This is a genomic window from Rhizobium sp. SRDI943 (genome assembly GCF_057653695.1).
The window spans coordinates 732,526-787,044 of the sequence record NZ_CM172787.1; the positions used below are offsets into that span (position 1 = coordinate 732,526).

The window sequence follows — 54,519 nt, forward strand, 5'->3', positions numbered from 1 at the left end:
CGGGAGAGCAATGAGATTTATTTTCACGCAGGCGTTGCGCCGCAAGCCGCAAGCCGGCAGATTACATCTGGTCGGTCTTGACCATGGGCCGCTTGTAGATCTTCTGGACGAGATCGCTCGCCAGCGCGCGGGCTTCGTCTTTTTGGTCCGCCGTCATCGGCCGGCAGGTGTTCCTGGTGTTTGAACTGTCGAGCACTGTCGTAGAACCGGAATTGGCGATGACGAGATGCCAGCTGCAGGAGGCGACCTTGTCGATGGCGACGGCACCATGGCAACCGGTGGAGAGGCAGAAGGCAACAGTCACCTGCGCCCCGTGGTCGCCTTTATAGGCCAGCCCGACGGCTTTCTTGATATCCGTGACCCATCGCTCGCATTGCGCCTGTTTTGGCCCCGGCTGGCAGCTCTTGGTGACCGGAGTGATGTCGCCGGCCTGAAGCGGCGAGACGCAAAAAACACCCATCGAGAGGGCGAGCAGGAACTTGAGCATGGGATTTTCCTTGTGCAAGGAATGAGTGGCGCACATCGCAGGCCGTTGGTCAATGGCCATCAAAAAAAGGAAGATGGCGCGCCCAACAAAGGTTGGCGCGCCACCGGGAAAATCCGAAATTGTGCAGATCCGACGCCGCCGCTAATCCAGAACGACCACGGCTTCGACCTCGAAGAGCATGGGGTCGATGGCAAGCTTGGGAACGGGAATCAGCGTCTGCGCCGGCAGTGCTTCGCCGAACATGTCCTTGACGTTGCTGGTCAGCACCTCGAGCTTGGACATATCGTGATCGACCACGAAGACCGTCAGCTTGGCGACCTGATCCGGCTTTGCGCCGAGCGCATCGAGGGCGGTGCGCAAATTCGCATAGGCCTGCTTCACCTGGACGGCGAAGTCGGGCGACAAGGTTCCCGTGCTGTCCTGGCCGCCCTGTCCGGAGATGTAGGCCAGCCGGGCTCCTCGGGGCACGATCACCGCCGTGCTGTAGCCATTCGGTGAGGGGTCGTAGAGGTTTTTCGGATTGACGATATCAAGTTTGAGATCGTCCTCATTGGCTGTCGCGGCGGTGGGAGCGCTGATGGTCATGATGAGTCCTCCGATAATGAGATGCTTGATTGCGCGTGACATGACTTCTCCTGGCTTCACCAAGGGCTGCGAGCGACGGATCCTCGCGGCCTGCAGGATGGAATCTTACCGCCACATGATACGACTCGTACGGCGTACGATTAAATTGCATCGTACGCCGTACGAGTCAATCGGTCAGGATCGACATTCCCAGCATTGTCGGCTTAGATCGACGTCTGATCGGTAAGGAAAACGAATGGCAGCCAAACGCAGCGGTGCTGAGAGCAAAGGGTCTGGGCGGAGAGGTGCGCCATCACTCCAGTCCAGGCAGGAGCCGCGCAGTGAACCGCCTCTCTCGCTGGAACGGATCGTGGCGACTGCGGTGGATCTTCTGGACGCCGAGGGCGTCGACGGACTGAAGATGCGTCGGCTGGCCGATCGCCTCGGCTCGGGCGCGATGAGCCTCTATTGGCATGTCGGCAACAAGGAGGAGGTCTTCGATCTGGCGCTGGATTCCGTGCTCGAATATCGCGGCCCGCCTGACATCGTCGAGTCTCGAGACTGGCGCGGGGAAATCGTTCATATGCTCGAAGACTGGCGCGCCAGCATGCTGCGCCATCCCTGGTCGGCCTCGCTGCTGCCGCGCCGGGCGCTCGGCCCGAACATTCTCATTCGCCTGGAACTGCTGAGCAAGACCTTGTCTGGAGCCGGTGTCACTGATGCGGATTTGAACGTCGCGATATGGTCGCTCTGGAACTATGTGATCGGCGCGACCATCACCCGGGCGAACTTCGATCTCTCGGACGACGACAGGGCGGCCGCGCAGCAGCGCCTGACAGGTCTGAGCCAGCACTATCCGACGATCGAACGCTCTCGTCTGCTGCTGGATAATGATTGGGACGGCGCTTTCAGCAAGGGCCTCGACTTCCTGCTTGATGGCCTCGCTCCGCGCCTGTGAACATTGGTCATTCCTGGACGAGACGGTACCGGATTCTGCGGGCGCGCCGTGGGTGATCCCGCACTGCCGCGACGCGGTTCCCGGGCTATTTTCGCAGGATTTTCTCCATCGCTTTCCCCTTGGCGAGTTCGTCGATCAATTTGTCCAGATAGCGGATTTCCCGCATCGTCGTTTCCTGGATGTCTTCCACGCGGACGCCGCAGATCACGCCGGTAATCGACGATCGGGAGGGATTCATCCGAGGCGCTTGCGCAAAGAAATCCTCGAAGTTGGTCTTCGCAGCCAATTGGTCGTCCAGGCTCTGCTGGTTATGCCCCGTCAGCCAACAGATGATGTCATCGACCTCTGTCTTCGTCCGCCCCTTCTTCGCTGCCTTGGCGACATAGTGGGGATAGACGCTCGCGACGCTGATGGAATAGATGCGATGCTTCGTCATCGAGTGCTCCTCAACGTTCCGGATATTTTCCGGCTTGAGATAGCTGATTTCCAGACCTCAACAAGTGGCCGATAATCGGCAGGCTTCTGCGGGCGCGAAGTAGATCAGTGCAAAGGCGGCATCTCTCCAGCGCCGCGCGTCGTCGACCGGATTGCACCAACAACGGACATCGGCTCGGCTTGGGTAGACGACCGCTACGGGGCCGAAAGCCGTCGGTCGGCTTCCGGGCTCCGATTTTCGAATGCAGACCTTGAGCCTGGCGGGCGCGTGATCTGACACGAAGTGGACGTTCGGTCGCCCTCGGCCGAACGCACGCGCCGACGACCCCTTCGTAAGTCCGAAATCCTTGGTTTCTGTCCCATCATTTCAGCTATAAGGTGGGAGACATCGCCCAAAGGGGATTCAAGGCCAATGCCCCCAGAGAAGAAGGACCGTTCGCCTGTTGCGCTGGAACAGCGCGACATAAGCGCCGACCAGCGCATGTTCTCACCTTCCGTTGCGCGAAATTCGGCGCCGATCGTCGCGGTCCTAAAACGTGTCCTTCCAACACATGGCGCCGTGCTGGAGATTGGATGCGGGACCGGCGAGCACGCCGTGTGTTTTGCGGGAGCAATGCCCAACCTCACCTGGCAGCCGAGCGATCCGGACGCCGACGCCCGCACCAGCACGTCTAGCTGGATCAAATTCGCAGGGCTGAAGAATGTGCTGGCACCGCGGGATATTGATGTGTGCTCAGGACAATGGGGCGTCGAACAAACGGGGCATTTTGACGCCATCGTGTCGATCAATATGATCCATATCGCGCCGTGGGCGGCAAGCTTAGGATTGTTCGCAGGAGCTGGCCGTTTGCTTCACGCTGGTGGGCTTCTTCTTCTTTACGGCCCATTCATGCGCGACGGGGCACACAACGCCCCCTCGAACGCTGCTTTCGACGCGGCTCTAAAGGAGCGCAACCCATCCTGGGGGGTGCGTGATATCGCTGATCTTGAACAAGTGGGTGAGGCCGCTGGACTTAATCTCCGCGAGACGATCGAGATGCCTACCAACAATATGTTGCTGGTCTTCTCCAGCGGTAGTGCCTGAACGATAAGCGGGCGCGAAAGAGACGTGGGCCTATAGCAGCATTCGGGCCCCTTGCTGCCGTTCGAGGTCGATCCGAGGAACGTGCGGTATGTGCTAGAGCGGTTCAGCTGTTAACGGAAGCGCAGAACCGCTCTATCCTTTTGTTTTTACGCAATTCCGGACGGAAAACCGCTTCGCACTTTTCCTGGAATTGCTCTAGAATGCGGCCGAAGGCGGAACGCGACAGACGCACTGCGAGGGGCGGTGTGATCGAACCGGAATTCGCGCGACCGAGAGCCGACGTTGTGCTCTTGGAAGGGGAGACGAGGACGATGCCGACACCAGAGCAACCCAGTCTAATAGTTCGACAGAAATCCCCACAGAATATCGAGTTTCCGTTTGCGTCGCTCTCCGATTGGCTGATCCCAACCGAGCTGTTCTTCGTGCGAAACCATTTCCCGTCGCCGGACCTCGATGCGCGAGACTGGAGATTGCGCGTTGGCGGGGCGGTGGAGCGGCCGATCGAACTTGACCTCGACAGCATCAAGGCGATGCGGAGCACGACTTTGACCGCCGTCGTCGAGTGTGCAGGGAACGGCCGCGTCTACTATGAGCCGCCGAAGGAGGGGTTGCAGTGGCAGAACGGAGCCGTCGGCAATGCCGCGTGGACAGGTGTTCTTCTGCGCGAGATTTTGGAAATGGCGGGCGTGAAGCGAACCGCATGTGAGGTTCTGCTCGTAGGCGCAGACAGCGGCGTCGTCGACACGAACAAGAAAACGGCTTCTCCCGGCCCCATCGCTTTTGCGCGCAGTTTACCGCTTGAGAAGGCCATCGCTGACAGCACGATCCTTGCCTATTCGATAAACGAGGAGCGGTTGACGCGCGATCACGGCTACCCGCTACGCGCGGTCGTGGGTGGCTGGTTCGGCATGGCTTGGGTCAAGTGGATCACGCATATCACGGTTGTGGAGCAACCCTTCCTTGGCTACTGGCAGGTGCGCGACTATTTCCGTTGGGAGCGCAACCTCGGGGAACCCAGGCTGGTCCCCCTTGCGGAGATGGAGGTCAAAGCGCAGATCGCGCGTCCCGTACAGGGGGCGCATCTCATCGCCGGCCAACCGTACCGGATTTTCGGAGCCGCCTGGAGCGGAGAGGCTGCTATCCGGCAGGTGCAGGTCTGCACCGGAGATGGCAGGGGCTGGCGCGAGGGGAGGCTCCTCGAAACAGAACGTCCCTTTGCATGGCGCTTGTGGGAGTACATGTGGACCCCTGAAGAAGTGGGGCGATATATACTGCGATGTCGCGCGATCGATGGGGCGGGGTGCGTGCAGCCCGACCTCCAGCGTTCCGACTGCGAGAGCTACGCGGCCAATTGGATCGTTCCGGTGGAGGTCACGGTCGTTCCCGAGCCACAGACGTACCAGGAGGAATTCGTGATCTAATCACCCGCATGGGGCGGAATGGCGGCTTGGCGCAACTGCGACCCGCGTTGTCACTGCGTCATGTCCGTTTTGCAGCAACGGCGGCCGGTGGCTCGATGACCATGATGAGGGCGCATTGCCGCCCGGCAGCATTGGCTCGGTCGGTGGTGTCTCTGACCGCATTTCTGCTAAAGCTCGGAAGCAAATTGCCCGCGATGTCACCAACTGCCGAAGCGGGTGAAAGGCGCAACGGGCTGATGGGCCTCTCGCTCATCGACCTGTTGTCTAAAAGGAGGCGCGTGAGGATGAGCACCGACAGGGAGACTGTGCGGTCCTATGATACGGTCGCGGCGGAGTACGCTGCCGAGGCCGCGGCGATGCCCGAATGGGTCGCGACAGAGATCGATGCGTTCGTGACCGAGCTGGGCGGCTCGGGCAGGGTGCTGGAGATCGGAAGCGGTGGCGGGCGAGATGCACTTGAGCTTGAGAAGCGGGGAATGAGCGTCCGGCGCACCGACATTGCAAACGGTTTCGTCGAACTGCTTCGCGAAAGTGGCTTCGAAGCCGACCTGCTGGACCCGCTGACCGATGACTTGGCCGACCCGCAGCGTCCCGGCACGCCGTACGACGGGATCTGGGCCTGTGCCTGCCTGATTCATGTCGCGCGCGAGGATTTCGGCACGGTGCTTGGACGGCTTGCCGAGGCGACCCGGACCGGTGGCCGATTGCACGCCTCGGTAAGAGAGGGCGAAAGCCAGGATGTGTCCACACACGGCAGTGCTGCAGCGCCCCGGCGCTACGTCGAGACGTACTGGCGCGAGTCTGCCCTGCGGTCCGCACTCACAGACGCCGGCTGGATCGTCAGCGAGATACGTCGGTGCGTCGGAAAGCCCCATGATCGGTGGCTGAGCGTTCGGGCGAGTCGGGCGTGACGCACATAGAACTTGCGGAAATGGCCAGTTGTGGCGCGACTATGAACTCTAGGTGGTCACCGCCAGGTAGAGTGTCTTTTCACCAGATCGAAGTCCATGATAAGCGGCGCCTATGGGAATCAAGAACTATCTGATCGAAGGCGGTTCCGGCACTGGAAAAACGTCAGTCGCTACCGAACTGGAGCGGCGGGGCTACCATGTCGTCCATGGTGACCGGGTCTTGGCCTATGTCGGCGACCCCGAGACGGGCCAGGCACTCGCAGGACCGCCCAAAGGCGCGGACCGCATCGTTTGGGGATACGCGCACTGGATCTGGCCTGTCGACAAGGTCCGGGCTATTGCTGCCGACACCACCTATCCTGCCACCTTCTTCTGTGGCGGCTCGCGCAATTTCCACAAATTCCTGGACCTTTTCGATAAGGTTTTCGTGCTCGACATCGACGTTGAGACGTTGAACGGACGATTAGATGGGCGGCCGAATGAGCCGGGCTTTGAGCCGGCCGAGCGGGCGCTGGTGCTCCGCTATCATCATACCCGGGAATATCTTCCCATCGGCATCAATATCGACACGACGGGTACTGTCCCAAGTGTCGTCGACGATATCCTCGCTCAACTCACCTGACGACCGATGAGGCCGGCCGCTCCGCTCAGGCCCGTTTCGTCAGCGGAAAGCGGTCGCGCAGCAGCCGCAGCACCGATTCCGAAGGGATTGGCGGGCCGAAAAGGTAGCTCTGGCCGTAGTTGCAGCCCATCTTGGCAAGCTCGATCGCATCCTCGTTGGATTCGATCCCCTCCGCCACCACCTTCATGTCGAGTTCGCGCGCCATTGATATCACCGACCGGAGCACGATCGCCTTCTTGTCGCTGCTGTCGCGCACCAAAGTCTTGTCGAGCTTGATCGTGTCGAAGGGGAAGCGGGTGAGATAGGCGAGCGACGAATAGCCAGTGCCGAAATCGTCGAGCGCCAGTCCGATGCCGGCTTCCTTCAGCTTCTGCAGCACCAGCCGGGCCTGTTCCGGATTTTCCATCACCATGGATTCCGTCAGTTCGAGCTTGAGGCGCGAGGGCTGGCAATGCGTCTTGGCGAGAACCGAACGCACGTCGTCATAGAGCTCGTTATTGAGCAACTGCACGCTCGACAGATTGATCGAGACGAAGATCGGCAATTCGCCGGTCTGGTGCTGCCAGCTCATCAGATCGTTGGTCGCCTGTTCCAGTGCGAACATGCCGAGCGGGCCGATAAGATCGGAGGCCTCGGCGATCGGGATGAATTCGGACGGCGGGATATTGCCGCGTTTGGGATGTTCCCAGCGCATCAGCGCCTCGAAACCGGCGACCTCGACATCTTCCAGCCTTGCGATCGGCTGGTAGACCATCGACAATTCTTTGCGCTCGATGGCGCGGCGCAGATCCGTTTCGAGCTGCAGCCGGTCGGTGCCGAAGTCGCGGAAGGCCGGCTGGAACGGCTCGACACGGTTGCCGCCGGCTCGTTTTGCCCGGTACATCGCAAGCTCGGCATCGCTGAGAAGGCCGGTGGCGCTCTCCTGCCGGTCGACCCAGGAGGCAAGCCCGACCGAGGCGGTCAGGATGATCTCGCGATTGGCGAAGTTGATCGGTACCATGATCGCCTTGCTGATCGCATCGGCAAAATCGGCGACCTTGGCCGGATTGTGCTCGGAAACCAGGATCAGGCCGAACTGGTCGCCGGCAAGCCGCGCCAGCGTGTCCTGCGGTTTCAAGAGGCGGCGTAGCCGCCGCGTCAGCGCGATGAGGATGTTGTCGCCGGCGGCAACGCCGAGCGAATCATTGACCAGCTTGTAGCGGTCGATATCGATCACCATCACCGTCGGCCGCAGCGTGTCGCCGCCCGGCGCCAGTGCCAACACCGACTGCAACCGGTCGAGGAAGACCTGCCGGTTCGGCAGGCCGGTCAGATTGTCGTGCAGCGCATCGTGCAGCAGCCGCTCGACGGAATTCTTCTGTTCGGTCACGTCGACGATCGTGCCGACGCAGCGGATGATTTCGCCGTTCGAGCCGAGCACCGGCCGGGCGCGGATCAGCAGCCAGTGGAAATGCCCGTCCTCGGCGCGAATGCGGAATTCGTGGTTCAGCCGCCCGCGGCGGTGTTCGAGCAGCACGTCGAGCGTAGCGCGGAAGCGGTCGCGGTCGTCGGGGTGCAGCCGCGGCAGCCAGTTGCGCGCCGCGCCATGCATGGCGCCGGGCGACAGGCCGAGCTTGATCGAGACGTCGGGAATGGTGACGACGCGGTCGCGCGCCACGTCCCAATCCCAGACCATGTCGCCGGAGCCGGTCAGCGCCAGCGATTGCCGCTCGAGATCGGAAAACAGCCCCTGCTGGAAGGCGCCGCCGGCAAAAGCATGCTGCATGACAGTGAAGCCGATCAACAGCACGATCAGCACCAGGCCGCCGCCGAGTGCTGGCTGGATGATGTCGTTGTCGAGCCGTCCGGTGACCGTCAGCCACGCCCCGAACAGCCAGACCAGGATCAGCGCCCAGGCCGGCACTAGCAGGATGGCGCGGTCGTAGCGGTTGAAGCCGAGATAGATGATCAGCAGCAGCCCCATCGTCGCCGTCAGCGCGAAGGAAAGCCTGGCGATGCCGGCGGCAATCGACGGATCGTAGATCGCCACGCCGAAGAGCAGGGCAAGGCCGAGCACCCAGGCAAGCGTGGCGTAACCCAGATGCGCATGCCAGCGGTTGAGGTTGAGATAGGTGAAGAGGAAGATGACGAAACTCGACGCCAGCGCCACCTCGGCGCAGGCGCGCCATATTCGCTGGTCGGCCGAGGCGACGCTGATCAGCTTGCCGAGAAAACCGAAATCGACGCAGATATAGCCGAGCACCGCCCAGGCAAGTGCTGCCGTCGCCGGCAGCATCGAGGTGCCCTTGACGACGAAGAGGATGGTCAGGAACACGGCAAGCAGGCCGGCAATGCCGAGCACGATGCCGCGATAGAGCGTGAAGGCGTTGATCGTGTCCTTGTAGGCGTTCGGTTCCCAGAGATAGATCTGCGGCAGTTCCGGCGTCGACAGTTCGGCGACGAAGGTGATGACGGCGCCGGGGTTCAGCGTGATGCGGAAGACGTCGGCCTCGTCGCTCGGCTGCCGGTCGAGCGCGAAGCCTTCGCTCGGCGTAATCGCGCTGATGCGCTGCGAGCCGAGATCCGGCCAGAACAGCTTGGAATTGACCAGACGGAAATGCGGCGCGACTATGACGCGCTCGAGCTGTTCTTCCGAGACATTGGCAAGCGCAAATACCGCCCAGTCGCCCTGATGGTTCTCCGAGCTTGCCCTGACCTCGATGCGGCGGCGGATGCCGTCGGCGCCGGCCGCCGTCGAAACCTGGAAGGCTTCGCCCTGGTTGGCGTAGATCTCCGTCGTTGCCGTCAGGTCGAGCGCGGTATCGTCACGGGAAATTTTTACAGGTTCGGCCGCCTGGGCAACACCCGCCACGAAGGCGAAGGCCGCCAGGAAAAGGGCTGCGATCACCGCGATCACTCGTCCGGACGGTGACTTGGGCAGCATGCGGTCTCTTGTCATCGGCTGTCGGTTATCCTGCCTTTATCCGTATCGGTGGCGAGACGTGAAAACATCACATGGTCATGCCACTGACCGTTGATCTTCAAATATCCGCGCAGATAGCCTTCCTGTTGAAACCCGGCTTTTTCAAGCAGACGGATGCTGCGCGCGTTATCTGGAATACAGGCTGCTTCGATACGGTGCAACTCAAGCCCGGCGAAGATGTAAGGAATAACCAATTGAAGAGCGGCGAACATATGCCCCTGGCCGGCATAGCGTTCGCCCATCCAGTAGCCGATCATGCAGCTTTGTGCCGCACCCCGTCTGATGTAGCCGATGGTGACGCCGCCGACGAGCGTCATGTCGCCTTTCAGGAAAATGAACAGCGGCACCGCCTGGCCCGAGGCGTATTCCTGCTTGCCGCGGACGACACGGGCGCGGTAGGCGCCCTCCGTCAACTCGTCGCGCCGCCAGGTCGGCTCCCAGGGTTCGAGGAACTTGCGGCTTTCGGCGCGCAGCCGGTGCCACTGGTTGAAATCCTGGTAGCGCGGCAGGCGCAGGAAATACCTGTCGTTCTCCAGCTCCACCGCTTCCGGCTGCCGCTGCAGGAACCGAAAAACCGATTTTGGCATCGATCACTCCCGGCAGGACGAACGTCGGCTCAGCGGCTTGCCTGCAGCGTCTTCGACGCCGGGACCGAAAGCGAGGCGGTGATATCTTCCATCGGTGCGAGCTGGTCCAATGGCCCGATCGCCGAAAGCGTCGGCACCGTGTCATAAAACAGCCGGCCGGCAAGGTCGGTCAGCCGCTCGACGGTGATGCCTTCCAGCCGCTCCATCATCTCCGGATTGGAGATCGGCCGGCCGTAAAGCATCATCTGCCTGGCGATCTGGCCGGCCCGGGCAGCCGGGCTTTCCGCACCCATCAGCAGCTGGGCGCGGATCTGGGCGCGGGCGCGCTCGATTTCCTTCTGGTGGATCGCATCGGCCGACTTGTGCAGCTCATCGATGATGACGGGCACCAGCTCCGGCAGGTTTTCGCCGCCGGTCGCGGCATGAATGCCGAAGATGCCGGTGTCGGAGAAACCCCAGTGGAAGGCATAGACCGAATAACAGAGGCCGCGGAACTCGCGCACCTCCTGGAAGAGCCTGGACGACATGCCGCCGCCAAGGATATTGGCGAGGATCTGCGAGCAGTAGAAATCGCGGGCGTGGTAGGGCTTGCCTTCGAAGCCGAGCAGGATCTGCGCGTCCATCAGGTCGCGCGGTTCGCGCACGCTGCCGCCGATATAACGCGCCGGTTCCATGACAGGCGGCGCCGAAGGGGCCGTCGGCAGGCTGGCGAAACGATCCTCGACCATGCGCAGGAATTCTTCATGCTCGACGGCGCCGGTGGCGACCACGAACATCCGGTCGGTCGTGTAGTTGCGGCTGAGATAGCCACGGATCTGCTGCGGCGTGAAGGAGACGACGGTCTCCGGCGTGCCGAGGATCGCCCGGCCAAGCGTCTGGTCGCGATAGGCGACCTCGGAGAACCGGTCGAACACCACGTCGTCGGGCGTGTCGTTGGCGGCGTTGATCTCCTGCAGGATCACCTGCTTCTCACGCTCCAGCTCCTCTTCCTCGAAGGCCGACTCCGTCAGGATGTCGGCGAGGATATCGACGGCGAGCGGCACGTAGTCCTTGAGCACGCGGGCATAATAGGAGGTCGTCTCGGTCGAGGTCGCGGCATTGACTTCGCCGCCGACATCCTCGATCTCCTCGGCAATCTGGCGGGCCGTGCGGCGCGCCGTGCCCTTGAAGGCCATGTGTTCGAGCAGGTGAGCGATGCCGTGCTCGTTGTCCGTCTCGTTACGCGATCCCGATTTGATCCAGACTCCGAGCGCAACGCTTTCAAGATGCGGCATGGTCTCTGTGACTACTGTCAGCCCGGATTTTAGCCGGGTGCACTCAACTGTCATTGGCTATCTTTCTGCGCCTGCTGTCGTCTCGCCGCGGGCATGCTTGCCGATAAAAGTCTCAACGGCTTTCAGCTCCGGTTTGATGATCTGGAAACGCTCCTCCCTGTGCATCAGATCAGCAAGCCACGTCGGAAGCGCCGGGTCAATACCGCAGGCGGATTTTACAGCGGCGGGGAATTTCGCCGGATGCGCGGTCGAAAGCGTCACCATCGGCGTATTCGGCTTTTCTTTCTTGGCAGCGACGAAGACGCCGATCGCCGAATGCGGATCCAGCAGATAGCCGGTCTCGGCATGGGTCTTGCGAATCGTTTCGGCCACCTGCTTCTCGCTGGCACGCCCGGCGCGGAAGTCGCGGCGGATCGCCTTCAGCGCTTGGCTGCCGATCTCGAAGCCGTTGGATTGCTTGAGGCTTTCCATCGCCGCGCGCACCTTCGAGGCGTCGCGGTCATAGGCTTCGAAGAGCAGCCGCTCGAAGTTCGACGAGATCTGGATGTCCATCGACGGCGAACTCGTCGCCTTGACCGCCTTCATGTCGTAGCGGCCGGTCTTCAGCGCCCGCGCCAGGATGTCGTTCTCGTTGGTGGCGATCACCAGCCGGTCGATCGGCAGGCCCATGCGCTTGGCGCAGTAGCCGGCGAAGATATCGCCGAAATTGCCGGTCGGCACCGTGAACGAGATCTTCCGGTCCGGCCCGCCGAGCGCCACCGATGCCGTGAAATAATAGACGATCTGGGCCATGATGCGCGCCCAGTTGATCGAGTTGACGCCTGATAGCCGGACCCGGTCGCGGAAGGCCACGTCGTTGAACATTGCTTTCACGAGGTTCTGGCAGTCGTCGAAATTGCCCTCGACGGCAAGCGCATGCACGTTCGGTGACGACGAGGTCGTCATCTGCCGCTGCTGCACCGGCGAGACCTTGCCATGCGGGAAGAGGATGAAGATATCGGTGCGCTCGCGCCCCGCAAAGGCGTCGATCGCAGCCCCGCCGGTGTCGCCCGAGGTAGCGCCGACGATCGTCGCCCGCTCGCCGCGCTTCTCGAGCGCATAGTCCATCAGCCGGGCGAGCAACTGCATCGCCACGTCCTTGAAGGCGAGCGTCGTGCCGTGGAAAAGCTCCATGACGAAGCTGTTCGGCCCGGTCTGGACGAGCGGCGCGATCGCCGGGTGGCGGAAGGTGCCGTAGGCCTCGTCGATCATCGCCCGGAACGTGTCGTCGGGGATCTCGCCATTGGTGAAGGGCGACAGGATGGTGAAGGCGATCTCCTGATAGGTCTTGCCCCTGAGCGCCCGGATCTCCTTCTTGGAAAAGCTCGGCCATTTCGAGGGAACGTAGAGCCCGCCATCGCGCGCCAGCCCGGTCAAAAGGGCGTCGCAAAAGCCGAGGGAAGGGGCCTCGCCGCGGGTCGAGATATAATCCACGTTCGTTATCCTTGATCTATCGCTGGAGGAAATCCGGCCGGGCGCCGCCATGGCCGCTCTGCCGGAAATCTGGGCTGGAAATCGGGCCGGAAATCGAAAAGGCGCCGCCCTGCCGGCAGGGCTTTGCTCGTATGCTTTTGAAGTTGCCCGCATCCGGCGTCGAAAAGTGCATCAAAACGGCGCTTACCCAATCGATTTTTGTTTGCGCCGCTGATATAGACCATCGCAAACCGTCATGAAAGGCCCTGCTGAAAAGACATAGGGCCTCCAAGAAACGCTTGTACAAGGGATGGAATATGGTGCTCGGCAAGGTCTCGCGTCTCATCGTCTCCGCATCTTTTCTTGCCCTGCTTACCGGTTGCAACTCGCTCGGCATTGGCGGCGACAGCAAGTCGTCGGCGCCGCCGACCCAGCCGAACGGCACCGCCCAGATCATGCCGCTGGCGCCCGCCAACCCGTCCTCGAACAATCCGTCGATCGGCACCGCCACGACGGCGCAGGGCACGGTCGCCCCCGTCGTCCAGGGCGCCTGCCCACAGATCTTCATGCGTGACCAGGACGCGATCTTCCGCACCTATGCCAAGGGCAAGAAGGACGATCCGCAACAGATCGTCTACCAGGCCTCCTTCGGCGATTACACCCGCCAGTGCACGCTGAACGACTCGAACCTGACGATGACCATCGTCGCCCAGCTGCGCCTGATCACCGGCCCGGCCGGCACGCCAGGCCCGCTGACGCTGCCGATCCGCATCTCCGTCGTCGACGGCGAGACGGTGCTCTATTCCGAGGTTACCAAATTCCCGACCGAAATCCCGGCGGGTGCTCCGGGCACGCAGGTCATCTTCCGCAAGGACGGCATCAAGATGCCGGTCGGCTCCGGCGCACTGGTGCGCGTCAATATCGGCTTCGACACCCTGCCGGCAAAGACCAAGAAGAGCAGCTAAGCAATTCGGGCTTCGACCCGACATCAGCCCCTCATCCGGCTGCCGCCACCTTCTCCCCGTAAACGGGGCGAAGGGACATGCGGCACCCTCTCCGTTTCCACCTCGCTATCGCATGGCACGTCCCCTCTCCCCGTCTTTTACGGGGAGAGGGTTAGGGTCATATGCGCTAGGTTAAGCGAGCGTGTAGATCGTCGCATTGTTTTCGGCGTCGTCGCGGCGGCTCACAGAGGTGGCGACGACTTCGCGTGACGAGATTACAGACGGCCTGCCACAGAAGTGGTCCGCGGATGGCGGCGCAAATGGTGGCCAGGGCGATCTTCATGAGACGCCAGCGCGATGGGCTTGCCAATGGGGGGCTAGCCAGTGGGGTTGCCACATCCAGAGGGGGGAGAGTCCGGGACTTGCCCGGCAATCTGTTCGGCGATGATGGCGACGATCAGTCTGGCGTAGAGCCATGCCCGGGCCAGTTCCGGCTTCTTGGCCGGCAAGCTGTCGAGGCCGGCCAGGCTCTTGAACCGTTTGAACGCCAGCTCGATTTGCCAGCGGAAGCGATAGAGGGTGAGGATATCGGCCGGCGGGAAGGTGGTGGCCGGCAGCGAGGTCAGCAGCAGAATGTACTTCGCCGCCTCGAGACTGCGCGGATCGGGTTTTTTGCCGTGCTTGCGGGCGGCTTTGAGCAGACGCTCCTGCTCGGCTTGGGCCTGTTGCGGATCCTTGCGTCGGACAATGAGGCGCAGGGCCAGCGGCGGTGGTGGCGGCGTCCCCGTCATGCCTTCGTGGACACGAACCTGCACCTCGCCTTCCTGCTCTTGCTGAGCGGCGAGTGCGGCAAACAGATCAAAGGGCTCGCCATTCGTCTGCAACAGGCGCAACGAGTTCCAGCCGGTCCGCACGATGAAGTCTGCACCGGCGTCGATCACCGGCCGCAGGTCGCGCGGTCTTGCATAGTAGCGATCGGCCAGCACGATATCGCCGGGTGCGTAGGTAAGGCGCTGAAGGTTCTCGGCACCATGGATGTCGGTCAACTCAAGCTGATCGACCTGAGCCGTTGCCAAGTTGTAGCCGACATGTAACCGCCATGTCGTGCGGTCAGCGCCTGGATGGCAAATCGACGTTCCATCGAGCACACGCAAGCGATATCCCGCAAAGCGCCCCGTCGGCACTTTGGCCTGTTCGGCAATCAGCGCGGCCACGATGTCGCCAAGCCAAGGCGCCGCTTTGCACAGCCGCTCAAGCAGCGATGGGTCTGACAAACGGGCGATCCCGCCCGCTTCGGCCCATGCACAGGTCTCGCGTAGCGACATGCCAAGGCCGCCATAGGCAAGTGCCAGCCGCAACAGCGTCTCGGCATTCTTGATTTCCCGCACCCGCGTAAAAGCACCGCGCAACCGCGCCGTTGCTTCCAAGTCAAAACCCGCCGGAAGCCGCTCGCGCACTTCCGGCCAATGATCCAAAACCTCAGGACGAATCTTCATCCAAAGCTTGAATCACAACCAGATTCCTTATGTCCAGGGCTAAACCTAGCGCATATGAGGGTTAGGGTGAGGGGCAGCCATTGGCACGAACCTCTCCGCCCGACAGGACGGCCAATGACATCGGCAATCGTCTTGGGCGGGCTGAGGCGCATTGAGAGCGGGCTAGCGGCGTTTCGGGCGTTTCAGAGAACGTTGTCCCAGGCTGCAAGGGCCGCAACGACGCCTGGCAGGTCGTTCATGCGCGAGATTGCCGTTTCGGCGCCGGCATCCGTTAATTTGTCGGCATGGGCGGGATAGCTGTGCGAGGCGCCGGTGAAGCCGATGACGCGCATGCCGGCGGCACGCGCCGCATGCACGCCGTGTACGGAATCCTCGACCACAATAACCTTGTCCGGCGAAACACCCATCTGGCTTGCGCCATGCAGGAAGATGTCGGGCTTCGGCTTGGCGCGGTCCGGGCCGAGATCCTTGGCGGAAAAGATGTTCGGGGCAAACAGCGGCTTCAGCCCCACCTTGGTGAGCATCATGTCGAGCCGCTTGGTGCTCGAATTCGAGCAGATGCAGCGCTTGATCGGCAGCCTGGAGAGGGCGAATTCGACGCCTGGAATGGCCTGGACGTCCTCTGCCAGCCTGAGGTCGAGCATATGCTCCGATTTATCGAGCAGCGAGGCCGAAAACGGGATGCTCGCCTCACGCTCGATCTGCAGCAGGATGTTGCGCCATGTCATGCCGGCGAAGCGCTCGCCCATTTCCTCGACGCCGATCGGATATCCGGCCTCTGTCAAAAGCACGGATTCGACTTCCGCCGCGATGATTTCCGAATCGACGAGAACGCCGTCGCAGTCGAAGATGATGAGGTCGAAGCCGTCCATATGTTCACGCCTTGCTGAAAGTCTGGGCTGGAAGTCTGGGTCTTGTTTGGGAATGCTGCGGCTTTACACGATGCCCGGCCAAAGCTCAACCAGATCTCAAGCATGGCTGCGATGCGGCAGACGGCCGGCTCCGGCGTCGCTGCCGGATCGGCGGCGTTGGCCGTCGGCATCCCGGCCTCGACAAGCAGGAACCCGCTCGTCACCGAACGCGCATGGGGAGGGAACAGGAAGGCACAATCGCAAGCCGCATCAGCCGAATGCTCGCCGGGCGCATCGTGCGCGGCGCTATAAAATGAGAGCGCCTGGAGATGACGATGGAATGACGTCGGCAGGATTGCCCGCCGACGTCATGGCAAGTTTAAAGCGAGCTCAGAAACGCGAGGGACGGCATAAAGAAATATTCGCCTCCCTTCATCTTCACCGCTTGAGGAACTGTTGCGACGGTTTTGAGGGAGCTGGGATCACCCCAGATGGCAGCTCCTTCCATATCTGGTCGCGCAGCATCTTGTTTTGTTTGACCGATGACCGGATCGACCCCAGGCGGTGGAAAGCCAGTTGGAACGGCTGGGAAACCGGGATTGTTGGCCCAATTTTTCTGCGTGAATTCGAACTGATTGCCTATGTCACTGTTGAACGCCATGAACAACAGACCGACGTATTTACTCGGCTTGTTGGCGATCTTGCCATCGTTAGGATTATCTGTTCGCACGCCATAGGTCTGGCCGCGTCGGGCCATGAGGTGCTTGCGCTCGCCAGCACTGTTTTCGAACCCGCCCGACCCTCGCGGATTAGTTTTCCGGATATGCCCTGAAAAGGGACACTTCGCGCCGCTCTTGTCGCTGAAGTAGTTGAAGTTGTTCGGGACGGGTGACTCAACTCCGTCTTCTGACTGCATCGTGACCGGCGTTCCGTCCTCAAAGCGCCCGACGACCATGGCGCCGGCCCTTTCGTCATCAGATCCGAATAAGCGATCTGCAAGTTTCTGCTCCTGCCTTTTGAAGCGGCGGACGTTTTGTTCCAGCTTCCGGTATACGAAGTAACTTCCGAAATGAACGGCCGGATCGGGCGCTGCTGGATCAGGAACAATGACCTGTTCTAATGGGAAAGCCGGATCCCAGTTCGCAATCCCATCTGTCGCGTTTTCTTCGGCGTCGATGTCTTCCAGCAGAAACAGCGGCTGGCTTCGCCCATCGACATAGCCAAAGTGTTCGATACCTTCTTCATTGTCATTGTGAAGGCCCAGGCCATCTTGCGTCCCTACGATTGTTACCCCATGCGAGGCTTGGATCAAGTCTACCACCTGATCGTGAGCCGTGACCTTGGTGTCATTGAGCATATCTCCCACCAGAACGACCGCATGGATGGGATTGCGAAAATAAGAATCCCACCTGCTGACATCAGGGTCATTCAAGTCGGATTTTTGCATACCCGCGCGGAATATCGGATCGCTCGGTCTTTGGGCGATTTGGAGGGCTTGATAGCCCGCGTCAGTAAGGCCAAGCCCAATGTACGGCGTTCCCGGCGTCGAAGGTTTGGCTTTGAATGCTTCAATTTCCATTAAATGTTGCTTTGCCGATTTCATCAGCGTCGTGGACATCGCCCGAAGGAAGCTTTTCGCAGCCTCCTTATCGTCAAACCGCAGAAAAAATAGAGTCAAAAACTCACGAACATGCGCCTTGATGATGTTCGGCTGAAGATTGTTAAGCATAGTGCTGTCGTCAGTTGATAGATTTTTCCATGAGATTGGAGAGTTTAACGTGACGGACATCTTGCATTCCTCCGTTAATGACATCGTCATCAAACAACAGGTAGCATATTAGAGTCAACGCAACCATTTATTATTTGATTTGTATTTCTAATGACGGTTTGAATCTTTTGCCATTTGATCTACAAACGAACCTATTGATATCGGGTGCTCACCCGCCCTCTTGGATAGGCTCTGCTGCCAGATCGGCTGAAGAGTGCGGTGACTGTCGGTCGTCTTCCGCTGAGAAGAGGATGGAGCGACTTTCCGCCGTCGGGCGCGCACAGCCGTTGTCGAAGAAACTTGACATCAGGGCTTCGCCGAGACTGCCGGCGAGATGAGCCCGCCTTTTGTTACAGTCGAGGCAGGAGCGGCAGCCGCGATGATCTGAGGTCCCCGACGTCGCCGGAATGAACAATGGCGAGCAGATAGCAGCGGTCAGGCCGCCAGCTGCCCACCCCTGCGTCCGGCTGCAGATTGCGTCGAAGCCGTCGCCCGAAGCCTGAACCGGGAAACCAGTTCACGCAGCGTGGCAGCTTCCTGAGCAAGCTGGCCGGATGCCGCGGTGGATTGCTCCACCATCGCGGCGTTCTGCTGGGTCACCTGGTCCATGGAATTGACGGCGGTGTTGACTTCGGCAAGGCCGGTCGACTGCTCTTTGGCCGATACGGCGATTGCATCCATGTGCTGGTTGATGCGGGCAATCTGCTCGCTGATCGCCTTCAGAACCTGGCTGGTGTCGAGAACCAGTTTGACGCCGCTTTCCACTTCCACCGAGGATTTCTGGATGTGGCCCTTGATTTCCTTTGCCGCCTGAGCCGATCTCTGGGCGAGTTCGCGCACTTCCTGGGCGACCACTGCAAAACCCTTGCCCGCGTCGCCGGCGCGTGCCGCTTCGACGCCGGCGTTCAGCGCCAGCAGATTGGTCTGGAAGGCGATCTCGTCGATCACGCCGATAATGCTGGAAATCTGCTGCGACGAAGCCTCGATGCGGCGCATGGCTTCTTCGGCATGCGACACGACTTCCGAAGACTTGGCGGCGTTGCGGTTTGCATCGGTCGCTTCCGTGCGCGCCTCGTCGGTCCGCTTGCTCGAGTTCGAGACATTGGCGGTGATCTGATCGAGCGCTGCGGCGGTTTCTTCGAGAGAGGCTGCCTGCTGTTCGGTTCGTTTTGACAGATCGCCGGCCCCGGATGCGATTTCCCTGGTGCCTTCGTCGATCGCGGCAATGGCGGTCGCAATCGCGCTGAGCGTCTGATCGAGCTGCCGGATCGACATGTTGAAATCATGCCGGAGGTTCTCGAAATCAGGCGCGAACGGCTCATCGATCTGGAAGGCAAGATCGCCGGATGCAAGCCTCTTCAAGCCTGCGGCGAGGCCTGATGTCGCCGCCCGCAGCCGTTCGGCTGCATCTTCGTCGGCCTGCTTGCGCGCCGTGATCCGCTCGGCTTCGCCCTGCAATCGGGCTGCCTCGGCGTCTTGCTCAAGCTGCTTATTGGCAATCGCCGCCTGGCGGAAGATTTCGACGGCCGATGCCATCGTTCCGATTTCATCGGTGCGGCCGATCCCGGTGCAGGCAATTGCTGTGTCACCGTCGGCAAGCTTTTGCATGTCGTTGGAAAGCGAAAGGATCGGCTTGGTGACGGTCTTGCGGGTCAGGAAATAGAGCCCGAGCGCAAACAGCGCGGCCGCAGCCAGAAGTGCTTTCAGAACAATATCGACCGAAGCTTTTATGTCGGCGCTATGCTTGGAAATATCGTCCGACGCCGCCGTGATCTGGTCCCCGGTCTGTTCCATGGCCGTTTCCAGCGTCGAGAACTGCGCCATGAATTCCGGCAAGGCCTTCAATGCCGCCGAGGGATCCTGGCTCGCCAGATCGACAATCTTCGTGGCGCTTTCGATATAGGTCAGAAGGGGACGTTCGATGCTGGCAAGCAGCGCCTTGGTCTTTTCGTCGGCGGCAAGAGCCTTATTGGCGCCAATCATCTCACGGAACGACGCGTCGTGCTCCACCAGATCCGCCTTCACCGCGGCAGGGTCTATGCCTGCTGCCGGGTTGGAGGCAAGCATCGACGCCAGCACATCCGCGCGCATTGCATCATGCATCATGTCGGCCTGCATGTGGTTGCGCAGAATTTGCGCCGACCGGGCAACGTCGGCGTTGTTTTCGGAGAGGGTCGAGGCGGACCAGATGCCGACGCCCGTAGCGCCGCCCGCCAATGCGAAAATTGCGATGCTCGCAATGATGATCTTATGCTGGATCGACGCCATGACAGGGCTCTCTCGTTAATTTAGAACGTGAGAGTAGCCGAACATGCTTAATTATTTTCTTAGCACCATATGGCTTAACGGCGCGAAAACAACAGGTTGTAGCGGATATTTCACTTTCGATGAAAGGTTGAGCTCTTTGTGGGTCGGGCGGATGCCCGCTACCGATAGGATGACGGACCTGCGCGAGTGCCGCGGCCTCGTCGAGGCTCATTGCTGCTTGCCGGTCTGGGGCGTACGATGCACGTACAATGGGAGAGGGACCATGAGGCTTTCAGCTTTCGTCCGACCGGCGGCAGCCGTAGTGCTGCTGTTTGCCTTCACATCCACCGACGTCATCGCCAAGGGCAAGCACCGAAGCTGTGCGCAGCTGCAGGCGATGAAGGATAATGCCCTGACCGGCGGAAAGCATGCCGGGGATGGCACCGACAAGAGAGCCAAGATCGAAAGGAAGATGAGGAAGAAAGGCTGCTAGATCAGGATGATTTTAGGCCCGATCGGCCTAAAATCATCCTGATCTAAATCAAAGAAGTAGAGCATGATGTCGTCCGAAAACCGCTCACACTTTTCGGCATCATGCTCTAGAGGCAAGTCGCCGCTAGCGTGCGAGTACCGAGAGAACACGGTCTGGAAGCAGGCGAGCCTGTTGCCGAGACGGCAGAGATGCGCCTTCGTTGAGGATGGCGCGACGTCCATCAAATCCGCCTCATGCCAGACTAACCGCAGTCCGGGGACTACCTTTGGCATTCTCATGCACTAGATGGCGATCGAGGAGGACGTCACCGCCGCTCTTGGGAGGAGAACAAGCGGCATGTCTAGAGAATGGATGAAGAGGAAGACTGCATGACGATCGAGGACATCATCGAAACCCTGGAAAAGACTGACATGCCCGACAGCCGGATCGACGCCTTCATCACCTGTGCCTTTCTGTTGAAGCAACTCCGGCCGGCCGAGCCCAACGATTTCGACGGTCCTCACGATTACCTGCCGAGCAGTATCAAGTCTGAGCACGGCTTCCTGATGGCGCGACCCTTCACGCACGACGTCAATCACGCCATCGACCTGTGCCGGGAAGTCCGGCCGGATGCCGTTTGGCACCTCGCCCGCGGCCGCCAGACAGCGGATGATTCGCTTTACGGTGCGCAGCTGCGCGAGATCAAGGAGAGCGAAAGCGTGCTCGGTGAAGCCGAGAGCAATCACGCAGCGCTGGCGCTCACGCTGGCGGCGCTGCGGGCGCATGTGCGGCAGGAAGATGAAAAGAGGGCAGGTGCGTGAGGGCGCTGGAGCGTGCCTCGGAACCTCTTGCAGCTCCGCAATAACCTACGGATCGACCGGGAAAAGCATGAGGAACTGCCGGTCGCCCTCCGGCGAAAACAGGATCGAGCGGCTTTCGGCCGTGCGCCGCGCCCAGCCTTTGTCGAGGAAGCTTGACAGCAGCGCCTTGCCGAGGCTGCCGGCGAGGTGGGCGCGTCTTTCGCTCCAGTCGAGGCAGGAGCGGCAGAGCGGCCGGCGCGACGATCTGAGGTCACTGACATCGATGCCGATGCGTTTGAGATCGCCTTCGCCCTTTTCCGTCAGCGCCAGGCCGTCTCCGACCGCGTCGATCGAGCCGGAGGCAATCAGGCTGTCGAGCATGCGCACGCCGTAATCGCCGGCAAGGTGATCGTAGCAGATGCGCGCCTTGCGCAGCGCCGGCTCCTTCGGTCCCGGCTGATGGCGCAGATGGCCGCGTCCGGCGGCAAAGCCCATCATGCTTTCGATCAGCCGGGCGACGGCCTCGTCGGCCAGCGTGAAATAGCGATGGCGTCCCTGTTTGCGCTGGGTTAGCAGCCCGCCGGCCTCGAGCTTGGCGAGATGCGTGCTCGCCGTCTGCACGGTGATGCCGCCGACGCCGGCAAGCTCGGTCGCCGTCAGTGCCCGGCCGCCGGTCAGTGCCGCCAGCATGTTGGCGCGGGCGGGATCGCCGATGAGCGCGCCGATCTGCGCAATGTCAGGACCTTCCTTCATAGTTCGATCGTAGCCGAAGCATCGCCGTCAGGCAATGTGCGAAAACGGGTGGGCAGCCAAAGGAGAAACGATATGATCACCTGCTTCATCCGCTATCAGATCGACCCCTTCAAGAAGGAGGCGTTTGCCGAATATGCCCGCAACTGGGGCCAGGCAATCCCGAAGAATGGCGCCGACCTGATCGGCTATTACGGCCCGCACGAGGGATCGGCGACGACCGCTTACGGCGTCTATAACATCGAGAGCCTCGCCGCCTACGAAGCCTATCGCGCCAGGCTGGCCGCCGACCCGCTCGGCCGTGAGAATTACGAATTTGCCAGACGCGAAGGCTTCATCCTCAAGGAAGATCGCATCTTCCTCAAAAATGTCTCCGCCCCTCACGCAAAGCTGGTGCTGCCATGATCGCCGTCATCTTCGAAGTCGTGCCCTATATGGGCGAACGCCACAAATATCTGGATCTCGCCGGCGAGCTGCGCGGCGAACTCGAAAAGATCGACGGCTTCATTTCGATCGAGCGTTTCGAGAGCCTGACGACCCGCGGCAAGCTGCTGTCGCTCTCGTTTTTCCGCGACGAGGAGGCGGTGAAGGAATGGCGCAATCTCGAGGCGCACCGGGCAGCGCAGCAGGCCGGACGCGGCGGCATCTTTGCCGACTATCGCCTGCGGATCGCCAGTGTTATCCGCGATTACGGCATGTTCGAACGCGACGAGGCGCCGGCCGACAGCCGTAGGGTTCATGATGCGGCTTGATGCCGACCGGCGTCGGCAAAGTCTGCCGCTCACTCATCGGCCGTCCGAATAAATTCCCGAAATCGGCCAGCGCTTCAGGCTTTGGTAACTAAGTTGCGTAACCATAACGGACAGTTAAGCGTAGAGCGTATGAGTGAGTATCAGAATGGCATCAGTTTTTCCGCTTGCCGACCTCAAGGCTTCCGTCAAGTCGGATTCCCGGCCGGGCTCTTGGGTTGACACGATCATCAAGGGCGATTGCGTCAGTGCCCTTGAAGCTTTGCCCAGCCACTCCGTCGATATCATCTTTGCCGATCCGCCGTATAATCTCCAGCTCGGCGGAACGCTGCATCGTCCCGATCAGTCGCTGGTCGATGCGGTCGACGACGAATGGGATCAGTTCGCCTCCTTCGAGGCCTATGACGCCTTCACCCGTGCCTGGCTGCTGGCCTGCCGGCGGGTATTGAAGCCGACCGGCTCGATCTGGGTGATCGGCTCCTACCACAATATCTTCCGTGTCGGCGCCACGCTGCAGGATCTGAATTTCTGGATCCTCAACGACATCATCTGGCGCAAGACCAACCCGATGCCGAATTTCAAGGGCCGCCGCTTCCAGAACGCCCATGAGACGATGATCTGGGCAAGCCCCAGCGCCAAGGCCAAGGGCTATACCTTCAATTACGATGCGCTGAAGGCGGCCAATGACGACGTGCAGATGCGCTCCGATTGGCTCTTCCCGATCTGCAACGGCAGCGAGCGGCTGAAGGGCGAGGACGGCAAGAAGGCGCATCCGACGCAGAAGCCGGAAGCGCTGCTCGCCCGCGTCATCATGGCCTCGACCAAGCCCGGCGATATCGTGCTCGATCCGTTCTTCGGCTCGGGAACGACGGGCGCCGTCGCCAAACGTCTCGGCCGTCATTTCGTCGGCATCGAGCGCGAACAGGATTATATCGATGCGGCCTCGGCCCGCATCGCCGCCGTCGAGCCGCTCGGCAAGGCGGAATTGACCGTCATGACCGGCAAGAAGGCCGAAGTTCGCGTCGCCTTCAACGTGCTTGTTGAAAGCGGCCTGATCAAGCCCGGCCAGGTGCTGACCGACGCCAAGCGCCGCTATAGCGCGATTGTCCGCGCCGACGGCACGGTAGCATCCGGCGGCGAGGCCGGCTCCATTCATCGTCTCGGCGCCAAGGTGCAGGGGCTCGATGCATGCAACGGATGGACCTTCTGGCATTTCGAAGACGGGCAGTCCCTGCGCCCGATCGACGATCTCAGGTCCGTCATCCGCAGTGATCTGGCAAAGGCGTAGTGAGCAACGCCTCTACGGATCGAAACCACCTTCTTCCGATTTCCCTCCAGTTGCGGAAGAAGACCAAGGCGCCCGGGGTCAAACCCGGGCGTCCTCTTTTTGTTTTTGCGCAATTCCGGACGCAAAACTTTTGCTGGAATTGCTCCAGTCAGAACTTCTGATCAGAACTCCTGGTAATCGGTGACCTCGACCCGTGTGACGCGGCCTTCCGCGTTGAAGGTGATCGTCTCCTCGCCCTCGCGGATCAGCGGCTTGCCCGATTTGCTGTGGGTGGCGCGTACCGACCAGACCGATCGGCCGGAGAGCGGCGTCAACGTTTCCACCAGCGAATTTTCCGCCGTCTGATCGGGATAGTCGTCGAAGTAGCGCCGGAAGGCAGCCATGATCTCGGCGCGGCCGGTGAGATCGCCGACGCCGTTCGAGACATAGGTCGCGTCCTCGGCGAAATAGGCCTCGATGGCGGGAAAATCGAGGGCGTTGATGGCGGCGTGAAAACGTTCGATTTCTTCTGCGGGGTCGAATGCCATGGATCTCAGACCTTCAATCCATAAGCGGCAAGATCGCTACGCAGCTTCTCAGGCCCCGAAAACAGCACCGCATTCCAGCCATAGGCCTTGGCGCCTTCGACATTAACAGGCGCGTCGTCGATGAAGATCGTCGCTGCCGGATCGAGGCCGAAGCTTTTCGTATGCGTCTCGTAGATCGCGATATCCGGCTTGATCAGGCCGACATCGCCGGAAACGGTGACGCCACGTGGTTTGGTCAGAAAGGGGAAGCGCGCCTGCGCCTCGCGGAAGGTGTCGGAGGCGAAGTTGGTGAGCATCGTCACGTCACGCCCTTCGGCGATCAACCCTTCCATGATCGCGACGCTGTCGTCATAGGCGTGTGGCACCATCTCGTGCCAATATTTGCGGAAGGCGCGGATATGCTCCTCGCGCGCCGGGTGCTGTTTTATCAGCAGCGCTTCGGCCTCCGCCCAGGTGCGGCCGCGGTCCTGCTCGATGTTCCAGTCATGGGTGCAGATATTGGCGAAGAACCAGTTGCGCTCGGTCTCATCGGGAATGAGGCGGCTGAAGGGAAGATGCGGATCGTAGTGAATAAGGACTTTGCCGATATCGAAAACGATATGTCTTATGTCGGTGGTCATGGTCATCCCTTGGATGTTTTAAACGCGAGAGGAATAGCCGCTGCGATCGCTTTTTTCATGATGGTTGGTAAGGCCTGGGCTTCAAGATTTGTAACCGGCTCCCACCATCCGTCATTCGGGCCGTCATCCATGGCGACCTTGGCAGCGATGGCCGCACGCCAGATCGAAAGCCTGAGCTCGAAATGGGTGAAGACGTGGATGACGGTGCCAGAGGCCTGCCATGCCGCATCGAAGGGCGCGGCGGCGGCCGAGGTCTCGCCGTCGATGCGCGCCGTCCAGGCGGTCGTCGGCACCTCGGTCATGCCGCCGAGCAGGCCGCTGTCGATGCGCCGCCGCAGCAGGATCTCGCCATCACCTGTTACCGCGATGAAGGCCGCGCCATATCTGACCGGCTTCTCCTTCTTCGCCGCCTTGACCGGAAAGAGCTCGGGATCGGAAAGTTTGAGCGCCTCGCACGCCCCCCGGAAGGGACAGAGCGAACAGGCTGGCCGCTTTGGCGTGCAGATCGTGGCGCCCAGATCCATCATCGCCTGGGCGAAATCGCCGGGCCGATCGGCGGGCGTCAGCAGCGCCACTTTCTCCTTCATCGCCGGCTTTGCGCCTGGAAGCGGCGTGGCGATGGCATAGAGCCTGGAGATCACCCGCTCGACATTGCCGTCCATGACAGCCGCCTGCCGGTTGAAGGCGATGGCCGCGACGGCGGCTGCCGTATAGTCGCCGATGCCGGGAAGCGACTTGAGGCCCTCTTCGGTATCGGGAAAGACGCCGCCATGCTCGTTCGCCACCGCTTCGGCGCACTTCTTCAGGTTGCGGGCCCGGGCGTAATAGCCGAGCCCCGCCCAGGCGGCCATCACCGCGTCGTTTTCGGCTGCGGCAAGATCGGTTACCTCGGGCCAGCGCTGCAGAAATCGCTCGAAATAGGGTTTGACCGCCTGCACCGTCGTCTGCTGCAGCATCACCTCGGACAGCCAGACGCGATAGGGATCGGCCTTGACGCCGCGGGCCGCCATGCCGGGCGAAACGCGCCAGGGCAGGTCGCGGTGGTGGCGATCGTACCAGTCGAGCAGGGGCTTTGCTGAGGGCGTGTCGAGTGTGGTGATCGTCATGATTTGCCGCGATGGGGGGAAGTGCCTATACTTGACGAAGCAATGCCGCGCGATCAAGTCGCCAATACGAATTGGCATGCGAATTGGCGGCGTCGCTGAAGGGTTTCGATGAGTTATCCACGCAAAGGTGCAAAGCAGATCTCCGAACTGGCCAACGGGCTGATCGATCCCGTCCTTGCCCGGCGCGCCGGCATCAACACGGCGCTGCTTGGCTCGTGGAGCGAAATCGCCGGCGAGGATTTCGCAGATTGCACCCGGCCGGAAAAGATCGCCTGGGCGCGCGGCGGCAATGAGACCGGCGGCTTCCGCCCCGGCGTGCTGACGATTGCCTGCGAAGGCGCGCGTGCGCTGTTCCTCACCCATGCGCAGGGCGAACTCATCCAGCGCATCAACAGCTTCTTCGGCTTTGCCGCCGTCCACCAGATCCGCATCGTCCAGAAGCCGGTCTCACAAACCATCCGTCGCTCCCGCACCCCGCCGCCGCTGAAGGGCGAAGCCGCCCGCAAGCTCGAAGGCATGATGGAGGGCATCGAGAACGACAAGCTGCGCCAGGCAATCCAGCGCCTGGGCACCGCGGTGATGGGGAAGCAGGGACGATAAATGTGGCGCGTGCTCGATCGGAGCCAATGAAATCCACAGGCGGACCAATCGCATATAGGCCACGCCTTCAAGCGTTCCCGCGACCTGGAGACGTTTCAGACCATCGCTAAACCACACCCTTCTTCAGGATGAAGTTGCCATAGGGCCGTGTTTCACCTGTGTGAACCACCGCAAAGCAGGATTCAGCCAATGGATAATAGGAGAAGCGCTCGATCGATCTGCTCTTGATGCTGCGCTTTTCGACCGTCGAGCAGAGCAATTCCACATCCGCATGAACCGGTAGCATCGTGCCGGCCTGATCCGGATCCTCCATATGCATGAGCGGCTGTTCGACGAAGTGATCGAGCGGCATGACTGCCAGGATCGCCGCTATGGCGTCCGTGGCGCTCGCCGCGTTCATCGAGACGAGTTTGCCGGTCACGGTCTTCTTCGACACGCGACACGCCGAAAAATTCTTGTCAACGATGGCGAGCTCATCCCCGTGGCCCATCGCGCTCAGTATCCACAAAAGATCCGGGCAAAGAATTCCCGGAATGTTTTTCAGTGCCATGTTCGCTCCTCCCAATGAACTCCAATAATCACCATAATAGCTAACGAAAACGCTTGCGCAAACGTTTCGATGGCCATATATCGATTTCCAGCATTTCATTGGAGGATGAAATAGACCGGGTCACCGCCGAGCTGGGAGGCTTGTTCGCGGGCGGCAATATTTTCGACTTTTTGTTCTGGAGGTGACGCGGCGGCGGTCTGAAGCTGTGCGTCAGGCGTGATGGGGGAGGTCTGCAATCATGGCGACAATCACTGACGTTGCACGCGTCGCGGGCGTCTCGGTCTCGACCGTGTCGCACGTCGTCAACGGCACGCGGCATGTGAACGAAGCGACGGCGGCGCTCGTCAGGCAGGCGATCGAAACCCTCGGATTCGTGCCGAACGCCGTGGCCCGCTCACTGGTGCGATCATCGACGGATGCCGTGGGTATCGCGATCTCGATCAGCACCAACTACTATTTCAACGATATCGTCTCCTCTATCGAACGAGCCTGCGCCGCCATCGGCCAGCTCGTCTTTCTTTGCGACACGCAGAACGATCCGGAGACCGAGCTGCGGCTGGTCCGCGAACTCGTCCAGCGGCGAGTGGATGGGGTGATTCTGGCTCCGTCCGGTGATCCGGAAAACCGCGCCATCGACTATCTCAAATCGTCTCGCATGCCCTTCGTGCTTGTCGACCGTCTGACGGTTGCCGATGCCGACGGGGTTTGCCTGGACAACGAGGCGGCGATGGAGACGCTGATCGACCACCTGGTGGGCCACGGCCACCGCCGCATCGGCCTCATCGCCGGCGAGCCCGGGCTGCTTTCCACGATCGAACGCGTGCGTGGATATGTCGGCGCCATGCGCAAGCACGGGCTGGAAATCGATCGCAGCCTGATGAGCGAAGGCAATGCCAACAGCGCGGATGCCCGCCAATCAGCGCTTGAGATCTTAAGCCGGGTGGACCGACCGACGGCGATCGCCTCGGGCAACAATCTGGCCACAATCGGCGTCATGCGGGCGGTGCGGGATCTTGGCTTGCGCATCTCCGAGGATCTGGCGCTGATCGGCTTTGACGATTTCGATTGGGCCGACTGCTTCGAGCCGCGGCTGACCGTCATGGCGCAGCCGAGCGAGATGATCGGCATGCAGGCTGCGGAAATGCTGTCCAGGCGGATCAAATCGAGCACGGAAGACGTGCGGCAGGTTCGCCTGCCGGCAAAACTGGTAATTCGCCGCTCCTGCGGCTGCGGAGGGCATTGAAATGACGTCGGCACTGGCTCTTGCTGGGATCACCAAATCCTTTCCGGGCGTGCGGGCCCTGAAAGGCGTGTCGTTTTCTCTGCAGCCCGGAGAAATCAGGGCGCTGGTGGGGGAGAACGGGGCCGGAAAATCGACGCTGATGAAGATCCTTTCCGGCGCCTATTCGGCCGACGAGGGGCGCATCGAGCTTTTTGGCGAAGCGGTGCTCGATCCGACCCCAGCCGGGATGATCGCGCGTGGCGTCGCGGTTATCTATCAGGAACTGGCTCAGGCGCCGCATCTGACCGTCGCCGAAAACGTTCTGATGGGGCGGCTGCCATGCAAGGGCGCCCTGATCGACTGGGGCGAGGCAAAGCGCCGGACCATCGAGGTTATTGACCGGCTCGGTTTCGATGTCGATCCGACCGCTCGGATCGGGACGCTCTCCGTTGCCAAGCGGCAGATGGTTGAGATCGCCAAGGCCCTGGCGCGTAATGCCAAGATCATCGTTCTCGACGAGCCGTCGGCGGTGTTGGCGCAGGCAGAAATCGACCAGTTGTTTCGGGTTGTCCGGCAGCTGGCTCGGGAGAGCGGCGTTGCCTTCGTTTATATTTCGCATCGCCTGCGCGAGGTTTTCGAACTGAGCGACACGGTCACCGTTTTGCGCGACGGCACAGTCATCCACAACGGACCTTCCAATGGTCTGACGACGGACGATCTCATTCGCAGCATGGTGGGCCGGGAAGTGGGCGACGTCTTCCCCACCCGCACGCCTCGGATCGGCGAGGAGGCGCTGTCCGCTCAGGGCATTTCGACGCCAGCGCTGCTCAAAAATGTCAGCATCCATGTTCGAAAAGGCGAGATCGTCGGTCTTTTCGGACTGGCGGGTGCTGGCCGCACCGAGCTTTTGCGCGCCATCTACGGCGCGGATCCGCGTGGTGCCGGCGAAGTCAGGATCAACGGCGCGATGGCCAGCATCGGTTCGCCGCGCGCCGGCATCAGCAAGGGGCTCGGTCTCGTGCCGGAGGACCGCAAGACGGAGGGCCTCTTCCTGATACAGAGCGTCGGCTTCAACATCATGTCGGCGAGCCTCGCGCAGATCGTCCGTTTCGGGCTTCTTTCTCTGCGCCGCGAGCGCAAAATCGTGAACGGTCTGATCGAACGGCTGCGGATCAGGACGCCGAATGCCGCAGCAGCGACGCAGAACCTTTCGGGTGGCAATCAGCAGAAATGCGTGCTGGCGCGGCTGGTCAGCGCCGGATGCGAGATCCTGCTGGCCGACGAGCCCACACGTGGCGTCGACGTCGGGGCCAAGCGCGAGATTTACGACTTGCTGGTCGAACTGGCGGAAGCCCGCGGGCTGGCAATCGTCATCGCTTCTTCCGAACTGCCTGAAATCCTTGGTTTGTGCGACCGGCTCTATGTCCTGAGAGAGGGCGAGGTGACGGCTGAACTCGACGCGCGCACCGCGACTGAAGAAGACGTCATGCACTTCGCGGCACTACATTAATGAGGGGACTACCATGAAATATCTTCCGCGCGGAACGGGTCTTGCCGGCGCACTGATCGTACTGATCATCGCCGCCTCGCTGATCTCTCCCCATTTTCTCAATCCCATCAATATCCTGAATGTCCTGAGGCAGGTTGCGCTCTACGGGATCCTCGGCATCGGCATGACATTCGTGATCCTCACCAAAGGGATCGATCTTTCGGTGGGGTCGATCGTCGCATTGGTCGGCGTCACCGGCGCGGTGCTGATGGAGCAGGGGGTGCCCATCCCGCTGATGGTGTTGATCTGTCTCTCCATCGGCGCCCTCGTCGGCTGCGTCAACGGCCTCGGCATTTCCTATTTCCGCATTCCGGCCTTCATCATGACGCTCGGCTGCATGGTCATGGTGCGCGGCTTCGCGCTGATGATCGCCGACGGCGGGACCGTTAATCCCGGAAAGCTCGCCGACAGTTTCTTCGTGCTCGGCGGCGGTTACATGCTGGGCGTGCCGACACCGATCTACGTCTTTGCGGCAGTCTGCATCATAGCCGCCGTCGTGCTCAGCTTCACGCAGTTCGGCCGGGCCATCTATGCGGTCGGCAGCAATGAGGAGGCGGCGAGGCTCTCCGGCATCAACGTGCCGCTCGTCATCTTCAGCGTCTACATCATTTGTGGTGTGCTGGCGGCACTTTCCGGCCTGATTTTCCTGTCCCGTCTTTCCGTCGGCGACCCGAATTCCGGCCTCGGCCTCGAACTGGAAGCGATCACGATCGCGGTGATCGGCGGCACGTCGCTGTTTGGCGGCGAAGGCACCGTTCTCGGCACGATCGGCGGCGCCATGGTGCTGGCCATCATCGCAAACATTCTCAATCTCGCAGGCGTTTCACCATTCTCACAACAGGTGGTGAAGGGCGCGATCATCGTTCTTGCCGTGCTGCTCGAAGCCGGAAGAAAACCACGCAAGTAGCGTGTTAACCAGAGGGAGGACTTAAAATGCTCAACATCACCAGACGCATGCTCATTATCTCCGCCGGGCTCGCCACCGTCTTGACCGCCGCACCCGCCTTCAGCGCGGACAAGATCGTCATCGGCTTCTCGCAGGCGAGCTCGAACTCCGCCCACCGCAACACGATGACCAAGCGCAACCAGGCCTATGCAGCGGAACACTTCAAGGATGTCGATCTGATCGTCACCAACGCGGAAGGCAAGTCGGCAAAGCAGATTTCGGATGTCGAAAGCCTGATGGTCCAGGGCATGAAGGTTCTGATGATTTCGGCGCAGGATAGCGCCGCCATCGCTCCGACCATCAAGCAGGTCCTGGCTGCCGGCATTCCGGTCATCACGCTCGAGCGCAGCCTCGATATTCCCGTTACGCTGCATGTCGGCCCGCACAACAAACCGATCGGCACGCTTGCCGGCAAGTACGTAGCCGAGGCGCTGAAAGGCAAGGGCAATGTCGTGGAGATCAAGGGCGACCCCGCCGTTGCTCCCGCGGTGGAGCGCCATGAGGGCTTTGCCGAAGCCATCGCTGGCACCGATATCAAGGTGATCGCCGAAACCCATGCCGACTGGGACCAGGAAAAGGCGTTGAAGTTCATGGAAGACACGCTTCAGCGTTTCCCGGCCGGGCAGATTCAAGCCGTTTACGCCCATAACGACAACATGGCGTTTGGGGCGCTGCGGGCGATCCAGGCCGCCGGCCGCGACAAGGAAGGCATCCTCATCATCGGCATCGACGGCGAGAACGCCGCCATCCGCGCCGTTGCCAAGGGTGACCTGACCGCGACCTTCACCTATTCCACCGTCGCGCCTGAAGGCGTTATTGCCGCGCATGCGCTTGCCACCAACGACACCGCAGCGCTGGAAAAGCTCGGAACCTTGACCAAGAAGGACGACGGCTCGATGGAAATCGAGATTGCGTCGAAGATGATCACCAAGGAGAACGCTGCCGAATTCTTCTGCAAGGGCTTCGGCGACGACCCTGAATGCAAGTAATCCGATAGACTTCGAAGTCCGGCGCGACAACAGAAGCGCCGGACTTTGGTTCGAGATACAAAGATCAGGCCGTTGACCGTTCCCCGACCGCCCGAACCCCAAGGCCACCTGGTCTGCCTGATGGGCTTTTCCCCCGCGCCCCAGCCGCCGCGATGTCTGCCGATGAAATCGGCAAAACCTCCAATCCTGCAATTTTTGGTCTAGTCGTCTTCCCGCGGTCACAATTCTTTGAAGGAAGTTGGCGAACCGTGCCTTGTGAGTGGCCGCCAGCCGTTATATCGCACAGTCATGCCGTCAATCTCATTAGTTATGGGGAATCCATGCAGATGTCCGAAATGCAACTGACGAAACGCCGCCTGCTCAGCGGTATCGCCATCGCCGCCGCTGCCGTAGCGCTTGTCGCCTGCAATGACAGCAAGGACGCTGCCGATGCTTCGTCCTCCGGCAAGACCATGGCTGATGGCACCAATGTCGACACCATGCAGACGGCGGCCACATCGGCGACCGAAATGCCGGAGTCCGACGGCGATGTCGACATGGCTGAGGTGCTGAAGCCCGGCGTGCTGCCGGAGATGGCGCTCGGCAAGGCCGATGCCCCGGTCAAGATCGTCGAGTACATGTCGATGACCTGCCCGCATTGCGCCCATTTCCACAACACCGTCTTCGACACGATCAAGCAGAAATATGTCGACAGCGGCAAGGTGCAGTTCATTATCCGCGAATTCCCCTTCGACCCGCGCGCCGCCGCAGCCTTCATGCTCGCCCGCTGCAACTCTTCCAATCCGGAGCAGTTGAGCACGCCGGAACAGTATTTCCCGATGGTTTCCATGCTCTTCAAGCAGCAGCAGGTCTGGGCCGCCGCCGATGATGGCCGCGCCGCACTGCTGCAGATGTCGAAGCTTGCCGGATTTACTGAGGATAGCTTCACGAAATGCTTGACGAACCAGAAGCTTCTGGATGAAGTGAACGCCACGCGGGAAAGAGGTTCCAAGGATTTCGGCGTCAACGCCACCCCGACTTTCCTGATCAATGGCAAGCGCTACTCTGGAGACATGCCGGTTGACACTTTGTCGAAGCTCATCGACAGCCTGCTCTGAACCGGATCGTTTCGATAGAACGGGCGATGGCGAAAGCCGTGCGCCCGTTTTTCGTTTTCAGCGCAGTTTGCAGGTGTGGCCCCCTCATCCGCCTGCCGGCACCTTCTCCCCGCTGGGGCGAAGGGGATTTGCCGCAGCGTCTCGATTCCCTCTTCTCCCCTGCGGGGAGAAGGTGCCCGTAGGGCGGATGAGGGGGCTTCCTGCCGTGGATATTTCCGCATGAAGTTCAACAAGCTGCGCCTGGTCGGCTTCAAATCCTTCGTCGAGCCGACGGAATTCATCATCGAGCGGGGACTGACCGGCGTTGTCGGCCCGAACGGCTGCGGCAAGTCGAACCTTGTCGAGGCGCTTCGCTGGGTGATGGGCGAGAATTCCTACAAGAACATGCGCGCCTCCGGCATGGACGACGTGATCTTCTCGGGCTCTGGAAATCGCCCGGCGCGCAACACCGCCGAAGTGGCGCTCTATCTCGACAACGCCGATCGCACCGCGCCCGCCGCTTTCAACGACAGCGACGAGATCCAGGTCACCCGCCGCATCGAGCGTGAACAGGGCTCGCTCTATCGCATCAACGGCAAGGAAAGCCGCGCCAAGGACGTGCAGCTGCTGTTTGCCGACGCCTCGACCGGCGCACGGTCGCCCTCGATGGTCGGGCAGGGGCGTATCGGCGAGCTGATCCAGGCAAAACCGCAGGCCCGCCGCCAGCTGCTGGAAGAGGCGGCCGGCATTTCAGGCCTGCATTCCCGCCGCCACGAGGCCGAGCTGCGGCTGCGCGCCGCCGAAGGCAATCTCGAGCGCCTCGACGACGTCACCTCGCAGCTCGAAAGCCAGATCGAGAGCCTGAAGCGCCAGGCCCGCCAGGCAAACCGTTTCAAGACCCTGTCTGCCGATATCCGCGCCCGCGAGGCGATGCTGCTGCATATCCGCTGGGTGCAGGCCAAGGAAGCCGAGGCCGAGGCCGACAGCGCGCTGAACCAGGCGACCTCCGTCGTCGCCGAAAAGGCGCAGATGCAGATGGAGGCGGTAAAGAACCAGGCTATCGCCAGCCTGAAGCTGCCGGAACTGCGCGAGGGCGAGGCGCGTGCCGCCGCCGCCCTGCAGCGCCTGCAGATCGCCAGAAGCCAGCTGGAGGAGGATGCCGGCCGCATCCTGCGCCGCCGTGACGAGCTGACCCGCCGTCTCGCCCAGCTTGCCGAGGATATAAGCCGCGAGCAGCGGCTGGTGGCCGACAATGCCGTCATCCTGGCAAGGCTCGATGCCGAAGAGGCGGAGATTTCAGAAATCCTCGCCGATTCCGGCCGTTATGCCGAGGAAACCCGCGAGGCCTTCGAGGAGGCGGCGGCAAAACTTTCCGATAGCGAGCGCATCTTCACCCAGCTGACCGCCGAGCGCGCCGAGGCGGCTGCCGCCCGCAACCAGCTGGAACGCGCCATCCGCGATCTGACGGACCGGCGGATGCGCCTCGAACGGCAGATGGATGAGGCAAACCAGGAACTGTCAGCCGTCGGCGAGAAGATATCAGGCCTGCCCGATCCCGACGAAAAACGCGCCATCGTCGAGGCCGGCGAGATTGCCGTCGCCGACGCCGAAGCCGCCGTCCAGGCGGTCGACCAGGCGCTTGCTAGCGCCCGCCAGACCGAGGCGCTGTCACGTCCGCCGGTCGATCAGGCCCGCTCGAGCCTGAATGCGCTGGAAACCGAGGCGCGCACCATTTCCCGCATGCTCGCCGCCGGTGCCGCGGCCGGCAAATTTCCGCCGGTTGCCGACGAGCTGAAGGTCGATCGCGGCTTCGAAACCGCACTTGGTGCCGCCCTCGGCGACGATCTGGAATCGCCGCTCGATGCCGAGGCACCGGCCCATTGGTCGGACAATGGCGATGGCGCCGGCGATCCCACCCTTCCATCCGGTGTTGCGCCGCTGCTGGCCCATGTCCGCGCGCCGGCAGCGCTTACTCGGCGCCTGCGCCAGATCGGCCTGGTGGCGGAAGGAGATGCCGGGCTGCTGATGGCGGCGCTGAAGCCCGGCCAGCGGCTGGTGACGAAAGAGGGCGCGGTCTATCGCTGGGACGGCCACGTCACCGGTGCCGACGCCCCGAGTGCTGCGGCGCTCCGCCTTGCCCAGAAGAACCGCCTGGCCGAACTGGAAAGCGAAGCAGCCCTTGCCCGCGACGTGCTTGCCGAAGCCGAAGAGCGGCAGGCGGCCGCCGCCGAAGCGATCCGCGCGGAGGAGCGCCGGCTTGCCGAGGCCCGTGACATGAGCCGTCTTTCGGCACGTCATCTCGCGGAAGCGCGCGATGCGCTTGTTGCCGCAGAGCGTGCCTCCGGCGATCTGATCCGCCGCCGCGATGTCGTCAGCGAGGCCGCCAGCCAGCTGCGGTCGCAGCTGGAGGAAATAGCCATCCAGGAAGAAAACGCCCGCATCGAGCTAGAGGACGCGCCCGATCTGACTGATATCGACGAGCGGCTGCGCTTCCAGCAGGCGGAAGTTGCGACCGATCGCGGCGCGCTGGCCGAAAGCCGCGCCCGCCATGAAAGCCTGGCGAGGGAAAACGAAGCCCGCCAGCGCCGCATCATGGCGATCGGCCAGGAGCGCGACACCTGGCGCCAGCGGGCGGCAAGTGCTGAAGACCATGTTGCGACACTGCGCGAGCGTGAGGAAGAGGCGCGGGACGAGGCAGCCGAGCTCGAATTGGCGCCGGATGAATTCGACGACAAGCGCCGCGCTCTGCTCAGCGAATTGCAGAAGGCCGAGGAGGCGCGCCGCCAGGCCAGCGATCTCCTGGCCGAGGCCGAACGCATCCAGCGCGAGGCCGACCAGAAGGCGACGACGGCACTGTCGGAACTTGCCGAATGCCGTGAACTCCGCGGCCGCGCCGAGGAGCGCCTGGTCTCCGCTCGTGAGAAACGGCAGGAAAGCGAAGGCCGCATCCGCGAGGTCCTGAACGTCGCGCCGCACGAGGCGCTGCAGCTGACCGGGCGCCCGACCATGCAGGCGCTTCCCGATCCGCGCGAAGTCGAGCGCGAGCTGGAACGCCTGCGGATCGAGCGCGAGCGGCTGGGCGCCGTCAACCTGCGCGCCGACGAGGAACAGAAGGAACTGAGCGAGAAGCTCGAAGCGCTGATCAAGGAACGCGACGACGTCATCGATGCGATCCGCAAGCTGCGCGGCGCCATCCAGAGCCTCAACCGCGAGGGCCGCGAGCGGCTGATCGCCGCCTTCGACATCGTCAACGCCCAGTTCCAGCGGCTGTTCACCCATCTTTTCGGCGGCGGCACCGCCGAGTTGCAGCTGATCGAATCCGATGATCCGCTGGAAGCCGGCCTCGAAATCCTCGCCCGCCCGCCCGGCAAGAAGCCGCAGACCATGACGCTGCTATCCGGCGGCGAACAGGCGCTGACGGCGATGGCGCTGATCTTTGCCGTCTTCCTCACCAATCCGGCGCCGATCTGCGTGCTCGACGAAGTCGACGCGCCGCTCGACGATCACAATGTCGAGCGCTACTGCAACCTGATGGACGAGATGGCGGCCTCCACCGAAACCCGCTTCGTCATCATCACCCACAATCCGATCACCATGGCCCGCATGAACCGCCTCTTCGGCGTCACCATGGCCGAGCAGGGCGTTTCCCAGCTCGTCTCCGTCGACCTGCAAATGGCCGAGCGCCTGCGCGAGATTGCCTGAGGTTTTCGGCGAACGCGTTTTCTGCGTCGGGGCAGGGCTGATTGTCACTGGAGATTCCGGCCCAGGGGATTGGCGAGAGCAGCGCCTCATCCGCCTGCCGGCACCAGGCGGGGTCGAGCCACGGGTCTCGACCCGTCCTTCGGACCCCCGCTTGCGGGGCGAAGGGACATTGCCGCGCTCTCTGCGTTTCCCTCCGACCTTTCGCAGGGCAGGTCGCCTCTCCCCGTTTCTTACGGGGTGAGGGGCAGCCATTGGCGTCAACCGAGCATCCATTTGGACGCCGAGCGCAGGCGACGCAATTTCAGCAAAGGTGCGGCGCGGTTTTGCGCCCAGAAATTGCGTAAAATCAAGGACTGAGCAATAAACACCAAAAAAGGTCGGCTCTCTTGTCGCTTGTACCCCATTTGGGTGATGCTCTTTTCGCTGACTTGCATTAGAAGTTGTTTCAACGCAACCTAATTACTCTGCTGGAAGGCGGGCGACCAGAGGTTGCGCATTGTCGAATTTGCGTGCGGTTTTCCGGGCGAGGGCAAGAACCGGAAACCGAGAGCAAATCTTGGGAAGTGGTGATCTATTTTCCCAGGAATTGCGTAAAACGAGATCAGGACGGTTCTGTTTTGAGAAAAAGCTGAATCGTTTTCGGGTTGAGGGACCCCCCGTCCGGTTTTCCTGGCCGGACGGAAACAAGGCTTTGCGGGACATTGTTGCAGTCCCGCAAAGCTTTTTTTGTGCCCTTTTTTCTGTTTGAGCACCTTTCAACCGTTTCGACGTCGGCCACAGCCAAGATTTATTGTGCAGCGCAACATTCTGCCGCATTTGTCGATTTTCATTTCAACACCAACGGATTAAGCTAATCTCGATTTGGTGTTGGGGGGAAGATGACCAAGTGGGTCTATAGGTTCGGCGACGGGCAGGCTGAGGGCCGGGCGCGCGATCACGAGATTCTGGGCGGCAAGGGCGCCAATCTGGCGGAAATGTGCGCGCTCGGACTGCCGGTGCCGCCGGGGCTGACGATCGTCAGCGACGCCTGCAACACCTATTACAAGAACGGCCGCCATATCGAGGATGCGGTGAAGGCGGAGGTCCGCGCCGGCATATCGGCGATCGAGGCGGTCACCGGCCGTCACTTCGGCTCCGTCAGCCAGCCGCTGCTGCTCTCGGTGCGCTCCGGCGCCCGCGTTTCCATGCCGGGCATGATGGACACCGTGCTCAATCTCGGCCTCAACGACGAGACCGTACAGGCGCTCGGCCATGATGCCGGCGACGCGCGTTTTGCCTGGGACAGCTACCGCCGTTTCATCCAGATGTATGCCGATGTCGTCATGGGCCTCGGCAACGACGCCTTCGAAGAGATCCTGGAAGATGAGAAGGCCAAGCTCGGCCATGAGTTCGATACCGAACTCAGCGCCTCGGAATGGCAGCATATCGTCTCGCTCTACAAGAAGCTGATCGAGGAGGAGCTGGAGCAGGAATTCCCGCAGGATCCCGAAGTCCAGCTCTGGGGCGCGGTCGGCGCCGTCTTTTCCAGCTGGATGAGCGCGCGCGCCGTCACCTATCGCCAGCTCCACAATATTCCGGAAGGCTGGGGCACGGCGATCAACATCCAGGCGATGGTCTTCGGCAATCTCGGCAATGCGTCGGCCACCGGCGTTGCCTTCACCCGCAACCCTTCGACCGGCGAGAGCGCGCTTTACGGCGAATTCCTGGTCAATGCCCAGGGCGAGGATGTCGTGGCCGGCATCCGCACGCCGCAAAGCATCACCGAGGAGGGGCGGATTTCCTCCGGCTCCGAAAAACCCTCGATGGAAAAGCTGATGCCGGAGGCGTTTCGCGAGCTCTGCCGCATCTGCACCGAGCTCGAGATCCACTACCGCGACATGCAGGATATCGAATTCACCATCGAGCGCGGCAAGCTGTGGATGCTGCAGACCCGCTCGGGCAAGCGCTCGACCCGGGCGGCAATGAAGATCGCCGTCGACATGGTCGACGAGGGAGTGATCACCGAGGACGAGGCCGTGCTGCGCATCGAGCCCTCCAGCCTCGACCAGCTGCTGCATCCGACGATCGATCCGCGCGTCACCCGCCAGGTGATCGGCACCGGGCTGCCGGCTTCGCCCGGCGCTGCCACCGGCGCCATTGTCTTCACGGCGGAAGAGGCGGTCGAGGCGGAAGCCGAAGGCCGCAAGGTTATTCTGCTGAGAGTCGAGACCAGCCCCGAGGATATTCACGGCATGCATGCCGCCGAAGGCATTCTGACGACCCGCGGCGGCATGACCAGCCATGCGGCGGTCGTTGCCCGCGGCATGGGCATCCCCTGCGTCGTCGGCGCCGGCACCATGCGCATCGACGTGCGCAACGAGCGGCTGCTCGGCGTCGGCGTGACGCTGAGGAAGGGCGATATCATCACCATCGACGGCTCGGCCGGCCAGGTGCTGAAGGGCGAGGTGCCGATGATCCAGCCGGCGCTGTCGGGCGATTTCGGCCGCATCATGGGCTGGGCCGACCGCGCCCGGCGGATGACGGTGCGCACCAATGCCGATACGCCGGCCGATGCGCTGGCCGCCCGCTCCTTCGGCGCCGAAGGCATCGGCCTTTGCCGCACCGAACACATGTTCTTCGAGGGCGAGCGCATCCATGTGATGCGCGAGATGATCCTGGCCGTCGATGAGAAGGGCAGGCGCGTGGCGCTCGACAAGCTGCTGCCGATGCAGCGGCTGGATTTCACCGGCCTCTTCACCGTCATGCACGGCCTGCCGGTAACGATCCGCCTGCTCGATCCGCCGCTGCACGAATTCTTGCCGAAGACCGATGACGAGGTGGCCGAGGTCGCCTTCGCCATGGGCATGGAGGCATCCGTGCTTCGCCAGCGCGTCGATGCACTGCACGAGTTCAACCCGATGCTTGGCCATCGCGGCTGCCGGCTGGCGATCTCCTATCCCGAAATCGTCGAGATGCAGGCCCGCGCCATCTTCGAGGCGGCGGTCGCCGCAGCTAAGGAGACCGGGGCAGCCGTCGTACCGGAGATCATGGTGCCGCTCGTTGGCCTGCGCACCGAGCTCGATTACGTCAAGGCGCACATCGATGCCGTCGCCGGCGACGTCATGAACGAAGCCGGCATGAAGATCGATTATCTCGTCGGCACGATGATCGAGCTGCCGCGCGCGGCGCTTCGCGCCCATGTCATTGCCGAAGCCGCCGAATTCTTCTCCTTCGGCACCAACGACCTGACGCAGACCACCTTCGGCATCTCGCGCGACGACGCCTCGGCCTTCATCCCCACCTATCAGCGCAAGGGCATCATCGAACACGATCCCTTCATCTCGCTCGATTTCGACGGTGTCGGCGAATTGATCAGCATCGCCGCCGAGCGCGGCAGGCGCACCCGCAACGACATGAAGCTCGGCATCTGCGGCGAACATGGCGGCGACCCGGCCTCGATCCGCTTCTGCGAGACGATCGGCCTCGATTACGTCTCCTGCTCGCCGTTCCGCGTGCCGATCGCCAGATTGGCTGCGGCGCAGGCGGTGATTGCAGGCAATCTGGAGATCAGGCGCGGTCCGAAAGACCTGCGGGCAACCGTGTAGGATAGTCGCTGGAGTTGGGGCAGGGCGCCCGTGGCAGTCAGTGATGCCGGCGCCAGCGATCGCGATAGATATAAGGCCCGTTCAGCTCCCAGGCCATGTTGTTCATCATCTCAGCGCTTTGCGCCCGCGATTCGGCGCGCCGGTCGAGATCGATGCGCTGCAAGCAGGTGGCAAAACCATCCGTGCCGCGGCGGAAGCCATAGCTCTGGCACCGCTGCTCATCCGCCGCCCGCCGCTCCTCCGGCGTCATCGTCTGGCAGGCGGAAAGCCCGGCGACGATGGTGGCTAGGACTGTGATGAGAAGACGAATGCGCATGGGTCTGTTCCTTGAATGCTTTCTCAGAGGAAAGGCCATTCGGGCGGGGGCGTCAAGCTGCTCTTGGTCCAGGAGATCGCTGAGGCTTAGATGATGACGCGAACCGTCTGCCGTTGCGTCTCACTCGACCTCTCCTCCCTCATTCCTGTGCTCGTCACAGGAATCCAGCCACCGCGCGTCGGCGCGGTGAATGACGCTCATAGGCGAAGCCGGTCTCCTGCGCCCAAGGACTTGGGCGCACTGGATTCCTGTGACGAGCACAGGAATGAGGGAGATTGGGGTGACGCTCTCACCTGACTTCAAGCCGCCCCAGCCGGATCCCCGATCGGTAACAGCGCCGGATTGAGCGGCGGATCCTGCGGGTTCTTCGTATCGGCCGGATCCTGCGCCGGCGTCAGCGGCGGCTTTTGCTGGATGGGGTCGGGAATGCCGGGGGTCGGCGTCGGGCCGCGCGGTGTGTCGGCATTGGGTGTCGGGATCGGGTCTTTGTTGGGCATGATCGCCTCCTTTTCGAAAAAGGAACGGCAGGCTTGGCACTTGGTTCCACTTTCGCTTGCCAACCTTTCTATGCATGAGGGCCATTCCTATGTATGAGGAAAGCTTGCAAACCTTGGAACGAGCATGGCCCTTCGCGATCGATTTTCGAAAAAACTGAACTGTCCGCAATGCGGCAATGAGGGCTTTGCCGAGGCCTCGGAAGTTGATGATCCCAAGCGCAAGCACCCGGATTTCAGGGTCGATCAGCTGCCGCGCGGTTTTGGCGTGCAGCGGCCTTCCAACCACCAGGAAAATTTCGTCATCAAGTGCGAATGCGGGCGCAAGTTTCCCTTCCGCAGCGTTGCGGAAGCAGCGGCCGAGCGGCGCTAACATCTTGATCTAGAATTCAGATCCGCTCCAGCAGTTCGATGAAGGCATCGGCGAAACGCACCAGCGGCGCGGTCTCTTCGTCGGGCGCCTGCATGCGGATCTCGGTGCCGTTGCCGTCGAGCAGCGCCAGCACGACGCGCATCTCCTGGCCGTCGCCTGGAATGCGCAGCACGGCGATGCGCCGGCAATCGTCGATGAGGCCGCCGGCCGGCAGGTCGAACAGCAGTTCGCCGCCGGAGCGGGCCGCCGCCTGGCGCACCGCCTCGCAGAAGCCGGCATCGCCGCCGGCATAACCTTCGAGCGAAAGTTCGAGCTCAAGCAGCTCCATCGGCAGCATCGGCTCGGACTGATGGTCGATCCCGCCAAGCGCAGACGCCTGCGGCCTTGCTGCAATCTCGGGTGAAATCATCCCGTCTCTCCTCTACATCTGGAGATAAAACCCCGGCAGAATGACCTTTTTTTGACATATCAGCAAGGGCTTATGAAGCCGCCGCCGGTTCGTCATGGCCTTCGCCGAGGAATCCAACGCAATGCCTCAGACAATAGTTTCAATTTAGCCGAATCTTGCACTAAACAGATGCATGGCGATTTGCGTGGTCGAACGCGCGGGCGCTGACGAGCAACCGGTAAGTTTGATGGCCATCCGCTTCGACCGCCCCGTTTCCAACGCCGCCCGCTTTTCGCGGCTGCTCGGGGCGTTTTCCCTGGTGCTGGCGCTGGCGGTGATGATCGCCCATCGCTTCGGCGGGCTGGCCACACCCTATCTGGTGCTGCTGCTGATTGCCGCCGCCGGCGGCGCGCTGCTTTCCGTCATGCTCGCCGCAGTCGGGCTGCGCAGCCTCTGGATGACGGGGGCCGAAGGCGGACTGGCGGCGCTGGCGGCGCTGATCTTTGCCGCCTTTCCGCTCGGCCTCGGCGCCTATGCCACCGAGCGTTACATGACGCGGCCCGATATCTACGACGTTTCCACCGATCCGGTCTCCGCACCCGACTGGCTTTCGCCGCCGCACTCCGACCAGATCTGGCTGAAGCGAAACGTTGATGTGACGCCGGAGGATCGCGAAAAGCAGCTCGCCGCCTATCCCGAACTCACCGGCCGGCGTTATGAAGGCGCGCTCGACCGCGTGCTCGAAGCGGTGCGCAAGGTCGCCAAGATGAGCGGCATTACCATCACGAAAAGCAGTGGCGACACCGAGCCCGACCGCGATGCCGAGGACAGACCGGTGAAGCCGCCGCAGCCGGGCGACGATGCCGTGGCCGATGCGCCCGATATCGTTCCCGTGCCGACGCCGCGCCCTTACGATGACGACGTTGCCAAGCTGATCCGCGGCGTCAACGGCGTGACGCTGCAGGGCACCACCCGCACGCTGATCCTCGGCCTGCGCTTCGATATCATCATTCGGCTGCGCGAAGAGGCCGAAACCACCTTCGTCGACATCCGCGTCGCCTCCCGCTACGGCCAACACGACCTCGGCTTCAGCGCCGAAATCGCCGGCGATTATCTGAAGGCGCTGGATGCTGAGTTGCTGGGGATTGCGGGTGGGTGAGCAACGGTGGCGCAAAGCGCCAGCAATCGATCCAGTGAATCGATTGCAGCGGCGAACGCCCTGAGCCCAAGCGAAGGGCCGGGATAGGGTGCGGCAGATTCGACGCCCTTCGGGCCGCGACCTCTCTCCGACCTCATCCTGAGGCGCCCCGCAGGGGCCTCGAAGGACGAGGCCGGCCACTGGTATCTCCTCCGGCAATGGATGCGGCCGCAGCGCGCATCACCCGCCCCCGTCCTTCGAGGCTCCGGCCTCTGGCCTGCGCGCCTCAGGATGAGAGCTGATCGGTGTGCCATGTGGCTGGTGGGCTGGTCGGTCCCGCAAGACCGTAAGGAAGGGGGCCGCCGAAGCCGGTCTTTCCTTACAACGCCTACGCGGGATTCGACCGCGCTCGCGTCGGCATGGCGGGATAGTTAAGATGAGAGGGCGTGCCGTGTGGCCCCCTCATCCGACCCTTCTGGCCACCTTCTCCCCGGTGGGGAGAAGAGGACACATGCCGCAACCTCTCCGTCCCTCGCTACCTCTCGCAGGGCACGTCCCCTCTCCCCGTTTTTACGGGGGTCCGGAGGACGGGGCGAGACGAGTGGCTCGACCCCGGCAAGGTTAGGGTGAGGGGCAGCCATCCGCGCGAAGGCAGAGACACACGTCACTCCTCCACCACCAACCACCCCGTATACCGCACCACCAACCCCGTCAGCCGCCCGCCGATCTCCACATGGAAGTGGAACCGCCCATCGCGCTCCTCCTCATACGTATCCCCGCCAGGCGCCAGAAACATCGGCAGCGGAATCCCTAAAAACCGCCAGCCGCGCACCACCAGCCGCAGCCTCTCCCCATCCGGCACCAGCGCCATCAGCACCCGGAACGGCCCGAAGACCTCGGCGAGCAGATCCCGGTCGCGGCCCTTTGCCTCGACTTGCCGGCTGCGGAAGACCGTGCCGCCGAAATCGCGTGTCCAGATCTCCTTGTCGCCATCGGGCACGAAGCGCACCGTGACCGGCACATCCTCACCCGCCGGGGGAAAGCCGATCACCCGAGCGACGATCCTCGCCAGCAGCCCGCCGCCGCGCTCGATCCGCGCCCGGCCGGAGGCGACGCGGGCGCCGCCGGCATGCAGGGCGGCGAGGGCGGGCGGCAGCCGCTCCCAGGCGCTGCCGAGGATCCTCTGGTAGAGCGGCTGGCGTGCATCCTCGTTTTCCATCGTGATGCCGGATGTGATCGAAAACCGCTGGAAGGCCGCTTCGAAATCCGCAAGCTGCAATTCGCCAGCCGCCGGCCGCGCCCCATTCTCCGGCCGGATGCCGGTCAGCAGCCGGCGCACCAGCGCATCCACTGCGATGACCGGAATGAACGGCCCATCATCACCTTCGGCAATCAGATGCCAGCCGCAGGACAGCCGCCGTCCGGCGTAATCGACACCGCCCACACGGACGAACATGCCGCCGCGATGTTCGCCCACCGCGAAAGCGTGGCTGGCGCGCTGCAGCACCGGCGCAAACGGCAGCAGCGACGGCAGGAGCCGGAGGTGCACGAGCCTTGCCGCAAGGCTGAGCAAGCGCTGCAGCGGCTGCGGCTCCGTGCCGACGCCGGTGAAGGTCGATTGCAGGCCGGCAAACCGTGCCGGCAGCAGCTTGAGATCCGGCGCATCCACCAGCAGGAATTTCCGGCTGCGCAGCGGCTTAACCCCCGGCGGCGCCACCGTCATCCGCATCGCATCGATCAGCCCGCGCCCGGCAGCCTGCTGCCCATGGCGCAGCACCGTGATCTTCTTGCCGGCATAGCTTGATATCGCCCTGACGACATTGAGCCCGATCTTGACATGCGGCGAGGGGGCAATGCCGGCCGCGACAGCGTCGACCCGGGAGAAATGCGGAGCCATCGCATCGAGCGCCGCAAAGGAAAGCGCAGGCAGGCTGCTCAGCCCCGAGAGCGCGAAGGTGCCCTTGGCCTTGGCCGCCGCATCGAGCCCACCGATGGCGGCGACAAAACCGGTGCTGTCGGCGATATCGGCATAATCGATGCCGAGATCGATGCAGGCCTCGACCACCTTATAGGCATCCTCCCCGAAGGTCTGGAACGGCCCCGAGGCATCGACGACGAGATGAGGCCTCAGCCGCGTCAGCTGTTCGGTGAGATCGCCGTCACGATCGAAGCTGACGGCCTGCACCAACGCGCCGAGATTGTTGCTTCCCAGGCCCTCGGCACCATCTTTCGGCGTCCGGAGATCGGCAACGAAATCGTCAGCCTTTTCCAGCGACCGCCCCCCAACCAGCAATCTCAGCCGCGGTTCATCGCCAAGCAGCCGGGCAAGCCGCCCGCCAAACGTGCCGTAACCGCCGATGATGAGCAGCGAAAACCGGTCCTCGCTCATGTGATGAAACGGCTGCGTTGCTGCGGCGTCGGCACCATGCAGCTTTGCCGCCCGGCAATCTTCAGCCTGTTGCGGGCGATGAATTCATAGAGCGCATCGGCCGCCCGCCGCGGCAGCAGCCGGAAGATCTTGACCAGCGAATAGGGAAAGCCGAGGCCCGCCACCATGCGGATCGAGCCGTCGGACTTGAAGAAGGCGCGGCCGTTCTCGATGAGGATATTGGTCTCGTAGTCGCGCGCGTGTAGCCCGTAATGCCGGTAGAGCGCTGCGCCGAGCGGCGTCTGCGCTGCGAGGAAGCGGTATCGCTGCTGCTTGTCATGTTTCAGCGCGAATTTCACCCAGCCGGAGCAGAACACGCATTCGCCATCGAAGACGATCAGCGGCTGGTCATCGGCAAAATCACGCACATCGGCATCTTCGCGATAGCTGTAAGCGGCGCGCGTCATGGTAATCTCCCCATCTCCCGCTTACAACAGCCGGTAGGTGGCGGCAAGCGAAGGCGGCCCATCCGCCGCAATCTCGCCGCGCTCCAAAAGATCCTCGATATGGGCGAGCACGGAAAGGGCCGCCGCCCCATGCAGCTTCGGATCGGTATCGCGATAGATCACCTTGACCATCTCGGCTATCTGCCTGTCGCCTGCCTGGACGCGCGCCAGCACCGCCTGCTCGCGCCTGAGGCGATGCGCCTTCAGCGCCCGGAGGAAACTGGCCGGCTGCGTCACCGGCCCGCCATGGCCGGGCAGCAGCAGCCGGTCGTCGCGCTCAATCAGCCGCTCGAGCGATTCCATGTAATCCGCCATCGACCCATCCGGCGGCGCGACGATCGAGGTCGACCAGGCCATGACATGATCGCCTGAGAACAGGATGTCGCGACCCGCAAGCGCGAAGGCGGCATGATTGGCCGTATGCCCCGGCGTCAGCACCGCCGTCAGCGACCAGCCATCGCCCGTAATCGTCTCGCCATCGCCGATCGCGATATCCGGCACGAATGACAGATCCGAGCTTTCGGAAAAGGGATTGACCTCGCCCTCGCGCAGCGGCCGCGCCGGCCGGTGCGGCCCTTGCCCCACCATCGCCGCCCCCGTGGCCGCCTGCAGCCGCCTGGCCAGCGGCGAGTGGTCGCGATGCGTGTGGCTGACGACGATATGCGTCACCGCGCGGCCGCCAAGCGCCGCCATCAGCGCTTGATAATGCGCCTCGTCCTCCGGCCCTGGATCGATGACTGCGACGGAGGAAGAGCCGACGATATAGCTGTTGGTGCCGAAAAAGGTGAAAGGGCCGGGATTGTTCACTGTAACCCGCTCGACCCCTGCAACAACCGGCACGGCCTGCCCATAGGCCGGCTCGAAAGCGAGGTCGAAAGCGGGACTGTCCATGAAGGAATGATCTCGGGCCGATGACGTCGCCACTTCCTAGCACGCCGGCGGGTGCTGCGCAGCGCATAAAATCTGCGCCGGGTTAAACTTAGTCATTGTGACAGGCGAAGAGCTTTGCTAATCAGGCGTCGATTTGAGCAGGCGGTTTCCGCTCAAGCTCTGGTGGGGCGTCGCCAAGCGGTAAGGCAACGGTTTTTGGTACCGTCACCCCTGGTTCGAATCCAGGCGCCCCAGCCAACGTTCTTCGTACATTCTATTATTCGTCGCGCTGGCTGATTGAGTATACCCCGCGCGAACCTGCTCGTCGCCGGCAGGAGAAGCTCGTGACGAGATAAGAAACGTTTGTTGACGAGGCGGCATCCATCTTGCATAGGCGGGGTGTGGGGATGCGCGCCAGCCGTCGGCTTGATGGGCCGCTCGTATTTTTCTGCCAAATTTATCCGCTGATTTCCACGTCCCGGTCACCCCGTGTTTACCGGTGACAATGATAAATGACGCAACACACGCATTCGGGGAATCGCATGAACCAACAAGCACTTTCGGCATTCATCTGGTCGGTCGCGGATCTGTTGAGGGGGGACTACAAGCAAGCGGACTACGGCAAGGTAATCCTGCCCTTTACCGTACTCCGCCGTATCGACTGCGTTCTGGAGCCAACGAAACAGGCTGTGCTTGCCGAGTTCGAAGCCAAAACCGCTGCTGGGATCAATCCCGAGCCGTTCCTGCTGAGGAAGGCTGGGCAGACATTCTACAACACTTCCAAGCTCGACATGCGGCTGCTGATCGGCGATCAGGACAACATCGCGGCCAACCTCTATACTTACATCCAAGGGTTCTCGGAGGATGTACGCGACATTTTCGAGCGTTTCGAGTTTGCCGCTCAGATCGACCGGCTGGCGAAGGCCAAGCTGCTTTATCAGATCACCGAGAAGTTTGCGCGGGTGGACCTGCATCCCAATAAGGTCACCAACATGCAGATGGGACAGATCTTCGAGGAACTGATCCGTAGATTCTCCGAACTCTCGAACGAGACCGCCGGTGAGCACTTCACGCCCCGCGAAGTCATCAAGCTGATGGTCAACCTGCTGTTCGCCGAGGATGATGAGATCCTGTCCAAGCCGGGGGTAGTCCGCACGATCTACGATCCAACGGCGGGAACAGGCGGGATGCTCTCAATTGCCGACGAATATATTGTCGAGCACAACGATAAGGCTCGTTTGGTCATGAACGGGCAGGAACTGAACCCTGAATCCTATGCCATCTGTAAGGCCGACATGCTGATCAAGGGGCAGGATTGTTGATTTCCACTGAGAGCTGACCCGGCGTTTCCACCGAGAATAATTCTCAATGGAAATATCTGGCTGCGCCGGGTCAGCTCTCAGTGGAAATCAACAGCGATCGGGATCCAATTACGTAACGCGGGTGCGTGGTATCAATCAAAACGTGCCGGGAAACCTTTATTTGGTATGCGGCGACGAGGAACTCGAAATGCAGGCAGGCCAAGTCCAGCTTGCATGTGCCGCCGGGCCGCCGGACGCATGGCGTATTGTTCATACATGGATCAGAGACCTGATTGAAGATGTCAGGATTTCTTGGAACCAGAACGCCATCGCGGTTTTCATTGATTGCAACCCCAGTTTCTCGATCTACACAGAGTTGGCTATTAGCGCTTCCGATAGACTGATCATTCCTTTTTCCGCAGACGGCTCTTCAAAAAGGGCTGTCCGATCGGTGCTTTCGCTGGTCTACGGGATACTGAGACGACCTGGTCAAATTCAATCTCAGTTTTTTGTGAACATGCAGCGCTACAATATGGCAAGACCGCAAATCTACTCGTATGTCGGTAACCGATTGACGCAGATGAACAGCAGTTCCGCCAGTGCATTTCGCAACGTCGTGACCGAAATATTTGCGGAAGTGTTTCGGGTCTGGCAGGCGAATCCAGCAGTGTTTTGCGTCCATCCCACTGGCGATCCGGCCCCCACAACCCGACAGGGTTTCAGGCGCATGTTCGAGGAGCAGATTAACGACGCAAATACAGCCTCGGTAGTGTCTGGCGCGATGGGCATACCGATTTGCCACCTGACTGCCGGCTCGAAGACATTTGCTGGGCGTACCGTGCACGTCAACCAGTCGCAGTTGGATAAGCAACAGCCCAACATTACCGATTTTGTTGCCAAGATAGAATAGTGCTGGTTCAAGATACGGAAATGCGCAGCCGTTAATTCGGCTGCCTTACCACAGGGCGCAACCATTGTGGCGTCCAGAGAACTGGTCGGCGCTGGTTGCAGCTACGAAGCGGTCGAACAGCGCCGCACAGAAGTTCGAACGCGTCCGGCTAGGTCTGCGCCTTACCGGCGCTCTTCGCGCAACCGGACGCCCGTCAACCCAGCAAGCCCCTCCACCAGCGCATCCTGAAACGCAGCATCAGTCACCTCCGCCGCCTCCCGCCGCTGCCGATGATACCAATACCCACCGCTGACCTTCGCGGCTCCCGCACCGCCGCCCGCAAGCCATGTCTGCGTGAAATGCCCCATTTCGAGGTCATCGGGGCGCCGCCGCCGCCTATCTTGGTCGGCACCCAGCCGGGGTCCGGCCAATCCTAGCAAATCGGCGTTCGCCGGCAAGTTGTCTGGACAAGGGCGATAAAGCGAATAGAGATTTCAGTACAATCTGCGGTCACGCCCGGGGCAAAATTTTGAGCGATATCAAACTATTCCATTTCGGCGGCGCGCAGGTGAGCGAACTGCCCGGCAGTGCCATGCAGGTCGAGAAATCCCTGCAGGTTCTGTTCGAAGCCAATCTCGAGGCGTTGCTCGGCATCCGCTTCCTGGCGACCGAGCACTCGACCGGGCACGTGCACGGCGGAAGGATCGATACGCTCGGCCTGGACGAGGACAACTCGCCGGTCATCATCGAATACAAGCGATCGGTGAACGAGAACGTTATTAACCAGGGCCTGTTCTACCTCGACTGGCTGCTTGATCACCGCAAGGAATTCCAATGGCTGGTTATGGAACGCCTCGGGCAGGACGTGGCGAATGCCGTTGACTGGTCTGCTCCGCGACTGCTCTGCATCGCCGGCGATTTCACCCGCTATGACGAGCACGCCGTTAAGCAGATCGCCAGAAACATCGAGCTTATTCGCTACCGGCGGTTCGGCGAGGATCTGCTGATGTTGGAACTGGTGCATGTGCCGAAGACCAGTAAACTCACTGGCTCTAAGGCGATAACTGAGGTGAAAAGCCTAGGCTCCCTGCAGCCCACAGCTGAGGCCGTTCAGGAAAGCGACCCCTATCTCAGTCAAAGGATGAGCTACCGTCTATCGCAGTCGTCGGCAGACCTTCGAGATATCTATGACGCAGTTCACCAGTTTCTGATCGGACTCGGGGATGATGTGCAGATAAAGGAATTGAAACTCTACACAGCATTCAAGCGGCTGAAGAACTTCGTCTGCATGGAAATCTATCCCCAGACGCGGACCGTGACGCTTTTCCTAAAGCTCGATCCAACTACCGTGGTGATTGAAAAGGGCTTTACCCGCGACGTCAGCAATGTTGGGCACTTTGGTACGGGTGATCTTCAGGTAACGCTAAAGTCGATGGCGGATTTTCAGAAGGCACAGCCATTACTGGTTCGGGCTTACGAGGGTGGGTGATCAGGGGAGCGCCACAACTATATCTGTCGTCGGTTTCGACTCAGCGTGGACCGACAATCCTAAGGCGCCAGGTGCGATCTGTGTCGTTCGACTCGATTCGCAAGGTACGCGGTTGCACGTTGCGCCGAGGTTGGCGTCATTCAGCGAAGCGGCAGCGATTATAAGGACCGAAAGGTCTGAGGTCGGCAAATGTCTCGTCGCGCTCGATCAGCCAACAATCGTTCCAAACCTCAGTGGCTCGCGTCCGGTCGACAAGGTTGCAGGGGCGCTCATCTCCTGGGTAGGCGGTGGTGTTCAGCCAGCCAACCGATCGAAGCTTGGGATGTTTGATGATGCCGCACCGATCTGGCGCTTCAAACAAGCAATCGGCGCAATTGAGGATCCAGAGGCCGCACGGACCGCATCGTCAGGGCTGTTTTTAATTGAAGTATTCCCCGCTCTAGCCCTGGTTGTTATGGAGAGCGCCTACTGCCAACGTTATGGGGCGCCAAAATACAACCCAGCCAACCGGAAAATGTTTAAATTGGATCACTGGCATTCCGTGGCGGAGACGATCCGGACATTCGGATCGCTCAGGGCTTTAGAGCAGCTAGAACTCTGGTGTTCGAATGTGTCGACTAACCTGATGCCGAGGAAATCCGATCAGGACAAGGTTGACGCAATGATCTGTGGCCTCATTGGCTTGCATTGGCTTGTGGCACCGCGCGACCAATCTGTGATGATTGGTGATCTGGACAACGGCTACATGATCGCCCCGGCGGTAAACGGCATCCATGAGCGGCTGGTTACCGCTGCAAGGAAAAGGAATGTGCCGATTAGATAGTGCGATCCTGGTATGGCGCCGCGCCATGCCTGCGGACCCCGTTCTTGCGCCTCACCGGCCATCTGCGAACAGCCGGACGCCAGTCAACTCCGCCAGCCTCTCCACCAGCGCCTCCTGAAACCCAGAGTCATTCATCTCCGCCGCAGCCTCCCGCTGCTGCCGATGGTACCAATACCGACCGCTGACTTTCGCAGCTCCCGCATCACTCGTCGCAAGCCATGTCTGGGTGAGGTGCCCCATCTCCAGGTCATCGGGCGCGCCGGCGCCGCCCATCTTTGTCGACACCCAGCCGGGATCCACCGCGTTGCTGAAAACATCCGGCCAATGGCGGGCGATGGCGGCGGCGAGGGTGGCGATGTAGAGCTTGCTTTCCGAATAGGCCTGGCTTGCGCTCCACGGCCGCTTCTTCCAGTCGATATCGTCAAGCGAACTGCCGCCGCTGCGGTGCATGCCGCTGCTGAGATAGACCAGGCGATCGGGGCGGGTGATCCAGGCGGTGAGCAGATAGGGGGCAAGCACATTCACCGCGAGCGTCTTTGCGTGACCATCCGGCGTTTCGCCCCGGCTCCTCTCGAGGTAGATGCCGGCATTGTGGATGACGGCGTCCATGCGGCCGATGGCGTTGACCTGCTCGGCGATCGAGCGCGTTTCCGTGGCGCTGGCGAGATCGCCGATGACGATGCCGAGTGCGGTGGGCGAAATCTCGGCGAGGGCGGAGGCGCGCTCGCGGGAGCGGGCATGCAGCACGACGTCATGGCCCTCCTTCATCAGGGTGCGGGCGGCGGCAAGGCCGAGGCCATCGGTGGAACCGGTGATGAAGATGCGGCTCATGGGGTTTCCTTTCGCGGTGGCGTGGAGGGCGTCAGTCAAGCAGCTTTTGGCTGGTTGCTCAATGCGGGAGTTGGGTGTGGGTTCCTGGGGTTTGGTCGATATATAGCCGGTTCGGACCGATCTAAGACCCCTCCCCAACCCCTCCCCACAAGGGGGAGGGGCTAGCCCAGCATCACCGCTTTGCCCGAGATCATCTCGTCGTTTGCCGATCTGGAGTTTTGGGAGTTGCGGTGCGGCAGGTTAAGCCCCTCCCCCTTGTGGGGAGGGGTTTGGGGCGGGGTCTTTGCCCCGCGACCGGGGGTCCGAGACACGTGGCTCGACTCCGGTGGGTGGCGGCAGCCGGATGAGGGGCATTTGGGTCGCGATTTCAGAGGCTTGGTGCGAGGAATCCACGCCGCATCCATCAGCAGCGGGCATGGATCCTCGGCTCAAGGCCGAGGATGGACGGAGGGTGGGGTGGCGTCCCACCACTAAACCAACGAAATCACCCCCCATCATCCCCCCATCACCCCCGCCGCCGCTCCGCCCCCGCGGCAATCGTCTGCACCAGCTCATCCACCTCCCGCGCCAACCGCTCCAGCGGCAGGCCGACGAAGCGGCCTTCGAGGCTGATGCTGACGACGCCATGCACGGCGCCGAAGAGGGTGCGGGCGCGGATGGCGCGGTCTTCGGGGGGCATGTCGGGCTGCAGTTCGGCCAGCGGTTCGGCGATCACATCCATCAGGAAGAGGTGCTCGTTAAGATGCCATTGCGGCGTCGGGCTGCTTTCCGGCGGGAAGTGCTCGAACAGCGCCTTCCAGAGGTTCCGGTGCTCGACGGCGAAGCTCAGATAGCCCTGCGCCAGGTTGCGCAGCCGGTCGGTCGGTGGTCGGTCCCGGGTTTCAGGCAGGGTGAGCCTCGCCTCCAGCGCCTTCAGCGTCGCGGAGTTGACGTGGATGACGAGCTCGGCGAGGTCTGAAAAGACCGTGTAGAGGCCGCCGAGCGCGCAGCCGGCATCCTGGGTGATGTCGCGGGCTCTGAGGTTTGCCAGCCCGTCCTTGGCGATCCGCTCGCGCGCCGCCTCGATCAGCCGGGCCTTCAGGTCTTCGCGTTTTTCTTCTCGCCTACCGGCCATTCACCATTCCACTTCGATTTTTTGAACGTCGTTCAAAATTTATCTTGAACGACGTTCATGATTCTGGCATAACACCTCTCGTGAACAACGTTCATAAACCGGAGGAAGGAAATGTTCAAACTGATTTCCATTTTGTTGCGGGGCAGGGCGCATGATGCCGAGCAGGCTTTTGCCGACTGCCACGCCGTGCCGCTGCTTTCCCAGCAGATCCGCGATGCCGCCCAGTCGATCCAGTCGGCGCGGCGCAGCGTGGCGGTCGCCATCGCCCAGAACGAGCAGGAGAAGGGGCAGCATGCAACGATCGTTGCCCGCATCGCCGATCTCGAAAACCGCGCCTCCGCCGCATTGGCGAAGGGCAATGAGGGCCTGGCCCGCGAGGCGGCCGAGGCGATCGCCTATCTTGAAGCCGAGCGCGATGCATCGGAGAAGGCGCAAGCCCAGTTCACCAGCTCAATCGACAAGCTGAAGGCGATCGTCCGCGCCTCCGAGGCGCGGCTGCAGGAGCTGCAGCGCGGCGAGCGGCTGGCGCGTGCCACGCAAGAGGCGCAGAAGCTTGATGTCGTCGTCAGCGGTCCAGGCTTTGCCACGCTCGACGATGCCGAGGAGACCCTGGCGCGCCTTCGCCTGCGCCAGAGCCAGAATGAGCTGACGGCCGCGGCCCTGAAGGACATGGAAGGCGCCATCCGCCCGGCCGGCATCATCGAAAAGCTTGCCAATGCCGGCTTCGGCGCGCCGCTGCGCACCTCCGCCGATGATGTGCTGGCGCGGCTGAAGAGCCGCATCACGCCTGCTGCCTGAAATTGCATCCATCCAACCATCGAACCATAGGGACCACTGATATGAACGACAGTTTCCAGAAACATTCCTCAAGCTGGGTCAGCTTCTCCTACATCTCCTTCGGCTCGGCCGCCTTCATGCTGGCGCTTGGCCTCTACATGATGCCGCTCGATCTCTGGGGCAAAGGCTATCTCGCCATGGGCATTCTGATGCTGGTGCAGACCACGGTGAATATCACCAAGACGCTGC

53 protein-coding genes, 1 tRNA gene and 3 pseudogenes (1 of these 57 only partly in view) are annotated in these 54,519 nt (G+C 61.8%); 29 read left to right on the forward strand and 28 right to left on the reverse strand.

Annotated features, from left to right (window positions below):
• Positions 1 to 61 precede the first annotated feature (61 nt).
• Positions 62 to 487 (reverse strand): hypothetical protein, encoded by a 426-nt coding sequence (locus AC245Y_RS03570; protein ID WP_032996248.1) that lies wholly within the window; start codon positions 485 to 487, stop codon positions 62 to 64.
• A gap of 141 nt (positions 488 to 628) precedes the next feature.
• Positions 629 to 1,114, reverse strand: coding sequence for a RidA family protein (locus AC245Y_RS03575; protein WP_012756354.1), 486 nt, complete (start codon positions 1,112 to 1,114; stop codon positions 629 to 631).
• 193 nt (positions 1,115 to 1,307) lie between these two features.
• Between AC245Y_RS03575 and AC245Y_RS03580 the strand changes: the two genes are divergently transcribed.
• Positions 1,308 to 2,009 carry a TetR/AcrR family transcriptional regulator gene (locus tag AC245Y_RS03580; protein WP_012756355.1) on the forward strand — a complete coding sequence of 234 codons (702 nt, stop codon included), beginning with the start codon at positions 1,308 to 1,310 and terminating at the stop codon, positions 2,007 to 2,009.
• 85 nt (positions 2,010 to 2,094) lie between these two features.
• On the opposite strand, the gene AC245Y_RS03585 is transcribed toward AC245Y_RS03580, so the two are convergent.
• Positions 2,095 to 2,445: a DUF2200 domain-containing protein gene (locus AC245Y_RS03585; RefSeq protein WP_012756356.1), complete on the reverse strand. Its 351-nt coding sequence runs from the start codon at positions 2,443 to 2,445 to the stop codon at positions 2,095 to 2,097.
• Between the two features lie 411 nt (positions 2,446 to 2,856).
• On the opposite strand from AC245Y_RS03585, the gene AC245Y_RS03590 reads away from it, so the two are divergent.
• From AC245Y_RS03590 to AC245Y_RS03605, 4 genes are all read left to right on the forward strand, one after another.
• Positions 2,857 to 3,528, forward strand: a complete 672-nt coding sequence (locus AC245Y_RS03590) for a DUF938 domain-containing protein (protein ID WP_017993185.1) — start codon at positions 2,857 to 2,859, stop codon at positions 3,526 to 3,528.
• 311 nt (positions 3,529 to 3,839) lie between these two features.
• A complete protein-coding gene (locus AC245Y_RS03595; RefSeq protein WP_026157267.1) occupies positions 3,840 to 4,949 on the forward strand; it encodes a sulfite oxidase in 1,110 nt (369 codons plus the stop codon).
• A 284-nt stretch (positions 4,950 to 5,233) separates the two neighbouring features.
• On the forward strand, positions 5,234 to 5,860 hold the full coding sequence (locus AC245Y_RS03600; RefSeq protein WP_026157268.1) for a class I SAM-dependent methyltransferase: 627 nt from the start codon (positions 5,234 to 5,236) through the stop codon (positions 5,858 to 5,860).
• Positions 5,861 to 5,972: 112 nt separating this feature from the next.
• A complete protein-coding gene (locus AC245Y_RS03605; RefSeq protein ID WP_012756360.1) occupies positions 5,973 to 6,482 on the forward strand; it encodes a nucleoside kinase in 510 nt (169 codons plus the stop codon).
• A 25-nt stretch (positions 6,483 to 6,507) separates the two neighbouring features.
• Here AC245Y_RS03605 and AC245Y_RS03610 read toward each other — a convergent pair whose 3' ends face one another.
• From AC245Y_RS03610 to thrC, 4 genes are read right to left on the reverse strand one after another with little or no spacing between them, the layout of a single operon-like run.
• Complete coding sequence (locus tag AC245Y_RS03610) at positions 6,508 to 9,420, reverse strand: sensor domain-containing phosphodiesterase (protein WP_017993188.1); 2,913 nt, start codon at positions 9,418 to 9,420, stop codon at positions 6,508 to 6,510.
• Positions 9,417 to 10,031, reverse strand: a complete 615-nt coding sequence (locus AC245Y_RS03615) for a GNAT family N-acetyltransferase (RefSeq protein ID WP_017993189.1) — start codon at positions 10,029 to 10,031, stop codon at positions 9,417 to 9,419. Before AC245Y_RS03615 ends, AC245Y_RS03610 begins: the two co-directional genes overlap by 4 nt.
• Before the next feature lie 29 nt (positions 10,032 to 10,060).
• Positions 10,061 to 11,359 (reverse strand): M16 family metallopeptidase, encoded by a 1,299-nt coding sequence (locus tag AC245Y_RS03620; RefSeq protein WP_017993190.1) that lies wholly within the window; start codon positions 11,357 to 11,359, stop codon positions 10,061 to 10,063.
• Positions 11,360 to 11,362: 3 nt separating this feature from the next.
• The gene (gene thrC, locus AC245Y_RS03625; protein ID WP_012756364.1) at positions 11,363 to 12,787 is read right to left on the reverse strand and encodes a threonine synthase; all 1,425 of its coding nucleotides are present in this window, start codon (positions 12,785 to 12,787) and stop codon (positions 11,363 to 11,365) included.
• A gap of 287 nt (positions 12,788 to 13,074) precedes the next feature.
• Between thrC and AC245Y_RS03630 the strand changes: the two genes are divergently transcribed.
• The gene (locus tag AC245Y_RS03630) at positions 13,075 to 13,722 is read left to right on the forward strand and encodes a hypothetical protein (RefSeq protein WP_020486924.1); all 648 of its coding nucleotides are present in this window, start codon (positions 13,075 to 13,077) and stop codon (positions 13,720 to 13,722) included.
• A 356-nt stretch (positions 13,723 to 14,078) separates the two neighbouring features.
• Here AC245Y_RS03630 and AC245Y_RS03635 read toward each other — a convergent pair whose 3' ends face one another.
• The 5 genes and pseudogenes from AC245Y_RS03635 to AC245Y_RS03655 all read right to left on the reverse strand — a co-directional run bounded on the left by AC245Y_RS03635 (position 14,079) and on the right by AC245Y_RS03655 (position 20,084).
• A complete protein-coding gene (locus AC245Y_RS03635; RefSeq protein ID WP_017993194.1) occupies positions 14,079 to 15,197 on the reverse strand; it encodes an IS4 family transposase in 1,119 nt (372 codons plus the stop codon).
• A gap of 182 nt (positions 15,198 to 15,379) precedes the next feature.
• Positions 15,380 to 16,069 carry an HAD family hydrolase gene (locus AC245Y_RS03640; RefSeq protein ID WP_017993195.1) on the reverse strand — a complete coding sequence of 230 codons (690 nt, stop codon included), beginning with the start codon at positions 16,067 to 16,069 and terminating at the stop codon, positions 15,380 to 15,382.
• Positions 16,070 to 16,427: 358 nt separating this feature from the next.
• A complete protein-coding gene (locus AC245Y_RS03645; protein ID WP_026157270.1) occupies positions 16,428 to 17,837 on the reverse strand; it encodes a Dyp-type peroxidase in 1,410 nt (469 codons plus the stop codon).
• A gap of 148 nt (positions 17,838 to 17,985) precedes the next feature.
• Positions 17,986 to 18,214, reverse strand: a pseudogene (locus tag AC245Y_RS03650) (hypothetical protein); the annotation flags it as partial.
• Between the two features lie 37 nt (positions 18,215 to 18,251).
• A complete protein-coding gene (locus AC245Y_RS03655; protein WP_017993197.1) occupies positions 18,252 to 20,084 on the reverse strand; it encodes a methyl-accepting chemotaxis protein in 1,833 nt (610 codons plus the stop codon).
• Between the two features lie 262 nt (positions 20,085 to 20,346).
• Here AC245Y_RS03655 and AC245Y_RS03660 point away from each other — a divergent pair, with 262 nt between their 5' ends.
• Positions 20,347 to 20,556, forward strand: a complete 210-nt coding sequence (locus AC245Y_RS03660; RefSeq protein WP_003557162.1) for a hypothetical protein — start codon at positions 20,347 to 20,349, stop codon at positions 20,554 to 20,556.
• Here the strand turns inward: AC245Y_RS03660 and AC245Y_RS03665 are convergent.
• Positions 20,553 to 20,777 (reverse strand): hypothetical protein, encoded by a 225-nt coding sequence (locus tag AC245Y_RS03665; RefSeq protein ID WP_017993198.1) that lies wholly within the window; start codon positions 20,775 to 20,777, stop codon positions 20,553 to 20,555. The two genes, AC245Y_RS03660 and AC245Y_RS03665, sit on opposite strands and share 4 nt — an antisense overlap.
• A 147-nt stretch (positions 20,778 to 20,924) precedes the next feature.
• Here AC245Y_RS03665 and AC245Y_RS03670 point away from each other — a divergent pair, with 147 nt between their 5' ends.
• Positions 20,925 to 21,356, forward strand: a complete 432-nt coding sequence (locus AC245Y_RS03670) for a hypothetical protein (RefSeq protein ID WP_003557164.1) — start codon at positions 20,925 to 20,927, stop codon at positions 21,354 to 21,356.
• Between the two features lie 45 nt (positions 21,357 to 21,401).
• On the opposite strand, the gene AC245Y_RS03675 is transcribed toward AC245Y_RS03670, so the two are convergent.
• Positions 21,402 to 22,088: an ArsR/SmtB family transcription factor gene (locus tag AC245Y_RS03675; protein WP_017993200.1), complete on the reverse strand. Its 687-nt coding sequence runs from the start codon at positions 22,086 to 22,088 to the stop codon at positions 21,402 to 21,404.
• Between the two features lie 72 nt (positions 22,089 to 22,160).
• Here AC245Y_RS03675 and AC245Y_RS03680 point away from each other — a divergent pair, with 72 nt between their 5' ends.
• From AC245Y_RS03680 to AC245Y_RS03690, 3 genes are all read left to right on the forward strand, one after another.
• Positions 22,161 to 22,490 (forward strand): NIPSNAP family protein, encoded by a 330-nt coding sequence (locus AC245Y_RS03680; RefSeq protein WP_017993201.1) that lies wholly within the window; start codon positions 22,161 to 22,163, stop codon positions 22,488 to 22,490.
• Complete coding sequence (locus AC245Y_RS03685) at positions 22,487 to 22,837, forward strand: antibiotic biosynthesis monooxygenase family protein (RefSeq protein ID WP_017993202.1); 351 nt, start codon at positions 22,487 to 22,489, stop codon at positions 22,835 to 22,837. Before AC245Y_RS03680 ends, AC245Y_RS03685 begins: the two co-directional genes overlap by 4 nt.
• A gap of 145 nt (positions 22,838 to 22,982) precedes the next feature.
• On the forward strand, positions 22,983 to 24,122 hold the full coding sequence (locus AC245Y_RS03690) for a site-specific DNA-methyltransferase (RefSeq protein ID WP_017993203.1): 1,140 nt from the start codon (positions 22,983 to 22,985) through the stop codon (positions 24,120 to 24,122).
• 161 nt (positions 24,123 to 24,283) lie between these two features.
• Here the strand turns inward: AC245Y_RS03690 and AC245Y_RS03695 are convergent, their stop codons facing one another.
• From AC245Y_RS03695 to mutY, 3 genes are read right to left on the reverse strand one after another with little or no spacing between them, the layout of a single operon-like run.
• A complete protein-coding gene (locus AC245Y_RS03695) occupies positions 24,284 to 24,649 on the reverse strand; it encodes a nuclear transport factor 2 family protein (RefSeq protein ID WP_017993204.1) in 366 nt (121 codons plus the stop codon).
• A 5-nt stretch (positions 24,650 to 24,654) separates the two neighbouring features.
• The gene (locus AC245Y_RS03700) at positions 24,655 to 25,269 is read right to left on the reverse strand and encodes an HAD family hydrolase (RefSeq protein WP_026157271.1); all 615 of its coding nucleotides are present in this window, start codon (positions 25,267 to 25,269) and stop codon (positions 24,655 to 24,657) included.
• Positions 25,270 to 25,271: 2 nt separating this feature from the next.
• Positions 25,272 to 26,375: an A/G-specific adenine glycosylase gene (gene mutY / locus AC245Y_RS03705; RefSeq protein WP_017993206.1), complete on the reverse strand. Its 1,104-nt coding sequence runs from the start codon at positions 26,373 to 26,375 to the stop codon at positions 25,272 to 25,274.
• Positions 26,376 to 26,483: 108 nt separating this feature from the next.
• Here mutY and AC245Y_RS03710 point away from each other — a divergent pair, with 108 nt between their 5' ends.
• Entirely contained in the window at positions 26,484 to 26,975 is a 492-nt protein-coding gene (locus AC245Y_RS03710; RefSeq protein WP_017993207.1) for a DUF721 domain-containing protein, read from the forward strand.
• A gap of 106 nt (positions 26,976 to 27,081) precedes the next feature.
• On the opposite strand, the gene AC245Y_RS03715 is transcribed toward AC245Y_RS03710, so the two are convergent.
• On the reverse strand, positions 27,082 to 27,525 hold the full coding sequence (locus AC245Y_RS03715) for an RbsD/FucU family protein (RefSeq protein WP_017993208.1): 444 nt from the start codon (positions 27,523 to 27,525) through the stop codon (positions 27,082 to 27,084).
• Between the two features lie 238 nt (positions 27,526 to 27,763).
• Here AC245Y_RS03715 and AC245Y_RS03720 point away from each other — a divergent pair, with 238 nt between their 5' ends.
• The 6 genes from AC245Y_RS03720 (at position 27,764) to AC245Y_RS03745 (ending at position 37,009) form a co-directional block, all read left to right on the forward strand.
• Positions 27,764 to 28,768 carry a LacI family DNA-binding transcriptional regulator gene (locus tag AC245Y_RS03720; protein ID WP_017993210.1) on the forward strand — a complete coding sequence of 335 codons (1,005 nt, stop codon included), beginning with the start codon at positions 27,764 to 27,766 and terminating at the stop codon, positions 28,766 to 28,768.
• A 1-nt stretch (position 28,769) separates the two neighbouring features.
• Positions 28,770 to 30,257: a sugar ABC transporter ATP-binding protein gene (locus AC245Y_RS03725; RefSeq protein ID WP_017993211.1), complete on the forward strand. Its 1,488-nt coding sequence runs from the start codon at positions 28,770 to 28,772 to the stop codon at positions 30,255 to 30,257.
• Positions 30,258 to 30,270: 13 nt separating this feature from the next.
• Entirely contained in the window at positions 30,271 to 31,203 is a 933-nt protein-coding gene (locus AC245Y_RS03730; protein ID WP_012756382.1) for an ABC transporter permease, read from the forward strand.
• 26 nt (positions 31,204 to 31,229) lie between these two features.
• Positions 31,230 to 32,231, forward strand: a complete 1,002-nt coding sequence (locus AC245Y_RS03735) for a substrate-binding domain-containing protein (protein ID WP_017993212.1) — start codon at positions 31,230 to 31,232, stop codon at positions 32,229 to 32,231.
• A 326-nt stretch (positions 32,232 to 32,557) separates the two neighbouring features.
• Positions 32,558 to 33,328 (forward strand): DsbA family protein, encoded by a 771-nt coding sequence (locus AC245Y_RS03740; RefSeq protein WP_017993213.1) that lies wholly within the window; start codon positions 32,558 to 32,560, stop codon positions 33,326 to 33,328.
• Positions 33,329 to 33,547: 219 nt separating this feature from the next.
• Positions 33,548 to 37,009 carry a chromosome segregation SMC family protein gene (locus tag AC245Y_RS03745; protein ID WP_017993214.1) on the forward strand — a complete coding sequence of 1,154 codons (3,462 nt, stop codon included), beginning with the start codon at positions 33,548 to 33,550 and terminating at the stop codon, positions 37,007 to 37,009.
• 257 nt (positions 37,010 to 37,266) lie between these two features.
• Here AC245Y_RS03745 and AC245Y_RS03750 read toward each other — a convergent pair whose 3' ends face one another.
• Positions 37,267 to 37,443: a hypothetical protein gene (locus AC245Y_RS03750; RefSeq protein ID WP_017993215.1), complete on the reverse strand. Its 177-nt coding sequence runs from the start codon at positions 37,441 to 37,443 to the stop codon at positions 37,267 to 37,269.
• Between the two features lie 444 nt (positions 37,444 to 37,887).
• Here AC245Y_RS03750 and ppdK point away from each other — a divergent pair, with 444 nt between their 5' ends.
• Positions 37,888 to 40,593, forward strand: coding sequence for a pyruvate, phosphate dikinase (ppdK, locus tag AC245Y_RS03755; protein ID WP_017993216.1), 2,706 nt, complete (start codon positions 37,888 to 37,890; stop codon positions 40,591 to 40,593).
• A 37-nt stretch (positions 40,594 to 40,630) separates the two neighbouring features.
• On the opposite strand, the gene AC245Y_RS03760 is transcribed toward ppdK, so the two are convergent.
• Positions 40,631 to 40,909 carry a hypothetical protein gene (locus AC245Y_RS03760; protein WP_017993217.1) on the reverse strand — a complete coding sequence of 93 codons (279 nt, stop codon included), beginning with the start codon at positions 40,907 to 40,909 and terminating at the stop codon, positions 40,631 to 40,633.
• A 135-nt stretch (positions 40,910 to 41,044) separates the two neighbouring features.
• On the opposite strand from AC245Y_RS03760, the pseudogene AC245Y_RS03765 reads away from it, so the two are divergent.
• Positions 41,045 to 41,200 (forward strand): annotated as a pseudogene (locus AC245Y_RS03765) (tRNA lysidine(34) synthetase TilS); the annotation flags it as partial.
• An 8-nt stretch (positions 41,201 to 41,208) separates the two neighbouring features.
• Here the strand turns inward: AC245Y_RS03765 and AC245Y_RS03770 are convergent.
• The gene (locus tag AC245Y_RS03770) at positions 41,209 to 41,406 is read right to left on the reverse strand and encodes a hypothetical protein (RefSeq protein WP_012756389.1); all 198 of its coding nucleotides are present in this window, start codon (positions 41,404 to 41,406) and stop codon (positions 41,209 to 41,211) included.
• A gap of 124 nt (positions 41,407 to 41,530) precedes the next feature.
• On the opposite strand from AC245Y_RS03770, the gene AC245Y_RS03775 reads away from it, so the two are divergent.
• Positions 41,531 to 41,776 carry a hypothetical protein gene (locus AC245Y_RS03775; protein ID WP_017993219.1) on the forward strand — a complete coding sequence of 82 codons (246 nt, stop codon included), beginning with the start codon at positions 41,531 to 41,533 and terminating at the stop codon, positions 41,774 to 41,776.
• Positions 41,777 to 41,792: 16 nt separating this feature from the next.
• Here the strand turns inward: AC245Y_RS03775 and AC245Y_RS03780 are convergent, their stop codons facing one another.
• Positions 41,793 to 42,185 (reverse strand): hypothetical protein, encoded by a 393-nt coding sequence (locus AC245Y_RS03780; protein ID WP_017993220.1) that lies wholly within the window; start codon positions 42,183 to 42,185, stop codon positions 41,793 to 41,795.
• A 226-nt stretch (positions 42,186 to 42,411) separates the two neighbouring features.
• Here AC245Y_RS03780 and AC245Y_RS03785 point away from each other — a divergent pair, with 226 nt between their 5' ends.
• Entirely contained in the window at positions 42,412 to 43,323 is a 912-nt protein-coding gene (locus AC245Y_RS03785; protein ID WP_017993221.1) for a DUF1499 domain-containing protein, read from the forward strand.
• Between the two features lie 643 nt (positions 43,324 to 43,966).
• On the opposite strand, the gene AC245Y_RS03790 is transcribed toward AC245Y_RS03785, so the two are convergent.
• The 3 genes from AC245Y_RS03790 to AC245Y_RS03800 are packed head-to-tail and all read right to left on the reverse strand — an operon-like array spanning position 43,967 to position 47,067.
• Positions 43,967 to 45,691: a saccharopine dehydrogenase family protein gene (locus AC245Y_RS03790; RefSeq protein ID WP_017993222.1), complete on the reverse strand. Its 1,725-nt coding sequence runs from the start codon at positions 45,689 to 45,691 to the stop codon at positions 43,967 to 43,969.
• Positions 45,688 to 46,137, reverse strand: a complete 450-nt coding sequence (locus AC245Y_RS03795) for a thiol-disulfide oxidoreductase DCC family protein (protein ID WP_017993223.1) — start codon at positions 46,135 to 46,137, stop codon at positions 45,688 to 45,690. The genes AC245Y_RS03790 and AC245Y_RS03795 overlap by 4 nt, the downstream gene beginning before the upstream one ends.
• A 21-nt stretch (positions 46,138 to 46,158) precedes the next feature.
• Positions 46,159 to 47,067: an MBL fold metallo-hydrolase gene (locus AC245Y_RS03800; protein WP_017993224.1), complete on the reverse strand. Its 909-nt coding sequence runs from the start codon at positions 47,065 to 47,067 to the stop codon at positions 46,159 to 46,161.
• Between the two features lie 163 nt (positions 47,068 to 47,230).
• On the opposite strand from AC245Y_RS03800, the gene AC245Y_RS03805 reads away from it, so the two are divergent.
• The 3 genes from AC245Y_RS03805 to AC245Y_RS03815 all read left to right on the forward strand — a co-directional run bounded on the left by AC245Y_RS03805 (position 47,231) and on the right by AC245Y_RS03815 (position 49,257).
• Positions 47,231 to 47,304 (forward strand) — tRNA-Gln (locus AC245Y_RS03805).
• Between the two features lie 284 nt (positions 47,305 to 47,588).
• Positions 47,589 to 48,368 carry a type I restriction-modification system subunit M gene (locus tag AC245Y_RS03810; RefSeq protein ID WP_017993225.1) on the forward strand — a complete coding sequence of 260 codons (780 nt, stop codon included), beginning with the start codon at positions 47,589 to 47,591 and terminating at the stop codon, positions 48,366 to 48,368.
• A 46-nt stretch (positions 48,369 to 48,414) separates the two neighbouring features.
• Complete coding sequence (locus AC245Y_RS03815; RefSeq protein WP_210162543.1) at positions 48,415 to 49,257, forward strand: P-loop NTPase family protein; 843 nt, start codon at positions 48,415 to 48,417, stop codon at positions 49,255 to 49,257.
• A 161-nt stretch (positions 49,258 to 49,418) separates the two neighbouring features.
• Here AC245Y_RS03815 and AC245Y_RS03820 read toward each other — a convergent pair.
• A pseudogene (locus AC245Y_RS03820) lies at positions 49,419 to 49,660 on the reverse strand (SDR family NAD(P)-dependent oxidoreductase); the annotation flags it as partial.
• Positions 49,661 to 49,765: 105 nt separating this feature from the next.
• On the opposite strand from AC245Y_RS03820, the gene AC245Y_RS03825 reads away from it, so the two are divergent.
• Both AC245Y_RS03825 and AC245Y_RS03830 read left to right on the forward strand, forming a co-directional pair.
• Positions 49,766 to 50,725 carry a DUF5655 domain-containing protein gene (locus AC245Y_RS03825; protein ID WP_017993227.1) on the forward strand — a complete coding sequence of 320 codons (960 nt, stop codon included), beginning with the start codon at positions 49,766 to 49,768 and terminating at the stop codon, positions 50,723 to 50,725.
• Entirely contained in the window at positions 50,718 to 51,548 is an 831-nt protein-coding gene (locus AC245Y_RS03830) for a DUF429 domain-containing protein (RefSeq protein ID WP_017993228.1), read from the forward strand. Before AC245Y_RS03825 ends, AC245Y_RS03830 begins: the two co-directional genes overlap by 8 nt.
• A 51-nt stretch (positions 51,549 to 51,599) precedes the next feature.
• Here AC245Y_RS03830 and AC245Y_RS03835 read toward each other — a convergent pair whose 3' ends face one another.
• Together AC245Y_RS03835 and AC245Y_RS03840 are read right to left on the reverse strand one after the other, a co-directional pair.
• Positions 51,600 to 52,379, reverse strand: coding sequence for an SDR family NAD(P)-dependent oxidoreductase (locus tag AC245Y_RS03835; RefSeq protein WP_017993229.1), 780 nt, complete (start codon positions 52,377 to 52,379; stop codon positions 51,600 to 51,602).
• A 505-nt stretch (positions 52,380 to 52,884) separates the two neighbouring features.
• Positions 52,885 to 53,493 (reverse strand): TetR/AcrR family transcriptional regulator, encoded by a 609-nt coding sequence (locus AC245Y_RS03840; protein ID WP_017993230.1) that lies wholly within the window; start codon positions 53,491 to 53,493, stop codon positions 52,885 to 52,887.
• A 111-nt stretch (positions 53,494 to 53,604) separates the two neighbouring features.
• On the opposite strand from AC245Y_RS03840, the gene AC245Y_RS03845 reads away from it, so the two are divergent.
• Positions 53,605 to 54,291, forward strand: coding sequence for a PspA/IM30 family protein (locus tag AC245Y_RS03845; RefSeq protein WP_017993231.1), 687 nt, complete (start codon positions 53,605 to 53,607; stop codon positions 54,289 to 54,291).
• A gap of 41 nt (positions 54,292 to 54,332) precedes the next feature.
• Positions 54,333 to 54,519: the 5' portion of a YiaA/YiaB family inner membrane protein gene (locus AC245Y_RS03850; protein ID WP_003557239.1), read on the forward strand. 95 nt of this gene lie beyond the right edge of the window; 187 of the gene's 282 nt are visible here — the first part of the coding sequence; it begins with the start codon at positions 54,333 to 54,335; its stop codon lies beyond the right edge, outside the window.

Excerpts from the sequence above, each read along its gene's own strand:
- AC245Y_RS03570 (WP_032996248.1), bottom strand. The coding sequence starts at position 487 with ATGCTCAAGTTCCTGCTCGCCCTCTCGATGGGTGTTTTTTGCGTCTCG.
- AC245Y_RS03575 (WP_012756354.1), bottom strand. The coding sequence starts at position 1,114 with ATGTCACGCGCAATCAAGCATCTCATTATCGGAGGACTCATCATGACC.
- AC245Y_RS03580 (WP_012756355.1), top strand. The coding sequence starts at position 1,308 with ATGGCAGCCAAACGCAGCGGTGCTGAGAGCAAAGGGTCTGGGCGGAGA.
- AC245Y_RS03585 (WP_012756356.1), bottom strand. The coding sequence starts at position 2,445 with ATGACGAAGCATCGCATCTATTCCATCAGCGTCGCGAGCGTCTATCCC.
- AC245Y_RS03590 (WP_017993185.1), top strand. The coding sequence starts at position 2,857 with ATGCCCCCAGAGAAGAAGGACCGTTCGCCTGTTGCGCTGGAACAGCGC.
- AC245Y_RS03595 (WP_026157267.1), top strand. The coding sequence starts at position 3,840 with ATGCCGACACCAGAGCAACCCAGTCTAATAGTTCGACAGAAATCCCCA.
- AC245Y_RS03600 (WP_026157268.1), top strand. The coding sequence starts at position 5,234 with ATGAGCACCGACAGGGAGACTGTGCGGTCCTATGATACGGTCGCGGCG.
- AC245Y_RS03605 (WP_012756360.1), top strand. The coding sequence starts at position 5,973 with ATGGGAATCAAGAACTATCTGATCGAAGGCGGTTCCGGCACTGGAAAA.
- AC245Y_RS03610 (WP_017993188.1), bottom strand. The coding sequence starts at position 9,420 with ATGACAAGAGACCGCATGCTGCCCAAGTCACCGTCCGGACGAGTGATC.
- AC245Y_RS03615 (WP_017993189.1), bottom strand. The coding sequence starts at position 10,031 with ATGCCAAAATCGGTTTTTCGGTTCCTGCAGCGGCAGCCGGAAGCGGTG.
- AC245Y_RS03620 (WP_017993190.1), bottom strand. The coding sequence starts at position 11,359 with ATGACAGTTGAGTGCACCCGGCTAAAATCCGGGCTGACAGTAGTCACA.
- AC245Y_RS03630 (WP_020486924.1), top strand. The coding sequence starts at position 13,075 with ATGGTGCTCGGCAAGGTCTCGCGTCTCATCGTCTCCGCATCTTTTCTT.
- AC245Y_RS03635 (WP_017993194.1), bottom strand. The coding sequence starts at position 15,197 with ATGAAGATTCGTCCTGAGGTTTTGGATCATTGGCCGGAAGTGCGCGAG.
- AC245Y_RS03640 (WP_017993195.1), bottom strand. The coding sequence starts at position 16,069 with ATGGACGGCTTCGACCTCATCATCTTCGACTGCGACGGCGTTCTCGTC.
- AC245Y_RS03645 (WP_026157270.1), bottom strand. The coding sequence starts at position 17,837 with ATGTCCGTCACGTTAAACTCTCCAATCTCATGGAAAAATCTATCAACT.
- AC245Y_RS03655 (WP_017993197.1), bottom strand. The coding sequence starts at position 20,084 with ATGGCGTCGATCCAGCATAAGATCATCATTGCGAGCATCGCAATTTTC.
- AC245Y_RS03660 (WP_003557162.1), top strand. The coding sequence starts at position 20,347 with ATGAGGCTTTCAGCTTTCGTCCGACCGGCGGCAGCCGTAGTGCTGCTG.
- AC245Y_RS03665 (WP_017993198.1), bottom strand. The coding sequence starts at position 20,777 with ATGGACGTCGCGCCATCCTCAACGAAGGCGCATCTCTGCCGTCTCGGC.
- AC245Y_RS03670 (WP_003557164.1), top strand. The coding sequence starts at position 20,925 with ATGACGATCGAGGACATCATCGAAACCCTGGAAAAGACTGACATGCCC.
- AC245Y_RS03675 (WP_017993200.1), bottom strand. The coding sequence starts at position 22,088 with ATGAAGGAAGGTCCTGACATTGCGCAGATCGGCGCGCTCATCGGCGAT.
- AC245Y_RS03680 (WP_017993201.1), top strand. The coding sequence starts at position 22,161 with ATGATCACCTGCTTCATCCGCTATCAGATCGACCCCTTCAAGAAGGAG.
- AC245Y_RS03685 (WP_017993202.1), top strand. The coding sequence starts at position 22,487 with ATGATCGCCGTCATCTTCGAAGTCGTGCCCTATATGGGCGAACGCCAC.
- AC245Y_RS03690 (WP_017993203.1), top strand. The coding sequence starts at position 22,983 with ATGGCATCAGTTTTTCCGCTTGCCGACCTCAAGGCTTCCGTCAAGTCG.
- AC245Y_RS03695 (WP_017993204.1), bottom strand. The coding sequence starts at position 24,649 with ATGGCATTCGACCCCGCAGAAGAAATCGAACGTTTTCACGCCGCCATC.
- AC245Y_RS03700 (WP_026157271.1), bottom strand. The coding sequence starts at position 25,269 with ATGACCACCGACATAAGACATATCGTTTTCGATATCGGCAAAGTCCTT.
- mutY (WP_017993206.1), bottom strand. The coding sequence starts at position 26,375 with ATGACGATCACCACACTCGACACGCCCTCAGCAAAGCCCCTGCTCGAC.
- AC245Y_RS03710 (WP_017993207.1), top strand. The coding sequence starts at position 26,484 with ATGAGTTATCCACGCAAAGGTGCAAAGCAGATCTCCGAACTGGCCAAC.
- AC245Y_RS03715 (WP_017993208.1), bottom strand. The coding sequence starts at position 27,525 with ATGGCACTGAAAAACATTCCGGGAATTCTTTGCCCGGATCTTTTGTGG.
- AC245Y_RS03720 (WP_017993210.1), top strand. The coding sequence starts at position 27,764 with ATGGCGACAATCACTGACGTTGCACGCGTCGCGGGCGTCTCGGTCTCG.
- AC245Y_RS03725 (WP_017993211.1), top strand. The coding sequence starts at position 28,770 with ATGACGTCGGCACTGGCTCTTGCTGGGATCACCAAATCCTTTCCGGGC.
- AC245Y_RS03730 (WP_012756382.1), top strand. The coding sequence starts at position 30,271 with ATGAAATATCTTCCGCGCGGAACGGGTCTTGCCGGCGCACTGATCGTA.
- AC245Y_RS03735 (WP_017993212.1), top strand. The coding sequence starts at position 31,230 with ATGCTCAACATCACCAGACGCATGCTCATTATCTCCGCCGGGCTCGCC.
- AC245Y_RS03740 (WP_017993213.1), top strand. The coding sequence starts at position 32,558 with ATGTCCGAAATGCAACTGACGAAACGCCGCCTGCTCAGCGGTATCGCC.
- AC245Y_RS03745 (WP_017993214.1), top strand. The coding sequence starts at position 33,548 with ATGAAGTTCAACAAGCTGCGCCTGGTCGGCTTCAAATCCTTCGTCGAG.
- AC245Y_RS03750 (WP_017993215.1), bottom strand. The coding sequence starts at position 37,443 with ATGCAAGTCAGCGAAAAGAGCATCACCCAAATGGGGTACAAGCGACAA.
- ppdK (WP_017993216.1), top strand. The coding sequence starts at position 37,888 with ATGACCAAGTGGGTCTATAGGTTCGGCGACGGGCAGGCTGAGGGCCGG.
- AC245Y_RS03760 (WP_017993217.1), bottom strand. The coding sequence starts at position 40,909 with ATGCGCATTCGTCTTCTCATCACAGTCCTAGCCACCATCGTCGCCGGG.
- AC245Y_RS03770 (WP_012756389.1), bottom strand. The coding sequence starts at position 41,406 with ATGCCCAACAAAGACCCGATCCCGACACCCAATGCCGACACACCGCGC.
- AC245Y_RS03775 (WP_017993219.1), top strand. The coding sequence starts at position 41,531 with ATGGCCCTTCGCGATCGATTTTCGAAAAAACTGAACTGTCCGCAATGC.
- AC245Y_RS03780 (WP_017993220.1), bottom strand. The coding sequence starts at position 42,185 with ATGATTTCACCCGAGATTGCAGCAAGGCCGCAGGCGTCTGCGCTTGGC.
- AC245Y_RS03785 (WP_017993221.1), top strand. The coding sequence starts at position 42,412 with ATGGCCATCCGCTTCGACCGCCCCGTTTCCAACGCCGCCCGCTTTTCG.
- AC245Y_RS03790 (WP_017993222.1), bottom strand. The coding sequence starts at position 45,691 with ATGAGCGAGGACCGGTTTTCGCTGCTCATCATCGGCGGTTACGGCACG.
- AC245Y_RS03795 (WP_017993223.1), bottom strand. The coding sequence starts at position 46,137 with ATGACGCGCGCCGCTTACAGCTATCGCGAAGATGCCGATGTGCGTGAT.
- AC245Y_RS03800 (WP_017993224.1), bottom strand. The coding sequence starts at position 47,067 with ATGGACAGTCCCGCTTTCGACCTCGCTTTCGAGCCGGCCTATGGGCAG.
- AC245Y_RS03810 (WP_017993225.1), top strand. The coding sequence starts at position 47,589 with ATGAACCAACAAGCACTTTCGGCATTCATCTGGTCGGTCGCGGATCTG.
- AC245Y_RS03815 (WP_210162543.1), top strand. The coding sequence starts at position 48,415 with ATGGAAATATCTGGCTGCGCCGGGTCAGCTCTCAGTGGAAATCAACAG.
- AC245Y_RS03835 (WP_017993229.1), bottom strand. The coding sequence starts at position 52,379 with ATGAGCCGCATCTTCATCACCGGTTCCACCGATGGCCTCGGCCTTGCC.
- AC245Y_RS03840 (WP_017993230.1), bottom strand. The coding sequence starts at position 53,493 with ATGGCCGGTAGGCGAGAAGAAAAACGCGAAGACCTGAAGGCCCGGCTG.
- AC245Y_RS03845 (WP_017993231.1), top strand. The coding sequence starts at position 53,605 with ATGTTCAAACTGATTTCCATTTTGTTGCGGGGCAGGGCGCATGATGCC.